Source organism: Streptomyces sp. TRM70350 (assembly GCF_019219825.1).
In the GTDB taxonomy this organism is placed as follows: domain Bacteria; phylum Actinomycetota; class Actinomycetes; order Streptomycetales; family Streptomycetaceae; genus Streptomyces.
Genome location: NZ_JAHUXH010000011.1, coordinates 115343 through 170505 on the forward strand (window position 1 = coordinate 115343; position 55163 = coordinate 170505).

General features: G+C 71.6%; 55 protein-coding genes and 7 pseudogenes (2 of these 62 running past the window's edge). 38 read left to right on the plus strand and 24 right to left on the minus strand.

All coding sequences use genetic code 11. The features are described 5' to 3' along the window. The 9 genes from hrcA to KWI83_RS19095 all read left to right on the plus strand — a co-directional run. Window positions 1-939, plus strand: partial view of a heat-inducible transcriptional repressor HrcA gene (gene hrcA, locus KWI83_RS19055; RefSeq protein ID WP_218515562.1) — the 3' portion only. The gene continues 78 nt to the left of window position 1, outside the view; only the last 939 of its 1017 coding nucleotides appear in the window; its start codon lies beyond the left edge, outside the window; its stop codon occupies window positions 937-939. After that, window positions 940-2079 carry a molecular chaperone DnaJ gene (gene dnaJ, locus KWI83_RS19060; protein ID WP_218515563.1) on the plus strand — a complete coding sequence of 380 codons (1140 nt, stop codon included), beginning with the start codon at window positions 940-942 and terminating at the stop codon, window positions 2077-2079. A gap of 235 nt (window positions 2080-2314) precedes the next feature. After that, complete coding sequence (locus KWI83_RS19065) at window positions 2315-3391, plus strand: nitronate monooxygenase (protein ID WP_218515564.1); 1077 nt, start codon at window positions 2315-2317, stop codon at window positions 3389-3391. After that, window positions 3388-4128 carry a 16S rRNA (uracil(1498)-N(3))-methyltransferase gene (locus KWI83_RS19070; RefSeq protein ID WP_218515565.1) on the plus strand — a complete coding sequence of 247 codons (741 nt, stop codon included), beginning with the start codon at window positions 3388-3390 and terminating at the stop codon, window positions 4126-4128. Before KWI83_RS19065 ends, KWI83_RS19070 begins: the two co-directional genes overlap by 4 nt. Before the next feature lie 249 nt (window positions 4129-4377). Further along, entirely contained in the window at window positions 4378-4911 is a 534-nt protein-coding gene (locus tag KWI83_RS19075) for a hypothetical protein (protein WP_374106337.1), read from the plus strand. A gap of 61 nt (window positions 4912-4972) precedes the next feature. After that, the gene (locus tag KWI83_RS19080) at window positions 4973-8188 is read left to right on the plus strand and encodes a S41 family peptidase (protein ID WP_218515566.1); all 3216 of its coding nucleotides are present in this window, start codon (window positions 4973-4975) and stop codon (window positions 8186-8188) included. A 288-nt stretch (window positions 8189-8476) separates the two neighbouring features. Beyond that, window positions 8477-8830: a histidine triad nucleotide-binding protein gene (locus KWI83_RS19085; RefSeq protein WP_218515567.1), complete on the plus strand. Its 354-nt coding sequence runs from the start codon at window positions 8477-8479 to the stop codon at window positions 8828-8830. A 6-nt stretch (window positions 8831-8836) separates the two neighbouring features. Beyond that, on the plus strand, window positions 8837-9742 hold the full coding sequence (locus KWI83_RS19090; RefSeq protein WP_218515568.1) for a ribonuclease Z: 906 nt from the start codon (window positions 8837-8839) through the stop codon (window positions 9740-9742). Between the two features lie 20 nt (window positions 9743-9762). Continuing rightward, a complete protein-coding gene (locus tag KWI83_RS19095; RefSeq protein WP_218515569.1) occupies window positions 9763-10752 on the plus strand; it encodes an adenosine deaminase in 990 nt (329 codons plus the stop codon). On the opposite strand, the pseudogene KWI83_RS38750 reads toward KWI83_RS19095, so the two are convergent. Further along, window positions 10740-11051 (minus strand): annotated as a pseudogene (locus tag KWI83_RS38750) (MFS transporter); the annotation flags it as partial. The gene KWI83_RS19095 and the pseudogene KWI83_RS38750 overlap by 13 nt on opposite strands. Before the next feature lie 519 nt (window positions 11052-11570). Here KWI83_RS38750 and KWI83_RS19105 point away from each other — a divergent pair. The 8 genes from KWI83_RS19105 (at window position 11571) to era (ending at window position 19313) form a co-directional block, all read left to right on the plus strand. After that, window positions 11571-12683 (plus strand): carbohydrate kinase family protein, encoded by a 1113-nt coding sequence (locus KWI83_RS19105; RefSeq protein WP_218515665.1) that lies wholly within the window; start codon window positions 11571-11573, stop codon window positions 12681-12683. Between the two features lie 115 nt (window positions 12684-12798). Further along, window positions 12799-14946 carry a PhoH family protein gene (locus KWI83_RS19110; protein WP_218515570.1) on the plus strand — a complete coding sequence of 716 codons (2148 nt, stop codon included), beginning with the start codon at window positions 12799-12801 and terminating at the stop codon, window positions 14944-14946. Between the two features lie 15 nt (window positions 14947-14961). Next, window positions 14962-15459 carry an rRNA maturation RNase YbeY gene (gene ybeY / locus KWI83_RS19115; protein ID WP_141310606.1) on the plus strand — a complete coding sequence of 166 codons (498 nt, stop codon included), beginning with the start codon at window positions 14962-14964 and terminating at the stop codon, window positions 15457-15459. Next, window positions 15456-16763: a hemolysin family protein gene (locus tag KWI83_RS19120; RefSeq protein ID WP_218515571.1), complete on the plus strand. Its 1308-nt coding sequence runs from the start codon at window positions 15456-15458 to the stop codon at window positions 16761-16763. The genes ybeY and KWI83_RS19120 overlap by 4 nt, the downstream gene beginning before the upstream one ends. Next, window positions 16760-17119 (plus strand): MmcQ/YjbR family DNA-binding protein, encoded by a 360-nt coding sequence (locus tag KWI83_RS19125; RefSeq protein ID WP_218515572.1) that lies wholly within the window; start codon window positions 16760-16762, stop codon window positions 17117-17119. The genes KWI83_RS19120 and KWI83_RS19125 overlap by 4 nt, the downstream gene beginning before the upstream one ends. Before the next feature lie 77 nt (window positions 17120-17196). After that, a complete protein-coding gene (locus KWI83_RS19130) occupies window positions 17197-17550 on the plus strand; it encodes a cytidine deaminase (protein WP_218515573.1) in 354 nt (117 codons plus the stop codon). Between the two features lie 222 nt (window positions 17551-17772). Further along, window positions 17773-18249 (plus strand): hypothetical protein, encoded by a 477-nt coding sequence (locus KWI83_RS19135; protein WP_218515574.1) that lies wholly within the window; start codon window positions 17773-17775, stop codon window positions 18247-18249. Window positions 18250-18359: 110 nt separating this feature from the next. After that, complete coding sequence (era, locus tag KWI83_RS19140; protein ID WP_218515575.1) at window positions 18360-19313, plus strand: GTPase Era; 954 nt, start codon at window positions 18360-18362, stop codon at window positions 19311-19313. A gap of 202 nt (window positions 19314-19515) precedes the next feature. Here era and KWI83_RS19145 read toward each other — a convergent pair whose 3' ends face one another. The 4 genes from KWI83_RS19145 to KWI83_RS19160 are packed head-to-tail and all read right to left on the minus strand — an operon-like array spanning window position 19516 to window position 23463. Further along, window positions 19516-20763 carry an MFS transporter gene (locus tag KWI83_RS19145; protein WP_218515576.1) on the minus strand — a complete coding sequence of 416 codons (1248 nt, stop codon included), beginning with the start codon at window positions 20761-20763 and terminating at the stop codon, window positions 19516-19518. Further along, complete coding sequence (locus KWI83_RS19150; protein WP_218515577.1) at window positions 20760-22064, minus strand: GH1 family beta-glucosidase; 1305 nt, start codon at window positions 22062-22064, stop codon at window positions 20760-20762. The genes KWI83_RS19145 and KWI83_RS19150 overlap by 4 nt, the downstream gene beginning before the upstream one ends. 57 nt (window positions 22065-22121) lie before the next feature. Then, complete coding sequence (locus tag KWI83_RS19155) at window positions 22122-22388, minus strand: protealysin inhibitor emfourin (protein WP_218515578.1); 267 nt, start codon at window positions 22386-22388, stop codon at window positions 22122-22124. 22 nt (window positions 22389-22410) lie between these two features. Next, complete coding sequence (locus tag KWI83_RS19160; RefSeq protein ID WP_256362496.1) at window positions 22411-23463, minus strand: M4 family metallopeptidase; 1053 nt, start codon at window positions 23461-23463, stop codon at window positions 22411-22413. A 366-nt stretch (window positions 23464-23829) separates the two neighbouring features. Here KWI83_RS19160 and leuA point away from each other — a divergent pair, with 366 nt between their 5' ends. The 4 genes and pseudogenes from leuA to KWI83_RS19175 all read left to right on the plus strand — a co-directional run bounded on the left by leuA (window position 23830) and on the right by KWI83_RS19175 (window position 27803). Then, on the plus strand, window positions 23830-25551 hold the full coding sequence (gene leuA, locus KWI83_RS19165) for a 2-isopropylmalate synthase (RefSeq protein WP_218515580.1): 1722 nt from the start codon (window positions 23830-23832) through the stop codon (window positions 25549-25551). A 172-nt stretch (window positions 25552-25723) separates the two neighbouring features. Then, window positions 25724-26422, plus strand: coding sequence for a TerB family tellurite resistance protein (locus KWI83_RS19170; protein ID WP_218515581.1), 699 nt, complete (start codon window positions 25724-25726; stop codon window positions 26420-26422). A gap of 12 nt (window positions 26423-26434) precedes the next feature. Beyond that, a pseudogene (locus KWI83_RS38755) lies at window positions 26435-26545 on the plus strand (DNA-binding response regulator); the annotation flags it as partial. A gap of 58 nt (window positions 26546-26603) precedes the next feature. Continuing rightward, complete coding sequence (locus tag KWI83_RS19175; RefSeq protein ID WP_218515582.1) at window positions 26604-27803, plus strand: exo-alpha-sialidase; 1200 nt, start codon at window positions 26604-26606, stop codon at window positions 27801-27803. 7 nt (window positions 27804-27810) lie between these two features. On the opposite strand, the gene KWI83_RS19180 is transcribed toward KWI83_RS19175, so the two are convergent. Genes KWI83_RS19180 through KWI83_RS19200 form a run of 5 tightly spaced genes read right to left on the minus strand, consistent with a single transcriptional unit; the run spans window position 27811 to window position 34344 of the window. Further along, window positions 27811-28743 (minus strand): dihydrodipicolinate synthase family protein, encoded by a 933-nt coding sequence (locus KWI83_RS19180; protein WP_218515583.1) that lies wholly within the window; start codon window positions 28741-28743, stop codon window positions 27811-27813. After that, window positions 28740-29762 (minus strand): ABC transporter ATP-binding protein, encoded by a 1023-nt coding sequence (locus KWI83_RS19185; RefSeq protein WP_218515584.1) that lies wholly within the window; start codon window positions 29760-29762, stop codon window positions 28740-28742. The genes KWI83_RS19180 and KWI83_RS19185 overlap by 4 nt, the downstream gene beginning before the upstream one ends. Then, complete coding sequence (locus tag KWI83_RS19190; protein ID WP_256362498.1) at window positions 29759-31750, minus strand: dipeptide/oligopeptide/nickel ABC transporter permease/ATP-binding protein; 1992 nt, start codon at window positions 31748-31750, stop codon at window positions 29759-29761. The genes KWI83_RS19185 and KWI83_RS19190 overlap by 4 nt, the downstream gene beginning before the upstream one ends. Next, entirely contained in the window at window positions 31750-32709 is a 960-nt protein-coding gene (locus KWI83_RS19195; RefSeq protein ID WP_218515585.1) for an ABC transporter permease, read from the minus strand. The genes KWI83_RS19190 and KWI83_RS19195 overlap by 1 nt, the downstream gene beginning before the upstream one ends. Before the next feature lie 3 nt (window positions 32710-32712). Continuing rightward, window positions 32713-34344 carry an ABC transporter substrate-binding protein gene (locus KWI83_RS19200; protein WP_218515586.1) on the minus strand — a complete coding sequence of 544 codons (1632 nt, stop codon included), beginning with the start codon at window positions 34342-34344 and terminating at the stop codon, window positions 32713-32715. Window positions 34345-34527: 183 nt separating this feature from the next. Between KWI83_RS19200 and KWI83_RS19205 the strand changes: the two are divergent. From KWI83_RS19205 to KWI83_RS19215, 3 genes and pseudogenes are all read left to right on the plus strand, one after another. Next, a pseudogene (locus KWI83_RS19205) lies at window positions 34528-34647 on the plus strand (GntR family transcriptional regulator); the annotation flags it as partial. Window positions 34648-34758: 111 nt separating this feature from the next. Further along, the gene (locus KWI83_RS19210; RefSeq protein ID WP_218515587.1) at window positions 34759-35226 is read left to right on the plus strand and encodes a protein phosphatase; all 468 of its coding nucleotides are present in this window, start codon (window positions 34759-34761) and stop codon (window positions 35224-35226) included. Between the two features lie 333 nt (window positions 35227-35559). Beyond that, window positions 35560-35997, plus strand: coding sequence for a VOC family protein (locus KWI83_RS19215; RefSeq protein ID WP_218515588.1), 438 nt, complete (start codon window positions 35560-35562; stop codon window positions 35995-35997). Between the two features lie 20 nt (window positions 35998-36017). Here the strand turns inward: KWI83_RS19215 and KWI83_RS19220 are convergent. Further along, window positions 36018-36296, minus strand: a pseudogene (locus KWI83_RS19220) (alpha/beta hydrolase); the annotation flags it as partial. A 199-nt stretch (window positions 36297-36495) separates the two neighbouring features. On the opposite strand from KWI83_RS19220, the gene KWI83_RS19225 reads away from it, so the two are divergent. From KWI83_RS19225 to KWI83_RS19245, 5 genes are all read left to right on the plus strand, one after another. After that, entirely contained in the window at window positions 36496-36729 is a 234-nt protein-coding gene (locus tag KWI83_RS19225; protein ID WP_141310573.1) for a hypothetical protein, read from the plus strand. Window positions 36730-36763: 34 nt separating this feature from the next. Next, on the plus strand, window positions 36764-36901 hold the full coding sequence (locus tag KWI83_RS19230) for a hypothetical protein (protein ID WP_218515589.1): 138 nt from the start codon (window positions 36764-36766) through the stop codon (window positions 36899-36901). Further along, the gene (gene recO / locus KWI83_RS19235; protein WP_218515590.1) at window positions 36898-37644 is read left to right on the plus strand and encodes a DNA repair protein RecO; all 747 of its coding nucleotides are present in this window, start codon (window positions 36898-36900) and stop codon (window positions 37642-37644) included. Before KWI83_RS19230 ends, recO begins: the two co-directional genes overlap by 4 nt. A 22-nt stretch (window positions 37645-37666) precedes the next feature. Continuing rightward, on the plus strand, window positions 37667-38506 hold the full coding sequence (locus KWI83_RS19240) for an isoprenyl transferase (protein WP_218515591.1): 840 nt from the start codon (window positions 37667-37669) through the stop codon (window positions 38504-38506). A 177-nt stretch (window positions 38507-38683) separates the two neighbouring features. Further along, the gene (locus tag KWI83_RS19245) at window positions 38684-39067 is read left to right on the plus strand and encodes a YcxB family protein (protein WP_308122108.1); all 384 of its coding nucleotides are present in this window, start codon (window positions 38684-38686) and stop codon (window positions 39065-39067) included. Window positions 39068-39077: 10 nt separating this feature from the next. Here KWI83_RS19245 and KWI83_RS19250 read toward each other — a convergent pair whose 3' ends face one another. Genes KWI83_RS19250 through KWI83_RS19265 form a run of 4 tightly spaced genes read right to left on the minus strand, consistent with a single transcriptional unit; the run spans window position 39078 to window position 42263 of the window. Then, window positions 39078-39500 (minus strand): Fur family transcriptional regulator, encoded by a 423-nt coding sequence (locus KWI83_RS19250; protein WP_218515593.1) that lies wholly within the window; start codon window positions 39498-39500, stop codon window positions 39078-39080. A 59-nt stretch (window positions 39501-39559) separates the two neighbouring features. After that, window positions 39560-40462, minus strand: a complete 903-nt coding sequence (locus KWI83_RS19255; RefSeq protein WP_218515594.1) for a metal ABC transporter permease — start codon at window positions 40460-40462, stop codon at window positions 39560-39562. Further along, window positions 40462-41208: a metal ABC transporter ATP-binding protein gene (locus tag KWI83_RS19260; protein ID WP_218515667.1), complete on the minus strand. Its 747-nt coding sequence runs from the start codon at window positions 41206-41208 to the stop codon at window positions 40462-40464. Before KWI83_RS19260 ends, KWI83_RS19255 begins: the two co-directional genes overlap by 1 nt. Window positions 41209-41246: 38 nt before the next feature. Beyond that, on the minus strand, window positions 41247-42263 hold the full coding sequence (locus tag KWI83_RS19265; protein ID WP_218515595.1) for a zinc ABC transporter substrate-binding protein: 1017 nt from the start codon (window positions 42261-42263) through the stop codon (window positions 41247-41249). 160 nt (window positions 42264-42423) lie between these two features. Between KWI83_RS19265 and KWI83_RS19270 the strand changes: the two genes are divergently transcribed. From KWI83_RS19270 to KWI83_RS19285, 4 genes are all read left to right on the plus strand, one after another. Continuing rightward, window positions 42424-43806: a glycine--tRNA ligase gene (locus KWI83_RS19270; protein ID WP_218515596.1), complete on the plus strand. Its 1383-nt coding sequence runs from the start codon at window positions 42424-42426 to the stop codon at window positions 43804-43806. 89 nt (window positions 43807-43895) lie between these two features. After that, a complete protein-coding gene (locus KWI83_RS19275; RefSeq protein WP_218515597.1) occupies window positions 43896-44510 on the plus strand; it encodes a LysE family translocator in 615 nt (204 codons plus the stop codon). Between the two features lie 117 nt (window positions 44511-44627). Further along, on the plus strand, window positions 44628-45650 hold the full coding sequence (locus KWI83_RS19280; protein ID WP_218515598.1) for an aldo/keto reductase: 1023 nt from the start codon (window positions 44628-44630) through the stop codon (window positions 45648-45650). Window positions 45651-45675: 25 nt separating this feature from the next. After that, complete coding sequence (locus tag KWI83_RS19285) at window positions 45676-46263, plus strand: TetR family transcriptional regulator (RefSeq protein ID WP_218515599.1); 588 nt, start codon at window positions 45676-45678, stop codon at window positions 46261-46263. Window positions 46264-46279: 16 nt separating this feature from the next. On the opposite strand, the gene KWI83_RS19290 is transcribed toward KWI83_RS19285, so the two are convergent. Both KWI83_RS19290 and KWI83_RS19295 read right to left on the minus strand, forming a co-directional pair. Continuing rightward, window positions 46280-46483: a hypothetical protein gene (locus KWI83_RS19290; protein ID WP_218515600.1), complete on the minus strand. Its 204-nt coding sequence runs from the start codon at window positions 46481-46483 to the stop codon at window positions 46280-46282. Window positions 46484-46611: 128 nt separating this feature from the next. Next, window positions 46612-46870: pseudogene (locus KWI83_RS19295) on the minus strand (MFS transporter); the annotation flags it as partial. Between KWI83_RS19295 and KWI83_RS40335 the strand changes: the two are divergent. Beyond that, window positions 46821-47030, plus strand: a pseudogene (locus KWI83_RS40335) (XRE family transcriptional regulator); the annotation flags it as partial. The pseudogenes KWI83_RS19295 and KWI83_RS40335 overlap by 50 nt on opposite strands. A 224-nt stretch (window positions 47031-47254) precedes the next feature. On the opposite strand, the gene cyaB reads toward KWI83_RS40335, so the two are convergent. Genes cyaB through KWI83_RS38770 form a run of 3 tightly spaced genes read right to left on the minus strand, consistent with a single transcriptional unit; the run spans window position 47255 to window position 48680 of the window. Next, complete coding sequence (gene cyaB / locus KWI83_RS19300; protein ID WP_218515668.1) at window positions 47255-47812, minus strand: class IV adenylate cyclase; 558 nt, start codon at window positions 47810-47812, stop codon at window positions 47255-47257. A 17-nt stretch (window positions 47813-47829) separates the two neighbouring features. Further along, on the minus strand, window positions 47830-48333 hold the full coding sequence (locus KWI83_RS38765; protein ID WP_256362500.1) for a hypothetical protein: 504 nt from the start codon (window positions 48331-48333) through the stop codon (window positions 47830-47832). After that, window positions 48237-48680: a helix-turn-helix transcriptional regulator gene (locus KWI83_RS38770; protein ID WP_308122109.1), complete on the minus strand. Its 444-nt coding sequence runs from the start codon at window positions 48678-48680 to the stop codon at window positions 48237-48239. The genes KWI83_RS38765 and KWI83_RS38770 overlap by 97 nt, the downstream gene beginning before the upstream one ends. Window positions 48681-48847: 167 nt before the next feature. On the opposite strand from KWI83_RS38770, the gene KWI83_RS19310 reads away from it, so the two are divergent. The 3 genes from KWI83_RS19310 to KWI83_RS19320 are packed head-to-tail and all read left to right on the plus strand — an operon-like array spanning window position 48848 to window position 49589. After that, complete coding sequence (locus tag KWI83_RS19310) at window positions 48848-49204, plus strand: hypothetical protein (protein ID WP_218515601.1); 357 nt, start codon at window positions 48848-48850, stop codon at window positions 49202-49204. Next, complete coding sequence (locus KWI83_RS19315) at window positions 49201-49395, plus strand: hypothetical protein (protein ID WP_218515602.1); 195 nt, start codon at window positions 49201-49203, stop codon at window positions 49393-49395. Before KWI83_RS19310 ends, KWI83_RS19315 begins: the two co-directional genes overlap by 4 nt. Next, entirely contained in the window at window positions 49395-49589 is a 195-nt protein-coding gene (locus KWI83_RS19320; RefSeq protein ID WP_218515603.1) for a hypothetical protein, read from the plus strand. Before KWI83_RS19315 ends, KWI83_RS19320 begins: the two co-directional genes overlap by 1 nt. Before the next feature lie 195 nt (window positions 49590-49784). Here KWI83_RS19320 and KWI83_RS38775 read toward each other — a convergent pair. Beyond that, window positions 49785-49859, minus strand: a pseudogene (locus KWI83_RS38775) (MFS transporter); the annotation flags it as partial. Window positions 49860-49943: 84 nt separating this feature from the next. On the opposite strand from KWI83_RS38775, the gene dusB reads away from it, so the two are divergent. Next, entirely contained in the window at window positions 49944-51077 is a 1134-nt protein-coding gene (dusB, locus tag KWI83_RS19325) for a tRNA dihydrouridine synthase DusB (RefSeq protein ID WP_218515604.1), read from the plus strand. Here dusB and KWI83_RS19330 read toward each other — a convergent pair whose 3' ends face one another. The 3 genes from KWI83_RS19330 to KWI83_RS38780 form a co-directional block, all read right to left on the minus strand. Next, entirely contained in the window at window positions 51078-52853 is a 1776-nt protein-coding gene (locus tag KWI83_RS19330) for a CDP-alcohol phosphatidyltransferase (protein ID WP_256362527.1), read from the minus strand. Between the two features lie 108 nt (window positions 52854-52961). Continuing rightward, window positions 52962-54899 (minus strand): glycogen debranching N-terminal domain-containing protein, encoded by a 1938-nt coding sequence (locus KWI83_RS19335; RefSeq protein WP_218515606.1) that lies wholly within the window; start codon window positions 54897-54899, stop codon window positions 52962-52964. Continuing rightward, window positions 54896-55163 carry the final stretch of a hypothetical protein gene (locus tag KWI83_RS38780; RefSeq protein WP_308122110.1) on the minus strand. The gene runs 1457 nt beyond the window's last position, so 268 of the gene's 1725 nt are visible here — the last part of the coding sequence; its start codon lies off the right edge, out of view; the stop codon is at window positions 54896-54898. The genes KWI83_RS19335 and KWI83_RS38780 overlap by 4 nt, the downstream gene beginning before the upstream one ends.

Genomic DNA, 55163 nt, shown 5'->3' on the forward strand with positions numbered 1-55163 from the left:
AAGGCGCTCACCGAGCGGCACAGCCTCGGCGTCTCCCCGGCGACCGTCCGCAACGACATGGCGGCCCTGGAGGACGAGGGATACATCGCCCAGCCGCACACCAGCGCCGGGCGCATCCCGACCGACAAGGGCTACCGGCTCTTCGTCGACAAGCTGGCCGAGGTCAAGCCGCTGACCGCGCCGGAGCGGCGCGCGATCCAGAACTTCCTCGACGGCGCCGTCGACCTGGACGACGTGGTGACCCGGACCGTACGGCTGCTCGCGCAGCTCACGCGGCAGGTCGCCGTCGTGCAGTACCCGTCGCTGACCCGGTCCACCGTGCGGCACGTGGAGCTGCTGTCGCTGGCACCCGCGCGCGTGATGCTGGTGCTGATCACGGACACCGGGCGGGTGGAGCAGCGGATGGTCGACTGCCCGGCGCCGTTCGGCGAGGCGTCGCTGGCGGATCTGCGGGCGCGGCTGAACAGCCGGGTCGCGGGCCGCCGCTTCACGGATGTGCCGCAGTTGGTGCAGGATCTGCCGGAGGCCTTCGAGGCGGAGGACCGCGGCACGGTCCAGACGGTGCTCTCCACCCTGCTGGAGACGCTCGTCGAAGAGACGGAGGAGCGGCTGGTGATCGGCGGTACGGCCAATCTCACCCGCTTCGCACATGACTTCCCCCTCACCATCCGGCCGGTGCTGGAGGCGCTGGAGGAGCAGGTCGTGCTCCTCAAGTTGCTGGGCGAGGCGAAGGATTCGGGCATGACCGTGCGCATCGGGCACGAGAACGCCCATGAGGGACTCAACTCCACGTCGGTGGTGTCGGTCGGCTACGGTTCGGGCGGCGAGGCAGTCGCCAAGCTCGGCGTGGTCGGACCGACCCGCATGGATTACCCGGGAACGATGGGAGCGGTACGCGCAGTGGCACGGTACGTCGGACAGATCCTGGCGGAGTCGTAAGTGGCCACGGACTACTACGCCGTTCTCGGCGTGCGCCGCGACGCGTCGCAGGAAGAGATCAAGAAGGCCTTCCGGCGGCTCGCACGCGAGCTGCACCCGGACGTCAACCCCGATCCGAAGACACAGGAGCGGTTCAAGGAGATCAACGCCGCCTACGAGGTGCTCTCGGACCCGCAGAAGAAGCAGGTCTACGACCTCGGCGGCGACCCGCTGTCGCAGGCCGGGGCAGGCGCCGGTGCGGGCGGCTTCGGCGCGGGCGGCTTCGGGAACTTCTCGGACATCATGGACGCGTTCTTCGGTACGGCGTCGCAGCGCGGGCCGCGCTCGCGCACCCGCCGGGGCCAGGACGCGATGATCCGGATCGAGGTCGAGCTCGACGAGGCGGCCTTCGGCACGACGAAGGACATCCAGGTCGACACGGCCATCGTCTGCGCCACGTGCAGCGGCGAGGGCGCGGCGCCGGGGACCTCCGCGCAGACGTGTGACATGTGCCGGGGTCGTGGTGAGGTCTCGCAGGTCACGCGGTCCTTCCTGGGCCAGGTCATGACCTCGCGCCCCTGCCCGCAGTGCCAGGGCTTCGGCACCGTGGTGCCCAACCCGTGCCCGGAGTGCGCGGGCGACGGCCGCGTGCGGTCGCGTCGCACGCTCACGGTGAAGATCCCGGCCGGTGTGGACAACGGCACCCGCATCCAGCTCGCCGGTGAGGGCGAGGTCGGCCCGGGCGGCGGTCCGGCGGGCGATCTGTACGTGGAGATCCACGAACTCCCGCACCCGACCTTCCAGCGGCGCGGCGACGACCTGCACTGCACGGTCACGATCCCGATGACGGCGGCGGCCCTCGGTACGAAGGTGCCGCTGGAGACCCTGGACGGCCTGGAGGAGGTCGACATCCGCCCGGGCACCCAGTCGGGCCAGTCGATCCCCCTGCACGGCCGGGGTGTCACACACCTGCGCGGCGGCGGGCGCGGCGACCTCGTCGTCCACGTCGAGGTGCAGACCCCGACCAAGCTCGACGTGGAGCAGGAGCGCCTCCTGAGGGAACTGGCCAAGCTGCGGGGCGAGGAGCGGCCGCAGGGGCAGTTCCAGCCGGGGCAGCAAGGGCTGTTCTCGCGGTTGAAGGACGCGTTCAACGGGCGCTGACAGTCGGAGCTGCGCGGGTGCTGAGGGCGGCCGGGGGGCCGGGGGTTGTCCCCCGGGCAGGCGCAGTCAGCCGGGGCAGCAGGGGCTGTTCTCGCGGCTGAAGGACGCGTTCAACGGGCGCTGAGTCCTCGTTCAACGGGCGCCGAGTGCTCCCAGGAACCGCGGCATGCCGCTGGCCTATGCCAGACGTCAGGCCGGATTCGGACTTGTTCGGAGGACGTGACAACATGCCGTCATGTCCTCCGCACTGACCGATCTCGTTCCGCTTCCGATCGTGCAGGCCCCCATGGCGGGCGGCGTCTCCGTGCCGCAGCTGGCCGCGGCCGTGTCCGAGGCCGGGGGGCTCGGATTCCTCGCGGCCGGTTACAAGACGGCCGACGGCATGTACCAGGAGATCAAGCAGTTGCGGGGGCTGACCGGCCGCCCCTTCGGGGTGAACCTCTTCATGCCCCAGCCGGAGTATGCCGAGCCCGCCGCCGTCGACGTCTACGCCCAGCAGCTGGCCGGTGAGGCCGCCTGGTACGACACCGAGCTCGGCGACCCCGACAGCGGCCGGGACGACGGCTACGACGCCAAGCTCGCGGTGCTCCTCGACAACCCGGTACCGGTGGTGTCGTTCCACTTCGGCGTCCCCTCCCGTGACGTCCTCGACTCCCTCCGGCGGGCCGGAACGCTCACCCTGGTCACCGCCACCACCCCCGACGAGGCCCGGGCCGTCGAGCGGGCGGGCGCCGACGGGGTGATCGTGCAGGGCGCCGAGGCCGGCGGCCACCAGGGCACCCACCGGGACATCCCCGAGAACGACGGCTCGGCCATCGGGCTGCTCTCCCTGCTGGGCCAGATCCGCGAGGCGGTCGGCCTGCCGCTCGTCGCCGCCGGCGGCATCATGCGCGGCAGCCAGATCGCCGCCGCCCTCGCGGCCGGCGCGAGCGCGTCGCAGCTCGGCACGGCGTTCCTCGCCACGCCCGAGTCCGGCGCCAACGCCGTGCACAAGCAGGCGCTGACCAACCCGCTGTTCGTCCGTACCGAGCTGACCCGCGCCTTCTCCGGCCGCCCGGCCCGTGGCCTGGTCAACCGTTTCATGCGCGAGCACGGCCCGTACGCCCCCGCCGCCTACCCCGAGATCCACCACCTCACCTCCCCGATCCGCAAGGCCGCCGCGAAGGCGGGCGACGCGCAGGGCATGGCGCTGTGGGCGGGACAGGGGCACCGGATGGCGCGCGAGCTGCCCGCCGGGCAGCTGGTGGAGGTGCTGGCGGCCGAGCTCGCGGCGGCCAGGACAGCGTTGTCCTCCGGAGGCGGTGCCGGATGACCGCGCCGGTGTTCGTCGTCGAGCACGTCGGCGCGAGCAGCGAAGGGCGGTACGTCCTCGACGGGCCCGAGGGGCGGCACGCGGTCTCCGTGAAGCGGCTGCGGCCCGGTGAGGACGTGGTCCTCACCGACGGGGCCGGGCGCTGGGCGGAGTGTGTGGTCCTCGACACCGAGGGCAAGGACCGGCTGATCGTCCGCATGGACTCGGTGGCCGAGGAGCCGGTGCCGGAACCGCGCATCACGGTCGTCCAGGCGCTGCCCAAGGGCGACCGGGGCGAGCTGGCCGTGGAGACCATGACCGAGGTCGGGGTCGACGCGATCGTGCCGTGGGCGGCGGCCCGCTGCATCACGCAGTGGAAGGGCGAGCGCGGCACCAAGGCCCTCGCCAAGTGGCGGGCCACCGCCCGCGAGGCCGGCAAGCAGTCCCGGCGCGTGCGCTTCCCCGAGGTCGCGGACGCGGCGACGAGCAAGCAGGTGGCCGCGCTGCTCGCCGAGGCCGACTTCGCCGCCGTACTGCACGAGAGCGGCGACGAGCCGCTGGCCGCGGCCGAACTCCCCACCGAGGGGGAGATCATGCTGGTGGTCGGCCCCGAGGGCGGCGTCTCCCCGGAGGAGTTGGCGCTGTTCGCGGACGCCGGGGCACGTGCCTACCGGCTCGGGCCCACCGTGTTGCGCACCTCGACGGCCGGTACCGCGGCGGCGGCACTGCTGCTCGGCCGTACCGGACGCTGGTCCTGATCCCCGCGCCTGCTCGGCGAACTGGACGACACCGCGACGGCCACCTCAAGGACCCGGAGGGCAACCTGGTGGAACTGCACGCCTGACGACGACTCGCGCAGGGTGAGCAGGTTGCCGTGGCCGTCGGTCACGCAGCCGAGGACGAGTGGCAACGTTCCTCCGCAGCAAGGCGGTTGGGTGACGGGTGAGGGCACCGAGTGGCCGTATGCGCCCTACCACGACGGCCGGGACAGTGGCACGCTGCCGTCCATGGGGGCATTGCGGTGGATGTGCGGCCGCCCTCGCGGGCAGCGGGTGGCCGGTGCGACGGCGGTCGTGGTGGCCGGTGTGGGCGGGCTGGTGGCCTGTGAGCCGGGGGCCATCAGTTCGGTGACCGTGGCCTACACGACCGACGAGCTGGTGACCAGGGAGCTGGAGCGGCAGAAGGCCGACGTGCAGTGGCTGAGCTGCACCGCCGACTTCGGCGAGCGGAGCGGGTCGACGCCGTCCGCCGGTGTGAACACCGTCGCGGACGTCGACTGCGAGGGGCAGACCTCCGACGGCAAGGACATCACCGTCACCGGCAAGGTGACCCGCGCGGTCGACGGCGCCTGCGTGCGCGGCGACCTCACCGCGAGGATCGACGGCAGGGAGTGGTTCCGGGTCAGCGGACTCGGCGACTGCGACGCCACCTCCGCCCCGCCCGTCGACACCCCGCCCGGCGGCGGCCCCACCACCACGGTGACCGTCACCAAGACCGTCTACTGCCAGAGCGCTCCCCCATGCCGGCCCGAGGGCAAGTAGCAGGTGCGGCAAGTGATCCAAACCTCTGTGCGCGGGCCCCGCGCCTGCGTAGGGTGACCTGGTGACCCAGTCCGCAGTGCCCGCGTATCTCCGGTTTCCGCATGTCCAGGGCGAGTTGGTGGCCTTCACCGCCGAGGACGACGTCTGGCTCGCGCCCCTCGACGGCGGGCGCGCCTGGCGGGTCAGCGCCGACAACGTGCCGGTGACCCAGCCACGCATCTCGCCCGACGGCACGACCGTCGCCTGGACCTCCACCCGCGACGGCGCCCCCGAGGTGCACATCGCGCCGGTCGACGGCGGCCCCGCCCAACGCCTGACGTACTGGGGCAGTTGGACGACCCGGGTGCGCGGCTGGACGCCCGACGGGCAGGTCCTCGCCCTCACCACCCACGGCCAGGCCACCCTCCGCCGCACCTGGGCGCACGCCGTCCCGCTCGACGGCGGGCCCCCGGCCAGGCTGCCGTACGGGCCCGTCGGCGCGGTCGCGTACGGCCCGCACACCGTGCTGCTGTCCGCGACGATGGGCCGCGAGGCGGCCGCCTGGAAGCGGTACCGGGGCGGTACGGCGGGCAAGCTGTGGATCGACCGTGCCTCCCAAGGGGAAGAGGGAGCCGGGGAGTTCGTACGACTCCACGCGGACCTCGACGGGAACATCGAGTGCCCGGCCTGGGTCGGCGACCGGATCGCCTTCCTGTCCGACCACGAGGGCACCGGCGCGCTGTACTCCTCCCTCGCCGACGGCTCGGACCTGCGGCGGCACACTCCCCTCGACGGCTTCTACGCCCGGCACGCGGCGAGCGACGGCACCCGCGTCGTGTACTCCTCCGCCGGTGAACTGTGGCTGCTGGACGACCTCGACGGGACCGAGCCGCGCCGCCTCGACATCCGGCTCGGCGGGCAGCGCACCGACCGGCAGCCGTACCCGGTGAACGCCTCCCGCTGGTTCGGGTCGGCGTCCCCCGACCACACCGCGCGCGGCAGCGCGGTCGCCGTGCGCGGCGCTGTGCACTGGGTCACCCACCGCTCCGGGCCCGCCCGCGCGCTGGCCGCCGAACCCGGCGTCCGCGCCCGGCTGCCCCGCACCTTCCGCTCCGAGGGCGAGGAGTGGGTGGTGTGGGTGACGGACGCCGAGGGCGAGGACGCCCTGGAGTTCGCGCCCGCCACCGGGCTGACCCCGGGCTCGATCCCGCGCCGGCTCGCCGCGGGCCGGCTCGGCCGGGTCCTCGGCCTCGCCATGGCCCCCGACGGCAGCCGCGCCGCCGTCGCCTCGCACGACGGACGGCTGCTGCTCGTCGAGCGGGAGACCGGCGAGGTGCGCGAGGTCGACCGCAGCGAGCACGGCGACGTGCGCGGGCTGGTCTTCTCGCCCGACTCCGCCTGGCTCGCCTGGTCCCACCCCGGCCCGCGCCCGCTGTGCCAGCTGAAGCTCGCCAACACCACCGACCTGTCGGTCACCGAGGCGACCCCGCTGCGCTTCCAGGACTACGCCCCCGCCTTCACCACCGACGGCAAGCACCTCGCGTTCCTGTCCAACCGCTCCTTCGACCCGGTCTACGACGAGCACGTCTTCGACCTGGCCTTCGTGGTCGGCGACCGGCCGCACCTGATCACGCTGTCCGCGACCACGCCGTCCCCGTTCGGCCCGCAGCGGCACGGCCGTCCCTTCGAGGCGCCGGACAAGGACGAGACACCCGACAGCGAGGGCACGCCGACCACGCGGATCGACCTCGAAGGCCTCGCCGACCGGATCGTGCCGTTCCCCGTCGAGGCCGGGCGCTACTCCAACCTGCGCGCCGCGAAGGACGGTGTGCTGTGGCTGCGCCACCCCGTGGAGGGCGTCCTCGGCTCCTCCCGGGCCACCCCGGACGACCCCGACCCCAAGACCGAGCTGGAGCGCTACGACCTCGCCCAGCAGCGCCTGGAGCACCTCGCGGCGGACGCCGACCACTTCGAGGTCAGCGGGGACGGCAAACGGGTGCTCCTTTGGACGAGTGATCGCCTGAAGGTCGTACCGAGCGACCGGCGTGCCTCCGGCGACGACGACAGCGACACCAACGTCACCGTCGACCTCACCCGCGTCCGCCAGACGATCGACCCGGCGGCGGAGTGGCGGCAGATGTACGACGAGACCGGCCGCATCATGCGCGACCACTTCTGGCGGCCGGACATGAACGGCGTCGACTGGGACGCCGTCCTCGACCGCTACCGGCCCGTCCTCGACCGGGTCGCCACCCACGACGACCTGGTGGACCTCCTGTGGGAGGTCCAGGGCGAGCTGGGCACCTCGCACGCCTACGTCGTCCCGCGCGGCGGACACGGAGGCGGCGCCCGGCAGGGACTGCTCGGCGCGGACATCTCCCGGCACCCGGACGGCAGTTGGCGCATCGACCGCGTCCTGCCCTCGGAGACCTCCGACCCGGACGCCCGCTCACCCCTGGCCGCCCCCGGCGTCGCGGTGCGCGCCGGGGACGCGATCGTGGCGGTGGCCGGACGGGCGGTGGACCCGGTGACCGGGCCGGGTCCGCTGCTGGTCGGTACGGCGGACAAGCCGGTGGAGCTGACCATCTCGCCGTCCGGCGGGGGCGAGGTGCGGCACGCGGTGGTCGTACCGATCGCGGACGAGGAGCCGCTGCGCTACCACGCGTGGGTCGCGGACCGGCGGGCGTATGTGCACGAGCGGTCCGGCGGGCGGCTCGGCTATCTCCATGTGCCGGACATGCAGGCGCCGGGCTGGGCGCAGATCCACCGGGACCTGCGGGTCGAGGTGGGCCGGGAGGGGCTCGTCGTGGACCTCCGGGAGAACCGGGGCGGGCACACCTCCCAGCTGGTGGTGGAGAAGCTGGCCCGGCGGATCGTCGGCTGGGCGGTGCCGCGCGGGATGCGGCCGTACAGCTATCCGCAGGACGCGCCGCGCGGGCCGGTCGTCGCCGTCGCCAACGAGTTCTCCGGGTCGGACGGCGACATCGTCAACGCGGCGATCAAGGCGCTCGGGCTCGGGCCGGTCGTCGGGGTGCGGACGTGGGGCGGCGTGATCGGCATCGACAGCCGCTACCGGCTGGTGGACGGCACGCTGGTCACCCAGCCGAAGTACGCCTTCTGGCTGGAGGGTTACGGCTGGGGCGTGGAGAACCACGGCGTGGACCCGGACGTGGAGGTGGTGCAGCGCCCGCAGGACCACGCGGCCGGGCGGGACCTTCAGCTGGACGAGGCGATAAGGCTGGCGTTGGAGGCGCTGGAGGACAGCTCGGCGAAAACACCGCCCAGCTTGCCCACCTAAGGGGACCTTGCACTATGCCCGCCCGGGTCGCGCGGCCTGGCACCGCACCTCGCCGCGTTGCCGAAACGCCCAGGTGGCTCCGCTACCAGGGCGCTCCGGCGCCTTGCGATGCACGGCACCAGACCACGCGACCTGATCGGACGCTCATAGTGCAAGGACCCCTGAGGGGCGCGGGGCTGTGTCGATATGCGGCTCCGCCGCGTGGGCGCGCCAGCCACGCAACCACCCGCACCCGGCGACGATACGATGCCCCCACACGCGATCAACCGCTCGACCCCCGGAGGGAACATGGCAGGGGAGCCGCAGGACGACTGTCTGTTCTGCAAGATCGTCGCGGGGCAGATCCCGGCGACGATCGTGCGGGAGACCGAGACGACCGTCGCGTTCCGGGACATCAACCCCCAGGCGCCCACCCACGTCCTGGTGATCCCCAAGGCGCACTACCCGGACCCCGCCGCGCTCGCCGCCGCCGAGCCTGAGATCGCCGCGGACGTGCTGCGCGAGACCCAGGCGGTCGCCGACGAGGACAAGCTGGAGAGCTACCGCATCGTCTTCAACAAGGGCCCCGGCGCCGGCCAGACCGTCTGGCACACGCACGCCCACGTCCTGGGCGGCCGCGGCCTGGAATGGCCGCCCGGGTAAGTCGACGTGTCCGTACGTGAACTGGTGGTCCTCGGCACCGCCAGCCAGGTCCCGACCCGGCACCGCAACCACAACGGCTACCTCCTGCGCTGGGACGGCGAGGGCATCCTGTTCGACCCCGGCGAGGGCACCCAGCGCCAGATGCTGCGCGCCGGGGTCGCCGCCCACGACATCGACCGGATCTGCGTCACGCACTTCCACGGGGACCACTCGCTGGGCCTGGCCGGAGTGATCCAGCGCATCAACCTCGACCAGGTGCCGCACCCGGTCACCGCGCACTACCCCCGCTCCGGGCAGCGCTTCTTCAACCGGCTGCGGTACGCGACCGCCTACCGCGAGACCGTCCAGCTCACGGAGTCCCCGGTGGACCGCGACGGGGCGCTCGCCTCCTGCGGGACCTACACGCTCGAAGCCCGCAAGCTCTCCCACCCCGTCGAGTCCTACGGCTATCGCCTCGTCGAGCCCGACGGGCGCCGCATGCTGCCCGAACGGCTCGCCGCGCACGGCATCAAGGGGCCGGACGTCGGCCGGATCCAGCGGGAGGGGACGCTCGGCGGGGTCGCCCTCGAAGAGGTCAGCGAGGTGCGGCGCGGGCAGCGGTTCGCGTTCGTCATGGACACCCGGCTGTGCGAGGGCGCGTACGCGCTCGCCGAGGGCTGCGACATGCTCGTCATCGAGTCGACGTTCCTCGACGAGGACGAGGAACTCGCCGTGGAACACGGCCACCTGACGGCCGGTCAGGCGGCGCGGGTGGCAAGGGAGAGCGGCGTACGGCATCTCGTGCTCACCCACTTCAGTCAGCGCTACTCGGAGCCCGACGCGTTCGAGCGGCAGGCGCGGGCCGCCGGGTTCGAGGGGGAGCTGAGCGTGGCGCACGACCTACTGAGAGTGCCGCTTCCGAAGCGTCGGTGAAACGCCCGTACGATGAGATGATGCCCCTCCCGAAAGCCGAACTGCACCTCCACATCGAAGGCACCCTGGAGCCGGAGCTCGCTTTCGAGCTCGCCGCACGCAACGGCGTGCGGCTGCCCTACGCGGACACCGACGAGCTGCGCGAGGCGTACCAGTTCGAGGATCTGCAGTCCTTCCTGAACCTGTACTACGAGCTCATGGCCGTGCTGCGCACCGAGCGGGACTTCGCGGACCTCGCGAACGCCTACCTCGCCCGGGCCGCCGCGCAGGGCGTACGGCACGCGGAGATCTTCTTCGACCCGCAGGCGCACATCTCCCGGGGGGTCGGGATGGGCACGGTGGTCGAGGGGCTGTGGCGGGCGCTGGAGCACAGCGAGCGCGAGCACGGGATCTCCACCCAGCTGATCATGTGCTTCCTGCGGGACGAGTCCGCCGAGTCGGCGATGGCGACGCTTCAGGCGGCGAAGCCGTATCTGGACCGGATCACCGGGGTCGGGCTGGACTCCGCGGAGGTCGGGCATCCGCCGGTGACGTTCCGCGAGGTGTACCAGGCCGCCGCCGCCCTGGGCCTGCGGCGGGTGGCGCACGCGGGGGAGGAGGGGCCGCCGGAGTACATCACCGAGGCCCTCGACGTGCTCGGCGTCGAGCGCGTCGACCACGGGCTGCGCTGCATGGAGGACCCGGCGCTGGTGGAGCGGCTGGTGCGGGAGCGGATCCCGCTGACGCTGTGCCCGCTGTCCAACGTCCGGCTGCGTGCCGTCGACGCCCTCGCCGAGCACCCGCTGCCCGCCATGCTCGACGCCGGGCTGCTGTGCACGGTCAACTCCGACGACCCGGCCTACTTCGGCGGGTACGTCGGCGACACCTTCGACGCCGTGCGCGCGGCCCTCGGGCTGAGCGAGGAACGGCTGCGCGAGCTGGCCCGCAACTCCTTCGTCGCGTCCTTCCTGGAGCACGACGAGGCGCGGCGGGCACGGTATCTGGCAGAGGTGGACACCTACGAGTTCTGAGGCGCCCCGAGGGGGCGCGGGGAACCGCGCGACACACCACGACGAACCCGCACACGCCCGACGGCACAGCGCGGCACCCCCGGTGGAGCGCTGCCACACCTCCCCGCGCCCAGCGCGACCGCCGTCATCGGCACGGCGATCACCAGCAGCCCGACGGCCGGGACCGCGCCCATCGCCGGGAGTCCGGCCTGCGCCGACAGCAGACTGCCGGTCAGCGGACCCGCCGCCGTGCCCAGCGGGGACGCCGAGCCGACCCGGACCGCCCAGCGGCCGCGCGGGTCGAGGGAGGCGGCGAGGCCCGGATCGCCTGCTGCACCGGCGCCGGCTGGACGACGACGGCACACCTGCGCGACCGCGACGACGCGGCCGTGGTGCGGATCGCCGACCCGGAGTGGGTCACCCCCGCCATGCCCCGCTGGTGACTCCGGGGTCCGCACCTGGGGCGAAGGCCGGCGCCTCACGGGGCACGCGGCCTCCCGCGCGGCCCACGCGGGGCCCGCACCCGGCCTGACGGCCGCCCGCCCGCGCCAGGCCCGCCCTCCCAGCCGCGCCGCAGGCCCCCCAGGCCCAGCTCCCAGGCCCCCCAGCCTCGCTGCCAGGCCCCCCAGGCCCCGCCGCTCCAGGCCCCCAGCCCCGCCGCAGGCCTGCAGCCGCCCCGCGCACGCCCAACACCCGGCCGCCCCCGCACACCCGACGCAGCCGCCTCCCCCTGACCGCGCAACCGTTGTCAGTGACGTGGTGCACACTGGCCAGATCAGCACCACGTCAGGGAGCGCACTGTGACCGCGTCCACCGGAAAGGGGCCGCAGCCCACCGCAATGGCGGTGCCGACCATCCGAGAGGGTCGGTACTGCCACGCCCACGTCGACCCCCTGGCCGCCCTGCGCGGGCAGGGTGAGCCGCCCTGGGACGTCTATCTCACCGGCACCGTCTTCCTCGACATCATCTTCACCGGGCTCGACTCCGCCCCGGTGCGCGGGACCGAGTCCTGGGCGCGCGGGATGGGCTCCAGCCCCGGCGGCGTCGCCAACATGGCGACCGCGCTGTCCCGCCTCGGCCTGAAGACGTCCCTCGCGGCGGCCTTCGGCGACGACCACTACGGCGACTACTGCTGGGACGCCCTGGAGCAGGGCGAGGGCATCGACCTCACCCCGTCGCGCACGGTGCGCGGCTGGCACTCGCCGGTCACCGTCTCGATGGCGTACGAGGGCGAGCGCACGATGGTCTCCCACGGCCACGAGCCGCCCCCCGAGGAGCCCGCCCCCGACTGCCCCCCACGCGCGCGTGCCGCCGTCGCCTCGCTCGTCCCCGGCGAGCGTGCCCCCTGGATCGCACAGGCCGCGAGCAGGGGCACCCGCGTCTTCGCCGACGTCGGCTGGGACGACACCGGCGCCTGGGACCTGTCCGGCCTCGCCGACCTCGAACACTGCGAGGCCTTCCTGCCCAACGCCGAGGAGGCGATGCGCTACACCCGCACCACCTGCCCCCGCGCCGCCGCGCACGCCCTCACCGCACACGTACCGGTCGCCGTGGTCACCCTCGGTGCGGAGGGCGCGTACGCCGTGGACCGCCGTACCGGCGAGAGCGCGGAGGTCCCGGCGATCGAGGTCGAGGCCCTGGATCCCACCGGCGCGGGAGACGTCTTCGTGGCGGGCTTCGTCACCGGCACCCTGGCCGACTGGCCCCTCGCCGACCGGCTCGCCTTCGCCGGCCTCACGGCCGCACTGTCCGTCCAGGAGTTCGGCGGCTCCCTGTCGGCCCCCGGCTGGTCCGAGATCGGGGCCTGGTGGCGCAAGGTCCAGTCGTACGACGACCAGGACCCCGCGGCCCTGCGCCGGTACGCCTTCCTGGAGGACCTCATCCCCGCCACGGCCCGCCCCTGGCCCCTGCGCCGCGCGGTCCCGACGATCGGCTTCGGCCGGTCCGCCTGACGTCGAAAAGGCCTACGGCGATGTCAGTCCCCCGGCGTACCCTGGAAATCGCCAGGCCGCCCTTGTGGCAGGCGAGTCGTATCAAGGAGGACGTGCAGGCCTTCAGCGCCGGCCCATGACTCAGACACCCACAGCTCACACCCCCGCGCAGGGGCAGGCACGAGTGCAGTTCACCGTTCCGGCGGCCCACCCCATGGTGACCGTGCTGGGCTCCGGCGACGCCCTCCTGCGCGTGATCGAGAAGGCCTTCCCGGGGGTCGACATCCACGTCCGGGGCAATGAGATCAGCGCGGTCGGCGACCCGGCGGAAGTCGCCCTCGTCTCGCGTGTGTTCGACGAGATGATGCTGGTGCTCCGCACCGGGCAGCCGATGACGGAGGACGCAGTGGAACGCTCGATCGCCATGCTCCGGGCGACTGAGGACGGCGAGGGGCCGCAGGAGACCCCGGCCCAGGTGCTCACCCAGAACATCCTGTCCTCCCGCGGTCGCACGATCCGCCCCAAGACCCTCAACCAGAAGCGGTACGTCGACGCGATCGACAGGCACACGATCGTCTTCGGCATCGGCCCCGCCGGCACCGGCAAGACGTACCTGGCCATGGCCAAGGCCGTGCAGGCCCTGCAGTCCAAGCAGGTCAACCGCATCATCCTGACCCGCCCCGCGGTCGAGGCGGGCGAGCGCCTCGGCTTCCTGCCGGGCACGCTGTACGAGAAGATCGACCCGTACCTGCGGCCCCTGTACGACGCGCTGCACGACATGATCGACCCGGACTCGATTCCGCGGTTGATGGCGGCGGGGACCATTGAGGTGGCGCCGCTGGCGTATATGCGTGGAAGGTCGCAACCGATCTTCACGAACGTCCTGACACCGGACGGCTGGCGCCCCATCGGCGATCTCCGGGTTGGTGACCTGGTGATCGGCTCGAACGGCGAGCCGACCCCGGTCCTCGGTGTCTATCCGCAGGGCGAGAGGGACATCTACCGCGTCACGGCCCAGGACGGCTCGTGGACCCTGTGCTGTGGCGAGCACCTGTGGACGGTCCGCACGGCCGCGGACAAGCGCCGCAACAAGCCGTGGCGGGTCCTGGAGACCCAGGACATGATCGGCAACCTGCGGGCGGCGCACGCGCGCCGGTACGAGCTGCCGCTGCTCACGGCGCCGGTGTGCTTCCCGGAGCGCGAGGTCCCGATGGATCCGTACGCGCTGGGGTTGCTGCTGGGTGACGGTTGTCTCACGGGCTCTACCACTCCCTCCTTCGCAACGGAGGATCCGGAGCTGGCCGAGGCGCTGGAAACCGCGCTGCCCGGTGTCGCGGTACGCCACAGGGGCGGACCCGACTACACCCTCAACCGGATCAAGTCCCCGGGCGACGTAGTCACCTTGGAGAACCCCGTCACGCGGGTTCTGCGAGAGCTGGACCTGCTGCGCACTCGCTCGCACACCACGTTCGTCCCGGACGACTACCTCTTCAACTCCGCCGAGGTCCGGCTGGCCGTACTCCAAGGTCTGCTCGACTCCGGCGGCGGGCCGGTCACCCAGGCGGACCGCACGTGCCGGATCCAGTACACGACGACGTCGATCGTGCTGCGGGACGACGTGATCTCGCTCGTGCAGTCACTGGGTGGTGTCGCGTACTCCCGTCGTCGCGTAGCCAAGGGCCGCAAGCCCGGTCTCGCGAAGGGCCGGGAGGTCGGGTACCGGTACGACGCCCACGTCATCGACATCCGCCTCCCCGAAGGCATCGAGCCTTTCCGTCTCGCGCGCAAGGCCGAGAAGTACCACGCGGCCGGAGGCGGCGGACGCCCGATGCGGTTCATCGACAGCATCGAGCCCGCCGGGAGGGAGGAAACCGTCTGCATCCAGGTGGCGGCCGAGGACTCGCTGTACGTCACGCAGGACTACCTGCTGACGCACAACACCCTCAACGACGCCTTCATCATCCTGGACGAGGCCCAGAACACCAGCCCCGAGCAGATGAAGATGTTCCTCACCCGCCTCGGCTTCGACTCGAAGATCGTCATCACCGGTGACGTGACCCAGGTCGACCTCCCGGACGGCACCAAGTCCGGTCTGCGGCAGGTGCGGGAGATCCTGGAGGGCGTGGAGGACGTCCACTTCTCCATGCTGTCCTCCCACGACGTCGTACGGCACAAGCTGGTCGGCCGTATCGTCGACGCGTACGAGAAGTACGACAACAAGCACGGCACCCAGAACGGCACGCACAAGGGCCGGGGCGGCAAGGCCGGGCACAAGGGGAAGTAGAGAACACGCACGACCATGTCGATCGACGTCAACAACGAGTCCGGAACCGAGGTCGACGAGCAGGCGATCCTCGACATCGCCCGCTACGCGCTCGCGCGGATGCGCATCCACCCGCTCTCCGAGCTCTCGGTGATCGTCGTGGACGCCGACGCCATGGAGCAGCTGCACATCCAGTGGATGGACCTGCCGGGTCCGACCGACGTCATGTCGTTCCCGATGGATGAGCTGCGCCCGCCGTCGAAGGACGACGACGAGCCGCCGCACGGGCTGCTCGGCGACATCGTGCTGTGCCCGGAGGTCGCCGCCAAGCAGGGGGCCGAGGCCCCGACGCAGCACTCCATGGACGAGGAGCTCCAGCTGCTCACCGTCCACGGAGTGCTGCACCTGCTCGGGTACGACCACGAGGAGCCGGACGAGAAGGCCGAGATGTTCGGCCTGCAGGCCGCCATCGTGGACGGCTGGCGTGCCGAGAAGGGTCTCACCGGCCCCTCCCCGGCCCCCACCGTGTCATGAGCATCCCGCTGGTCACCGGCGCCGTCGCGCTGGTCGTCGTCGCCTGGCTCGCCGCCTGCGCCGAGGCGGGCCTCGCGCGCGTCTCCAGCTTCCGCGCCGAGGAGGCCGTGCGCTCCGGCCGGCGCGGCAGCGCCAAGCTCGCCCAGGTCGCCGCCGACCCCACCCGCTATCTCAACGTGGCGCTGCTGGTCCGCGTCGCCTGCGAGATGGCCGCGGCCGCGCTGATCACATACGCCTGCCTGAACGAGTTCGACAGCACCACCGAGGCGCTGCTGATCGCCATCGCGGTCATGGTCCTCGTCTCGTACGTCGCCGTCGGCGTCTCCCCGCGCACCATCGGCCGCCAGCACCCGCTCAACACGGCCACCGCGGCGGCGTACGTCCTGGTCCCGCTGGCCAGGATCATGGGCCCGGTCCCGTCCCTGCTGATCCTCATCGGCAACGCCCTCACCCCCGGCAAGGGCTTCCGCCGCGGCCCGTTCGCCTCCGAGGCGGAGCTGCGCGCGCTGGTCGACCTGGCCGAGGCGGAGTCCCTGATCGAGGACGAGGAGCGCCGCATGGTGCACTCGGTCTTCGAGCTGGGGGACACCCTCGTACGGGAGGTGATGGTCCCGCGCACCGACCTGGTCGTCATCGAGCGCTTCAAGACCATCCGCCAAGCCCTCACTCTCGCGCTCCGGTCCGGTTTCTCGCGGATTCCGGTCACCGGCGAGAGCGAGGACGACGTCGTCGGGATCGTGTATCTGAAGGATCTGGTCCGCAAGACGCACATCAGCCGGGACGCCGAGACGGAGCTGGTCTCGACGGCCATGCGGCCCGCGTTCTTCGTGCCGGACACCAAGAACGCCGGTGACCTGCTGCGCGAGATGCAGAAGCAGCGCAACCACGTCGCCGTCGTCATCGACGAGTACGGCGGCACCGCCGGGATCGTCACCATCGAGGACATCCTGGAGGAGATCGTCGGCGAGATCACCGACGAGTACGACCGCGAGCTGCCCCCCGTGGAGGCCCTCGGCGAGGACCGCTACCGGGTCACCGCCCGCCTCGACATCGGCGACCTCGGCGAGCTGTACGGGCTGGAGTCGTACGACGACGAGGACGTGGAGACCGTCGGCGGGCTGCTGGCGAAGGCGCTGGGCCGGGTGCCCATCGCCGGGGCGTCGTCCGTGGTGGAGCTGCCGGACAGCCGGGAGCTGCGGCTGACCGCGGAGGCCGCCGCCGGCCGCCGGAACAAGATCGTGACCGTGCTGGTGGAGCCGGTGGCCCCGGTGGGTCCCCCTCAGGAGGAGACGAAGCCGGAGTGACCCCCCAGGAGCTGCGCGCCTACTGCCTGTCCTTCAACGCGGCCGTCGAGGACTTCCCGTTCGGTCCGGAGGCCTCGGTGTTCAAGGTGCGGGGCAAGATGTTCGCCCTGAGCATCCTGGACGCCCGCCCGCTCACGGTGAACCTCAAGTGCGACCCCGAGGACGCGGTACGCCTGCGCGCCGACCACCCCGGCCTGATCGCCCCCGGCTGGCACATGAACAAACGGCACTGGAACACCGTCACGGTGGACGGCTCGCTCCCCGACCGCCTGGTCCGGGAGCTGATCGAGGACTCCTACGACCTGGTGGTGGCCGGGCTGCCGCGCGCCGAGCGGCTCCGGCTGGACCGCCCCTGAAGCGGGCCGCCGGGCTGGGGCCTGTCGTTCGGAGCAGGTGCATGATCCAAACGACAGGCCCTACGTATGCTCGGGGCATGACCGACACCAACGCGCTTGACCCCGAGGACCGCAAGATCGTCACCCTGGCCCGCTCGGCGCGGGCCCGCAACGGCGTCCCCGAGGGGGCGGCCGTACGGGACGAGACGGGGCGTACGTATGTCGCCGGGACCGTCGACCTGGACTCGCTGAAGCTGAGCGCCCTGCGCACGGCGGTGGCCATGGCGGTGGCGTCGGGGGCGAAGTCCCTGGAGGCGGCGGCGGTGGTGACCGAGGCCGAGGAGGCGTCGGCCGAGGACCGGGCGGCGGTGCGGGATCTTGGTGGGCCGCGGACGCCGGTGCTGGTGGCGGGGCCGGACGGGGTGGTGCGGCTGACGGTTTCCGCGGGCTGAGGCTCCCCTGATCGTCGCCCGAAGCGAGCCGGTCGTTGAAGGCCGGAATTACCCTTGCCGTCGCTTGTCTCACATTGCATCAATGGGACCGTAAGTTCCGACGGACCGTCAGATCCTGAGTTCGCGCAGCGCGCCCGCACCCCGCTGCCCGACGGGGCGGTCCCTCGGTCTCCCGTCCATCCCCACATGGCATTCCCCACACGGGAAGGGAAACCCACCCCTATGAGAGGCAAGCGCATTGCAACCGGTGCGGCATTGACGGTCGGCGCCCTCGCGGTCACCGGCGTCGTCCTCGCGCCCGCCGCCGTGGCCGTCACGCCGCAGTCGGCCACCCTCACCGCCGACTGCGGTTTCTTCGGCGGCGGCCAGGCCACCCTCACCGCCACCCAGAACGGCACGGCGGCGACCATGACCCTCACGTCCTCCGAGATCACCGCGCCCATCGGTCTCGGGGCGGACTCGATCGCGTCCACGCTCACCCTGGTGAAGGGCAGCGGCGGCACCACCGTCTTCAGCGGCACCGAGAACCCGGCGATGTCCGCAGGCGATCCGGTCACCGTGGGCCCGCTCAACGGGACCGTGGCCTCCGGCGACAGCCTGGAGGCCTACGGCGGCTCGCTGCGGATGACCGTCTTCGGCTTCACCATCACCTGCACGGCGACGGGGCCGCAGTCACCGGGCCCCTTCGTGTTCGACTGAGCCCTTGGGCGGGCGCGGTCCCCGGGCTCACAGGGCGCCGGGGCCGCGCTCGCCCGCCCGCCCGGTATCGCGGTACGGCGGGGCTTCGGCGATCAGGGAGAATGGGCGCCATGAGCGTTCGTACCCCGTCATCCGAGCAGCCCGCCGAAAGTGTTCACCGGGCCGGCTTCGCCTGCTTCGTGGGCCGCCCCAACGCGGGCAAGTCCACCCTTACGAACGCACTGGTCGGGCAGAAGGTCGCGATCACCGCGAACCAGCCGCAGACCACCCGGCACACGGTACGGGGCATCGTGCACCGGCCCGACGCCCAGCTGATCCTGGTGGACACACCGGGGCTGCACAAGCCGCGCACGCTGCTCGGCGAGCGGCTGAACGACGTGGTGCGCACGACGTGGGCCGAGGTCGACGTGATCGGCTTCTGCCTTCCCGCGAACGAGAAGATCGGCCCCGGTGACCGGTTCATCGCCAAGGAGCTCGCCGGGATCAGGAAGACGCCGAAGGTCGCGGTCGTCACGAAGACCGACCTGGTCGACAGCAAGGTGCTCGCGGAGCAGCTGATCGCGATCGACCGGCTCGGCAAGGAGCTGGGCATCGAGTGGGCGGAGATCGTACCGGTGTCGGCGGTGGGGGACAAGCAGGTGAGCCTGCTGGCGGACCTCCTCGTCCCGCTGCTCCCGGAGGGCCCGGCGCTCTACCCCGAGGGTGATCTGACCGACGAGCCCGAGCAGGTCATGATCGCGGAGTTGATCCGGGAGGCCGCGCTGGAGGGCGTACGGGACGAGCTGCCGCACTCCATCGCCGTCGTCGTCGAGGAGATGCTCCCGCGCGAGGACCGCCCCGCCGACAAGCCCCTCCTCGACATCCACGCCAACGTCTACATCGAACGCCCCAGCCAGAAGGGCATCATCATCGGCCCCAAGGGCAAGCGCCTGAAGGAGGTCGGCATCAAGTCCCGCCGCCAGATCGAGGCGCTGCTCGGGACGCCGGTGTTCCTGGACCTGCACGTGAAGGTCGCGAAGGACTGGCAACGCGACCCGAAGCAGCTGCGCAAGCTGGGCTTCTGAGGATCGTTCCACCCCCGCCGCCCCTACCCGTCCCTCCACCAGGGGCTCCGCCCCTTCGACCCCGCCGGGGGCTCGGCCCCCTGGGTCCCGCCGGGGACTTCGCCCCTTGGATCCCGCCCGGGGGCTCCGCCCCCTGGCCCCCCGGGCTCCTCCCGTGTCGGAGGAGGGCGGAAGCACAAGCGATCGCCGCCCGATCGCCTTGCTAATCCACCCCCCGTATCCGCCCCACCAGCACCGCCCCCGCCAGCCCGATCCCCGCGGCCACCAGATACAGCACCCGGTAGCCGCCGAGATACGTCACGATCGGCGCCGCCAGCACCGGCGCGGCCACCTGCGGCAGCGCGTTGGCCACGTTGATCACGCCCAGGTCCTTGCCCCGGTCCAGGGCCTTCGGGAGTACGTCCGTCATCAGGGCGAAGTCGACGGACGTGAACACCCCGAAGCCGACGCCGAGCACCGCCGCCGCGACGATCGCGCCCGGCCAGGTCTGCCAGCCCGACAGCAGCGCCGTGGCCGCCGCCATCAGCACGCCCGACCAGATCACGAACGGCTTGCGCCGTCCGACCCGGTCCGACCACACCCCACCGACGACGACCGTGGCCAGCAGCGTCACGCCGTTCACCGCCGTCAGGATCAGCACCCCCGCCTCCGGGTCCTCGTGGTGCAGGCGGTCCCGCAGGTAGTAGAGGAGGTAGAGCAGCACGAGCGCGTTGCTGAGGTTGATCAGGAAGCGGGTCAGCCAGGCCCAGCCCAGGTCGGGATAGCGGCGCGGGCTCAGCCAGAAGCCCGCGACGAAGCTCCGCCAGGACCACGTCGGCCGGTCCCCGACCGTCAGCCGCAGGTCCGGGAAGCCCAGGACGTACGGCAGCACCCCCACCACCACGAACACCGCGCACGCCACATACCCGGCCCCGACCCCGCCCGCGACCGTCACGAGCCCGGTCCCGCCGACCACGCCCAGGATCTGCGCCGCCCCCAGCCAGCCGCCCACCGCGCCGCGTTGCAGCCGCGGCACCCGGTCCGGCACCGCCGCCGTCACCGCCGCGAACGCCGCGTTCAGCGTCAGCTGCACCAGGCACCAGCCCGCCACCATCGCCCACAGCCCGCCCGCCCCCGCGAGCAGCAGCAGCGACAGCGCGCCGCCCGCCGCTCCGGCCACGATCCACGGTGTACGGCGGCCCAGGCGGGACGTCGTCCGGTCGGACAGCGCGCCCCACACCGGGTTCGCCACCAGCGACACCGCCGCGCCCACGCCCGTCACCCACGCCAGCAGCGTCTCCTTGGACATGCCGGTGCCAGGCGCGAAGTCCTCCGCCTGCATCGCGAGCAGGATCTGCAAGGGGCCGTACCAGCCCACCCAGATCGCCCCGTTGGCCAGCGCGAGCGACGCCGTCCAGCCACGGCCGACCCTTTCGACCGGCTCGGCGAGAGCAACGGGCGCCACCTTCATCTCTGCGCCCGCAGCACGTCCCGGTACCAGGCGTACGACGCCTTCGGGGTGCGCTTGAGGGTCTCGTAGTCCACGTGCACCAGCCCGAACCGCCGCGCGTACCCCTCCGCCCACTCGAAGTTGTCCAGCAACGACCACACGAAGTACCCGCGCACATCCACCCCCGCCGTCAACGCCGCGTGCAGCGCCCGCACATGGCCGTCCAGGTAGGCGATCCGCTCCTGGTCGTCGAGCCCCTCGTACGCGCACCCGTTCTCGGTGATCACCACCGGCGGCAGCCGTTCGCCGTACCGGTCCCGGAAGCCGGTGAGCAGTTCCGTCAGCCCCTCCGGCACGACCGGCCAGCCGAAGTCCGTCACCGGCACGCCCTCGATCTCCCGCACCGAGAAGGGCAGTTCGGCCGGCATCCGGACCCCGCCGAAGTCGATCTCGGTGCCCTCCGGCGCCCCCACCCGCGTCGGCGCGTAGTAGTTGATCCCGTACCAGTCGACCGGCTCGGCGATCACCTTCAGGTCGGACGCCACGTCCCCCGGCATCAACTCGCCGATTCCCGACGGGTACTCCCCCAGCAGCAGCGGGTCCGCGAAGAGCCGGTTCAGCAGGACGTCGTAGAAGTCCGCCGCCTCCACGTCGGCGCTCTCCTCGGACGCGGGCCACGTCGGACCGTGCGAGTTGGCGATCCCGATGTCCGGGGCGCCGGCCGCGCGCAGGGCCCGTACCGCCAGTCCGTGCGCCAGGAGCTGATGGTGGGCGACCGGCAACGCGTCGAACAGCAGCTGCCTGCCCGGCGCGTGCACGCCGAGCGCGTGACCGAGGAGGGTGTGTTCGGCGGGCTCGTTGAGGGTGATCCATTTCGTGACGCGGTCGCCGAGCCTCTCTGCGACCACCGTCACGTACTCCGCGAACCGCGACGCCGTGTCCCGCTCCAGCCAGTCCAGGCCCACCGGCAGGTCCCAGTGGAAGAGCGTCGGGACCGGTCGCACGCCCGCCGCGCACAGCTCGTCCACCAGACGGTCGTAGAAGCCGAGACCCTCGGGCGAGCGCACCCGCGGCCAGGAGACCGAGAAGCGGTACGCGTCCACCCCCAGGTCGGCCAGGAGCGCCACGTCCTCGCGGTAGCGGTGGTAGTGGTCGCAGGCCGTCCTCGCGGTGGAGCCGTCCTTCACCCGTCCCGGCTCGGCGGTGAAGACGTCCCACACGGACGGTTCGCGCTCGTCCGCCGCGCCCTCGATCTGGTGCGCGGACGTCGAGACGCCCCACAGGAAGCCGGCCGGGAACTGGGGTATGGGGTTCGTCGCCATGCGCGGATCATCCGTACCGCCGGTAACGGAAGTCAACGCCCTGGCGTGAACCGGGAGTTACGCTCCTTCCTTCAGCACCCTGGAGATCAGCCTGCGCTGTTCCTCGGTCAGCCGGGGGTCCGCGCAGTACACCGTTGTGCCGTCCACGGTGATCCGGTAGCTGAAGCCGTCCGGAACCCCGACGGGTGGCGTGCCCCGGCCCGCCGCGAGTGCCTTTTCGGCCAGGTCATGCCACTCGGGCGCGTCGGGCCGCCCCGAGGTGTCCACCTCGGCGTGCCGCTCGATGCCCGCGAACCCGCCCGTGCGCCGCACCTGAATACGCATGAGTTCCTGTCTACAGGGCTGTCTACAGGGTCCGCACCCCGACCTGCTCCCAGGCCTTCGCCACCGCCCGGAGCTCGTCGCCGGCGTCTCCGAACCGTGCCTTCGCGGCGGAGACGGTCAGCGTGGCGAACTCGGCGAACAGGGCGTCCTCCGTCAGCTCGCCGCCGGTCAGCACGTCGTACCAGATCTGCCCGGCCCGCTCCCAGGCGTGCCCGCCGAGCGCCGTGGCGGCGAGGTGGAAGGCGTGGTTGGGGATGCCGGAGTTGATGTGGACGCCTCCGTTGTCGCGGCCGGTGCGGACGTAGTCCTCCATCGTCGCGGGCTGCGGGTCCTTGCCGAGCACATCGTCGTCGTACGCCGTGCCCGGGGCCTTCATCGAGCGCAGGGCCACTCCGCTCACGCGCGGGGCGAGCAGCCCGGCACCGATCAGCCAGTCGGCCTCGGCGGCGGTCTGGCCGAGCGTGTACTGCTTGATCAACGAGCCGAAGACGTCGGAGACGTGCTCGTTGAGCGCGCCGGGCTGGCCGAAGTAGGTGAGGTTGGCCGTGTACTGGGTGACGCCGTGGGCGAGTTCGTGGCCGATGACGTCGATGGGGATGGTGAAGTCGAGGAAGATCTCGCCGTCTCCGTCGCCGAACACCATCTGCTCGCCGTTCCAGAAGGCGTTGTTGTACTGCTCGTCGTAGTGCACGGTCGCGTCGAGCGGCAGGCCGCCGCCGTCGATCGAGTCGCGGCCGTAGGCCTTGAGGAACAGGTCGAAGGTGGCGCCGAGGCCCGCGTAGGCGCGGTTGACCGTGGCGTCCCTGCCGGGTTCGTCGCCCTCGCCGCGGACCTTCTTGCCGGGCAGGCTCGTCCTGTGCTGGGCGTCGTAGATCGTGCGGTGCGGGGTGCCTGCGGCGGCTGGGGCCGATGGGGTGACGGGGGCGCCGAGGACCGTGGTGAGGCGGCGGTGGGTGCGTTCGTAGGCGTCGCGCTGGAGGGTCTGACGGGCGGGGCCGGAGACGGCGGGGTCCTCGGACTGGGCGAGCTTGTCGAGGATGTGCGGGGGGACGATGGTGCAGAAGACTGCGGTCATGCTCCGCACCATGGCACCGGGTGAGCAGTGTGTCACCCTCTGCAACCTTGATTGGTGAAATGTGGGGATGTGCTGCGCCGTGGGGGTTGCGCTGTGTTATTCGGTGCGGGTTGTCCGTGGTTTCTCGCGCAGTTCCCCGCGCCCCTTGGCGGCACGCGGTCCCGCATACTGATACGGGACCGCGTGTTTCGGCAGGGCTCGGCTAGCATGCTGGGCATCATGCGTTTCGGGCTGCTTCTCCTTAGCTGCCGCGGCGAGGGCCTGTAGTCGAGGCCGACTCCCTCCCCGCGGAGCTTGGCGTTGCGTCGTCGGCCGTCCTTCCGGACACCGGACTTCACCCGGATTTCTCGAGGAGCCCACGCCACCATGGCACATCGCCAGCAGCCCAGTTCCCTGCCGATCCACAAGTACGGCCGCTACGAGCAGGTCGACATCCCGGACCGCACCTGGCCGGACAACCGCATCACCGTCGCCCCCCGCTGGCTCTCCACCGACCTGCGCGACGGCAACCAGGCCCTGATCGACCCCATGTCACCGGTGCGCAAGCGGGCGATGTTCGACCTGCTGGTGAAGATGGGCTACAAGGAGATCGAGGTCGGCTTCCCGGCCTCCGGCCAGACCGACTTCGACTTCGTGCGGTCGATCATCGAGGACGAGAACGCCATCCCCGAGGACGTGACGATCTCCGTCCTCACCCAGGCCCGTGAGGACCTGATCGAGCGGACCGTCGAGTCCCTGAAGGGCGCCCGCCGCGCCACCGTGCACCTGTACAACGCCACCGCGCCGGTCTTCCGCCGGGTCGTCTTCCGGGGCTCCAAGGACGACATCAAGCAGATCGCCGTCGACGGGACACGGCTGGTGATGGAGTACGCCGAGAAGCTGCTGGGGCCGGAGACCGAGTTCGGCTACCAGTACAGCCCGGAGATCTTCACCGACACCGAGCTGGACTTCGCGCTGGAGGTCTGCGAGGGCGTCATGGACGTCTGGCAGCCCGGTCCGGACCGCGAGATCATCCTGAACCTGCCCGCGACCGTGGAGCGCTCGACGCCGTCCACGCACGCGGACCGGTTCGAGTGGATGGGCCGGAATCTGTCGCGGCGCGAGTTCGTCTGTCTGTCCGTGCACCCGCACAACGACCGGGGTACGGCCGTGGCGGCGGCCGAGCTGGCGCTGATGGCCGGTGCCGACCGGGTCGAGGGGTGTCTGTTCGGGCAGGGCGAGCGCACCGGCAACGTCGACCTGGTCACCCTGGGCATGAACCTGTTTTCGCAGGGCGTCGACCCGCAGATCGACTTCTCGAACATCGACGAGATCCGTCGTACGTGGGAGTACTGCAACCAGATGGAGGTCCACCCGCGCCATCCGTACGTGGGCGACCTGGTCTACACGTCCTTCTCCGGCTCCCACCAGGACGCCATCAAGAAGGGCTTCGACGCGATGGAGGCCGAGGCCAGGGCCAAGGGCGTCACGGTGGACGACATCGAGTGGGCGGTGCCGTACCTGCCGATCGACCCGAAGGACGTCGGCCGGTCCTACGAGGCGGTCATCCGCGTGAACTCGCAGTCCGGCAAGGGCGGCGTGGCGTACGTGCTGAAGAACGAGCACAAGCTGGACCTGCCGCGCCGGATGCAGATCGAGTTCTCGAAGATCATTCAGGCGAAGACGGACGCCGAGGGCGGCGAGGTCACGCCGAAGGACATCTGGGCGATCTTCGAGGACGAGTACCTGCCGAACCCGGACAACCCCTGGGGCCGGATCCAGCTGAGGAACGGCCAGTCCACCACCGACAAGGACGGCGTGGACACGCTGACCGCCGAGGCCGAGGTGGACGGCGAGGAGGTGACCCTGGTCGGCACCGGCAACGGCCCGATCTCCGCGTTCTTCCACGCGCTGCAGGGCATCGGGATCGACATCCGGCTGCTGGACTACCAGGAGCACACGATGAGCGAGGGCGCCTCCGCGCAGGCCGCCTCGTACATCGAATGCGCGATCGACGACAAGGTCCTGTGGGGGATCGGCATCGATGCGAACACGACACGTGCGTCACTGAAGGCGGTCGTCTCCGCCGTCAACCGGGCGGCTCGCTGACCGCTCTGACCGGGCGTTTCGGGTCCCGACCGCCGATTTCCGGCGGGCGGGACCCCGTCGTTTACCAGCCAGGTCACGGAGAGGTCTCGTCCGGGGTGCTGACTCGACCTCGCGGATGTGGCTAACATCACGCCAGCGCGGCGATGTTGCCGTGGGGTTACGGAGGTGCGACGTGCTGCCAGTCCGGGGACGAAACGGCCGTGCCACCAGGCGTGCGCGCGTTCTGGGCACCCGTACCGCGTGGACGGCCGTCGGCGACGGCGAGTTCTTCTGCCCCGGCTGCGGGGGCGACCGCAACTACCAGCGGCTGACCGGGCGCCGCCGCTTCACCCTGCTCGGTCTGCCCGTGCTGCCGCGCGGCGACACCGGCCCGGTCGTGGAGTGCGCGGCCTGCCGCCGGCACTTCGGCACCGACGTCCTGGACCACCCCACCACCACCCGCTTCTCCGCGATGCTCCGCGATGCCGTGCACACCGTCGCCCTCGCGGTGCTGGCGGCGGGCGGCACCCGGACCCGCCCGGCGCTCACCGCGGCGGCCGGTACGGTCCGCGCGGCCGGGTTCGAGGACTGCACGGAGGAACAGCTCAACGCGCTCGTCGAGGCGCTGGCCGCGGACACCGGCCGGGTCTTCGGCGCACCCTGCGGCCCGGGTCTGGCCATAGAGCTGCACGAGGCCCTCGACCCGCTCGCCCCGCACCTCGCCCCGGCGGGCCGTGAGTCGATCCTCCTCCAGGGCGCCCGTATCGCCCTCGCAGACGGCCCCTACACCGCCGCCGAACGCGAGGTCCTCGCCACCGTCGGCGCCGCCCTCACCATCACCTCGGACGAGGTGACCCGCCTGCTGGCGGCCGCCGCGCGGACGCCGTCCTGATACTCCCCGGGGAGTAATACCCACGTCAGCCGCATCATGGGCTGGCTGGGGGGCGCGCGGGACCGGGCGCAATTGGTGATCGTGGCGTACGAGAGCGGGCCGGTGACTCCGGGGACGATGTGATCCGACCGTCAGTCAACGACGGCTGACGCGCAGTCACCGACCCTGAGGGAACCGCCCGATGAGAGCTCCCGGACGTGCCTTGCTGACCTCCGTCGCCACCCTCGTCCCGCTGGTGCTCGGCCCGCTCGCCTCCGGCCCGCCCGCCTCCGCCGCCCGCTGCACGTCCTCCGTGCCGTACACCGCCGGGACGGGCGGCTACGCCGCCTACCGCATCCCGGCGGCCGTCACGACCCGCGCCGGTGCCGTCCTCGCCTTCGCCGAGGGGCGGCGCGGCGGCGCGGGCGACTCCGGCGACATCGACGTGGTCGTACGCCGCTCCGCCGACGGCGGCTGCACCTGGGGCCCGCTCACGGTGGTGGCCGCCGGGGAGGGGAACACGCGCGGCAACCCGGCACCCGTGGTCGACCCGCGCACCGGCACCGTCGTGCTGCTCACCTCCTACAACAGCGGCGCCGTCACGGAGGCGCAGATCATGCGGGGCGAGGTGACACCGGAGCAGAGCCGCCGGGTGTTCGTGCAGCGCAGCAGGGACGACGGGCGCACCTTCACCAAGCCGCGCGAGATCACGGCGGCGGTCAAGCGGGCCGCCTGGCGCTGGTACGCCACCGGCCCCGGACACGCCCTGGCCCTCACCCGCGGCCCGCACGCCGGGCGCCTGGTGGTCCCCGCCAACCACTCCGCCGCCCCGCCCGCCGGTTCCGCCGACACCGGGCAGGAACCCAAGTACTACGGCGCCCACGCCTGCTACAGCGACGACGGCGGCGCCACCTGGCGGCTGGGCTTCGTGGACGCCTCCTACGACGGCCACGCCAACGCCAACGAGAGCACGGCCGCCGAACTCCCCGACGGCACGCTGTACTTCTCCGCCCGCGACCAGCACGGCACCAGCACCGGCCACCGCCTCGACAGCCGCTCCACCGACGGCGGCCGCACCCTCGCCCGCCCCTACGCCGTCCAGCCCACCCTGAACGACGTGCCCATCGTCCAGGCGAGCGTCCTCCAACCCGGTGATCCGGCCGCCCCGTTGCTGTTCTCCGGCCCCTCCGTGCCCACCGCCCGCAAGGCCATGGCGATCTGGCGCAGCACGGACGCCGGCAGGACGTTCACCAAGGCGCTGACGCTGTCCCGGCACCCGGCGGCCTACTCCGACCTGGTGCAGGTCGGCACGGACACGCTCGGCGTGCTGTACGAGACGGGGGTGACGGGGACGTACGAGAGGATCGAGTTCCGGCTGATCCCGCTCGCCGATGTGTCCTAGCGGGGCGTCAGAGCAGCCCCGCCGCCGCCAGGAACTTGCCCACCTCCTCCACCTCGTCCGGCGACAGCGGCACCTGTGGCTCCGCCGTCGCCGGGCAGTCGATGACGCCGCGCAGATGCAGTGCCGCCTTGAAGGCGCCCAGCGCAGAGGAGCTGCCGCCCATCCGGGTGGGGGCGCCGACGCCGACCAGGCCGAACAGGGCGCACAGCCGCTCCTGTTCGGCGCGGGCGCGGGCCCAGTCCCCGGCCCGGCACAGGCGGTCGAGCCGGACGTAGCCGTGCGGGTCGACGTTGGCCAGGCCGGGCACCGCCCCGTCCGCACCGAGCGCGAGGGCCGCGTCCACGACAACCTCGGAGCCGGTCAGCACGCTGAAGCCGGAGACGCCGTGCGCGTGCAGGCCGGTGATGACCTGACGGAAGCCCGCCAGGTCCCCGCTGGAGTCCTTCAGCCCGGCCAGCACACCCTCGACGGCCAGCTCCAGGACCAGATCGGCGGGGAGCTTGGTGTGAACGGCGGGCGGGATGTCGTAGGCCAGGACGGGGACCGGGGAGGCGGCGGCGACGAGCCGGTAGTGGCGGGCGATCTCCGCCGGGTGGGTGCGGGCGTAGAAGGGCGCGGTGACGACGACGGCGTCCGCGCCCGCCTCGGTGACGGCCGTGACGTGGTCCAGCACGCGCGGGGTCGTCATGTCGATCGCCCCGGCGACCAGCGGGAGCTGCCCGCCGAGGTGACCGGCCACGGTCTCGACGACGAGGGCGCGCTGCCGGTCGGTGAGGAAGGCCGCCTCGGAGGTCGAGCCGAGCACGAACAGCCCGTGCACACCACCGGCGACCAGATGATCGACCAGCCTGAGCAGCGAGCGGACGTCCACCTCACGGTCCGGTGTCAGGGGCGTGCAGACGGGCGGGACGACACCGGTCAGCGAGGCGGGGAGGTTCATACGGGCTCCTTGGGTTCCTGAGCCTGGTCGACGAGCTCACGGGTCGACTCTTCCTCTCCCACGGGATGATGGCAGCGGAAACGGTGCACTGGAGTGGACGCAACGGAGAACTCGGGCATCGACTCCCCGCACACCGCGTCGGCCTTCCAGCAGCGGGTGCGGAACGGGCAGCCACTCGGCGGCCGGGTCGCCGACGGCACCGGGCCGACCAGCGGGATCGGGTCGATCAGGTCGAGCAGGCCGGGCGTCGCGGAGAACAGGGCACGGGTGTACGGGTGCCGGGCCCGGTCGGTCACCCGGTCGGCCGGGGCCACCTCCACGATCCGGCCCAAATACATGGTGATCACCCGGTCGCTCATCCGCCGTACCGTCTGGATGTCGTGCGAGACGAACACCAGCGCGAGTCCCAGCCGCTCCTTCAGGTCCAGCAGCAGGTTGAGGATCTGGGCGCGCACCGACACGTCCAGCGCGCTGGTCGGCTCGTCGGCCACCACCAGCTCGGGGTCGAGGGCGAGCGCGCGGGCGATGGCGACGCGCTGGCGCTGTCCGCCGGAGAGCTGTCCTGGCAGCCCGTCGGCCAGGGCCTTCGGCAGGCCGGCCAACGCCATCAGCTCCCGTACCCGCTCCTCCCGCTGGGCCGCCGTGCCGCGCCGGTGCACGTCCAGCGGGTCGCGCAGGATCTGCCGTACCGTCAGCCGCCGGTTCAGCGCGGTCGACGGGTCCTGGAAGATCATGCCGGTGTGGCTGCCGATGGCCTTCCTGCGCTCGGCGGGCGGCATCGCCCACAGGTCGCGGCCCCGGAAGGACACCGTCCCGTACGTCGGCGGCTGCACGCCCACCAGCACCTTCGCCAGCGTCGACTTGCCGCAGCCGGACTCGCCGACCACGCCGACCGTCTCGCCGGGCGCGATGGTGAGGTCGGCGCCGGTCAGGGCGTACACCTTGTCGCGCGCGAACATCCCGCCGCTGCGGGCCTTGTGCACGACGTGCACATCGGCGAGTTCCACGAGTGCGGTCATGTGACGACCTCGCTCTCCGCCTCGCCGGTGTTCACCAGCAGGACCGCCGGGTGGTGGCAGGCCGCCGTGTGCGTCGGTGTGCCCAGCAGGTCGGGGGGTGTGGTCCGGCAGACCGCGCTCGCCATCGGGCAGCGGTCCGCGAACCGGCAGCCCGCCGGGAAGTCCGCGGGGGACGGTACGACGCCCTTGATCTGCGTCATCCGCTCCTGGGACGACTCCAGCGACAGCACGCTGCCGAGCAGCCCGCGCGTGTAGTGGTGGGCCGGAGCCTCCACCAGGTCGGCGGTCACGCCCGTCTCCACGATCTGCCCGCCGTACATCACCACCACCCGGTCGGTGACGTCCGCGACCAGCGCGAGGTCGTGCGAGACCAGGATCAGCGCGAAGCCCAGCTCCTCGCGCAGCTTCAGCAGCAGCTCCATGATCTGCGCCTGCACGGTCACGTCGAGGGCGGTGGTCGGCTCGTCGGCGACGATCAGCTTCGGGTCGCGGGACAGGGCCATGGCGATCAGGACGCGCTGGCGCTGGCCGCCGGAGAGCTCGTGCGGGTAGCTGCGCAGGGTGCGGTCGGGGTCGAGGCCGACCATGGTGAGCAGTTCGGCGGGACTGCGGCGGCCTCCGCGCCGTACCACCTGCTTCAGCTGGGCTCGGATGGTCATCGCCGGGTTCAGGGAGGACAGGGCGTCCTGGTAGACCATCGCCATCTCGTGGCCGAGCAGCCTGCGGCGCACCCGCATCGGCTCGGCGAGCAGGTCGCGCTGGTGGAAGCGGACCTGGCCGCGCACCCGGGCACCCTTCGGCTGCAGGCCCATGACGGTGAGCGCGGTGAGCGACTTGCCGCAGCCGGACTCGCCGACCAGGCCGAGCACTTCACCGGGGCGCACCTCGAAGCTGATGCCGTCGACGATGTCCACGCCGTGGTGCCGGTCCGGGAAGCCGATGGCGAGGTTCTCGACGGCGAGCACCGGCCGGCCGTCGGGCAGGGGGCGGGCGCGGGAGCGGAGCCGGTGGGCGGCCTCGGTGAGGCCGGGCAGCGGGGTGACCTTGCCGCTGCCGGGCTCGGGGGCCTCCAGGCGGTCCTTGGGCGCCTCGACGTCCCGGGGCGCCGGTGCCGCCCAGGCGTCGGACACGCCCTCCGAGAGGATGTTCAGCGACAGCACGGTCACCAGCATCAGCAGCCCGGGGAACACGGTCGCCCACCAGCCGCCGGTCAGCACCATGTTCTTGCCGTCCGCGATGACGCTGCCCCAGGACGGGTCCGGCGGGCGTACGCCCGCGCCGATGAAGGACAGCGACGCCTCGAAGACGATGGCCTCGGCGACCTGCACCGTGCAGAACACCAGCACGGGGGCGGCGCAGTTGACGGCCACGTGCTTCACGACGATGTGCGGGGTGCGGGCGCCGATGACCCGTTCGGCCGTCACATAGTCCTCGCCGTACTGGTCGAGGATGTTCGCCCGTACGACGCGGGCGACGGGCGGTGTGAACAGGAACGCGATCGCGCAGATCAGCACCGTGATGCCGCCGCCGAACACGGCGACCAGGACGGCGGCCAGCGCGATCCCAGGGAACGCCATCACCACGTCCAGGCAGCGCATCAGCGTCTCGTCCACCGCCCTGCGGGAGGTCGCCGCGAGCGCCCCGATCAGCGAGCCCACCAGCAGCGCGAGCGCGGTCGCGCCGAGCCCGATGGCCAGCGACCAGCGGGCGCCGTACATCAGCCGGCTGAGGATGTCCCGGCCGAGGCTGTCCTGGCCCATCCAGTGCTCGGCGGACGGATGGCCGGTGCCGTCGACGGGCGGCAGCTGCTCCAGCGGGTCGTACGGCGCGAGCAGCGGCGCGCACACCGCGACCAGCACCACCAGGGCCAGGAAGCAGACGGCGGCCTTCGACAGCGGCGGCAGCCGGCGCCGGCCGCGCAGCCGGACGCCGGGTCGGGTCAGGGCCTCGGTGAGGCGCTTGCGGGAGAACATCGGGCCGGGGAACATCAGGCCGCATCCCTCAGTCGCGGGTTGACCAGCAGGTAGAGGACGTCGATGACGAGGTTGACGACCACGAAGCCGGTGGCCGTGGTCAGGACGACGCCCTGGACGACGGCCGGGTCGCCGTTCTTCACGGCGTCGATCATCAGCTTGCCCATGCCGGGCAGCGAGAAGATCGTCTCGATGACGACCGCGCCGCCCAGCAGATAGCCGACGCGCAGTCCGAGCACGGTCAGCGGGTTGATCAGGGCGTTGCGCAGCACGTTCCGGCCGACCACCACCCTGGGCGGCAGCCCGCTGCCGATCGCGGTGCGGACGTAGTCCTTGTCCAGCTCCTCGACGACGGCCGTGCGCACGATCCGGGTGAGCTGCGCGGCGACCGGCAGGGACAGGGCCAGGGCGGGCAGGGTCATGGTGTTCAGCCAGCCGGTGAAGGAGTCCGCCGGGTTGATGTAGCCGCCGGTCGGGAACCAGCCCAGGTCGACCGCCAGGTACTGGATCATCAGCAGCGCCAGCCAGAAGCCGGGCGCGGCCACGCCGGTCAGGGACACCACCCGGATGATCTGGTCGGGCAGCCGGTCCCGGTAGATCGCGGCGGTCACCCCGCCGATCAGCGACAGCACCACCGCGATGCCCAGGCCCAGGAAGGTGAGCTGCATGGTGAGCGGCAGCGCGGTCATCACCTGGTCGACCACCTCGCCCCGGGTGAGCGCGCTGGTGCCCATGTCACCGTGGAGCAGATCGCCGACGAAGGCGACGTAGCGCACCGGCAGCGGGTCGAGCAGGCCGTGCTCCTCACGGAAGTCGTGCAGCTGCTGGGGCGTCGGGTTGGCGCCCTGGAAGAACGCGGACGCCGGGTCGACGTCGGAGAACCGCATCACCAGGAACACGAACAGCACGATGCCGAGCATCAGCGGCACCAGCAGCAGAACACGGCGGGCGAGGATCCTGAGGACGGCGACCACCGGCTAGGCCCACCTGGCTTGGAGGACGTTGATCCCGGGGTACGGCTGGGCCCTTATCCCGGCGAGATCCCTCGGGTCCCACGCCGTCATCAGCTCGTTGTGCACGACCGGGTAGAGCACGGCCTGCTCGGCGACGACGTCGATGTAGTCCTGGATCATCGTCTTCTTGCGGTCCGGGTCCGTCTCCCGGGTGGCCCGGTCCATGTCCTTGAAGAGCTGCTGGGCCACCGGGTCGTCGGCCCAGCGGGCGTACCGCATCCAGAGGTTCTCGGGGCCGTAGTTGTAACGCATGATCAGGTCGGCGTCGAGGCCGAACTGGTTGGGGTTCGAGGCCGCGGCCACCACCTGGTAGTCCTGCTTCTGGTCCATCTTGGTGAACACGGCCGTGGTCTCCTGCGGCGACAGGGTCGTGCGCACCCCGATCGCGTCCCAGGACGACTTGATGGTCGGCAGGCAGTCCACGATCCAGCTGACGTTCACGGCGAGGATGTCGATCCGCAGCCCGCTGACCCCGGCCTCCCTCAGCAGCGCCCTCGCCCTGCCGGGATCGTGGTCGTAGACCGTCTTCGCCCGCCGGTACGCCGGATTGGCCTCGTCGAGGAACGACGACGACGGCTTGCCGTGCCCCTTGAGGGCGACCTCCACGATCTTCTCGCGGTCGATGGCGTAGTGCAGCGCCTGCCTCACCCGCACGTCGTCGAACGGCTTGTGCCGGGTGTTGAACATCAGGAACAGGTTGTTCATCCCGGCCCCGCCCGCCACCGTCAGCCCGCTGCTCTCCAGGTGGCCGATGTTGGCGTACGGGATGTTGTCCGCGATCTGCGCGCCCGCGCTGCCGCCGGAGATCTTGGCGACGCGCGGGGCGGCGTCGACGATCGTCAGCCAGTTCATCTTCCGGAAGGCGGGCGGGCGCGGGCCGTTGTAACCGGCGAACGCCTCGAAGGTGGTGTTGGACTTCGGGTGGTGCGCGGTCTGCCGGTACGGCCCCGAACCCACCGCCAGCCCCCTGATCGCGTCGTTCCAGGCGCCGGGCCGGGAGAACACGTGCCTCGGCATGATCTTCGCCAGGGTGAGCCGGGAGACCCCTTCCGGGAAGGGGAACTTCAGCACCAGCTCGACGTTCCGCTCGTCGATCTTCCGCACGTCCTCCAGCCAGGGCTCGAAGAAGCCCTTGGCCAGGGTCTGGGTGCCCGGGTCGAGGATCCGGTCGAAGACGAAGACCACGTCGTCGGCGGTGACCGGCCTGCCGTCGTGGAACGTGGCGCCCGGGCGCAGGGTGAACGTCCACGACGTGGCGGTCAGGTCCGGGGGCACCCTGGTCGCCAGCGCGGGATACGGCTCCCGGGAGATCGGGTCGGTGTCGAGCAGCCCCTCGTAGATGTGGTTGTTGGCAGCCATGCAGAACGCCGACGCCGTCTGCGTCGGATCCCAGGTCCCGTCGTTCCCGTAGCCGATGACCGCCGTCAGCGTCCGGTTGGCGCCCGAGCCCCCGTCGCCGAGGTCGTTCGTGGACTCGGGGCCCGCCGAACAGGCCGCCAGCGACGCCGGGACGGCACCCGCCGCGCCCAGCGCACCGGAGTACTTCAGGAACGACCGGCGGCGCGGCGCCGGCACGTCGTGGGTCACGTCGCGCACGGGTCCTCCGAAGGTGGGGTGGGGAGGCGGTGACGAGGGGGGCAAGTCGGATGATGAGGAGATACGACGTCCTACGTCCTGCGGTGAGCGCGACGATAGGAGCGGCCGTGGGGGCGGTCAAGAGATCGCGCGCGAATGGCGTAACCGTCGCGGGGCGCACCCATGACGGCGGGAAATGACGGGAGTTGGCGCAGCGCCCGCGAGGCCCTCAAGGCGCTCCAGGCGCTCGACGTCGTGGAGACCGGACACGGCCACGGCGCGTACGTCGGCCGCGCCCCGCTCACCCCGCTGGTCGACGGCCTCGTGCCCCCGGGCTCACCGTTCACCGTCATCGCGCCGTCATGGGGCTGACCGGGGCCCACCGGTCGGCCGGAACCGGTTGCCCGGGCGCGGCGAACAGGTTCGAATAGCCCCGTGACGACGGCCGGCGGGTGGGACGAGCAGACGCCAGGCGTTCTCCGGCTGCCTTCGGGCCGCCTGGTCCGTGGCCGGGGCCTGCGGCGTCCCCTCGACCCGGCGGCGCCCGCCCCGTCGTACGGCGTCTATCTCCTCGGCAAGCCGCCCCAGGCCTTCCCGTGGGAGTCCGGCTGGATCCGCTGGCCAGACTTCCGTCTCCCCAGGGACCGGGCCGATGCCCGGGCGACCCTGACGGAGGCCTGGGAGCGGGCCGCCGACGAGCGCGTCGAGATCGCGTGCGGGGGCGGTCGCGGGCGGACGGGGACGGCGCTGGCCTGCCTGGCGGTCCTGGACGGCGTACCGCCCGAGGAGGCCGTGGCGTACGTCCGGGCGCGCTACGACCGGCGGGCGGTGGAGACGCCGTGGCAGCGGGCGTATGTGCGCCGGTTCGCCGGGCGTCGAGGTCGGCCTGCAGCGGCCGAGTGACCACCGAGGCGCAACCTTCGTCGCGCCGCCGTGGACCATCGGGGGACGATGCCGCCCGCGCCAGGCGCCGACGGCCGCCGCCCCGGCCAGGAAGGAGCCGCCGGAGATCAAGGGCGATGTGGTGGGGTCGTCACGCCGGACGCCCGCACCACCCGGCCCCCGCCATGACCTCGACCCGGCCTCCTGCACCATCACCAAGGCCCTCAAGGACCGGCCCGACGACCCCCGGCTCCGACTGGCACCGCCGAAGCAGGCGTTCCACCCGCTGGCCCCCGGTACGGCCGACGGGCGCGGCCCGTGCCGTGGGGGGACCATGGCCGAGGAGGTGCGCGTATGGATTGGACCCTCGAGGTGATCGCCGTTCCGGTCGCCGACCTGGACCGGGCCAAGGCCTTCTACCAGGACCAGTGCGGCTTCCACGCCGATATCGACGCCTCGTTCTTCGGCGACACCGGCCGCTTCGTGCAGCTCACCCCGCCCGGCTCCCGCTGCTCCATCGTGCTGGAGTCCGGCATGCCGGACTCGCCGGGCCGGTCCCGGATGCTCCCCGGGTCGCTCCAGGGCCTGCAGCTCTGTGTCACGGACATCGAGGCGGCCCGGGCGGAACTCGTGGGACGCGGGGTCGAGGTCACCCCGGTCCTGCACGTGGACGCGTCCGGCTGGGGGCGGGGCCGGGGCGAGGAGCGGTGGAACTCCTTCCTCTTCTTCCAGGACCCCGACGGCAACGGCTGGGTGGTCCAGGAGGCCCCAACACCCCTCGCCGAGCGCTGAACTTCAGCCGGTTTCCATGCGCAGTACCTGTCCCGGCCCGGACGCTCGCCGGTCGCCAGGAAGCGGGAGACCGTGGCGTCACCGCAGGCGTTGCCGTTGGCGAGGTAGGCGTCGTGGCCGGTGGAGTTCACGGTGACCATCACGGCCCGCCGGCCGAGTGCCTCGCGCATCTTCGGCGCGCCGCTCAGCGGGGTCTCCACATCCCGCTCGTTCAGGGGTGTGGTGAGCCCGAGGAGGAGCGCGCACGCGGCGACGAACGCGGCGTTGCGTGAGGTGCGCTGCGGAGGCTTGGTAGGTGTCATACCCACGGGGGTTTACCCCCACGGGTACAGCCACGGTAACCCCTGTGACCCGCACAGCAGTTGCCGCGGGGCGCCATGCTTCTGCCGAGTGTAGAGGCAGCGCGTGGCCGGGGAGTCGCGAAGAGTGAAACCCGGTGCGGTCGGGGAACCACATCGTGATGCAATTGCACGCCGCACTGGAAAAGGCCGGAAGCCGATGAAGTCGAAGAAGCCGCCGAAGCCGCCGATCGGCTCGTACGTCGTGGACACCCGCAGCGGGAAGGTGGGGATCGTCATGGGGCACGAGGGGCCGTACGTGCAGCTGAGAGCCGTCGGCGGCGGGAAGGAGTGGGACTGCGACCCGGAGGCCCTGCGCAACGCCACCGCGGCGGAGCGGCTGAGCGCGGCGACGGCGTACGCCAACGCCCGCAGCCGGGGAGAGGTTCCCTGAAGGAGGGGCCGCCCGCGTAGGAGAGAATGGCCGCATGAGCCTGTTCCGCGACGACGGCATCGCGCTGCGCACCCAGAAGCTGGGTGGGGCGGACCGGGTCATGCTGCGGCACTGCGGGGGACGGCCCCCGCACCCCCCGCACTCCCGGCAGTGCCACGGCGGTGCGCGATGAGTCTGTTCCGGGACGACGGCATCGTGCTGCGCACCCAGAAGCTGGGTGAGGCGGACCGGATCATCACGCTGCTCACACGGGGGCACGGGCGGGTGCGGGCGGTGGCTCGGGGGGTGCGGCGGACGAAGTCGAAGTTCGGGGCGCGTCTCGAACCCTTCTCGCATGTCGACGTGCAGTTCTTCGCGCGGGGCAGTGAGCTGGTGGGGCGCGGGCTGCCGCTCTGCACGCAGAGCGAGACCATCGCGCCGTACGGCGGCGGCATCGTGACCGACTACGCGCGGTACACCGCCGGAACGGCCATGCTGGAGACGGCGGAACGGTTCACCGACCACGAGGGCGAGCCGGCCGTGCAGCAGTACCTGCTGCTGGTCGGCGCCCTGCGCACGCTCGCCCGCGGCGAGCACGCCCCGCACCTCGTCCTCGACGCCTTCCTGCTGCGCTCCCTCGCCGTCAACGGCTACGCCCCCAGCTTCAGCGACTGCGTGAAGTGCGGGCTGCCCGGGCCGAACCGGTTCTTCTCGGTGGCGTCCGGCGGCTCGGTCTGCGCGGACTGCCGGGTGCCCGGGAGCGTCGTACCCTCACCGCAGACCCTGGAACTCCTCGGGGCGCTGCTCACGGGAGACTGGGAGACCGCGGACGCGTGCGAGCCGCGGTATGTGCGGGAGGGCAGCGGGCTGGTGTCGGCGTATCTGCACTGGCATCTGGAGCGCGGGCTGCGCTCCCTTCGGTACGTGGAAAAGTAAGAGCTGAGGAGACGAGAAGCACATGGCCGTACGCGGGTTCCTGGGGCGCCAGCGGCGCGAGTACAAGACGCCGGAGCCGCACCCGTCCGGTGCCCGCGCGCCGAAGCTGCCCGGCGAGCTGATCCCCGGCCACGTGGCGATCGTCATGGACGGCAACGGACGCTGGGCCAAGGAGCGCGGGCTGCCGCGCACCGAGGGGCACAAGGTGGGCGCCGAGCGGGTGCTGGACGTGCTCCAGGGCGCGATCGAGATGGGCGTCGGCGCGATCTCGCTGTACGCCTTCTCCACCGAGAACTGGAAGCGGTCGCCGGAGGAGGTGCGCTTCCTGATGAACTTCAACCGCGACTTCATCCGCAAGACCCGCGACCAGCTCGACGAACTCGGCGTCCGGGTCCGCTGGGTGGGCCGGATGCCCAAGCTGTGGAAGTCGGTCGCCAAGGAACTCCAGGTCGCCCAGGAGCAGACGAAGGACAACGACCGCCTCACGCTCTACTTCTGCATGAACTACGGCGGCCGCGCCGAGATCGCCGACGCGGCGCAGGCGCTGGCCGAGGACGTGCGGGCCGGACGGCTGGACCCGTCCAAGGTCACCGAGAAGACCTTCGCGAAGTACCTCTACTACCCCGACATGCCGGACGTCGACCTGTTCCTGCGCCCCAGCGGCGAGCAGCGCACCTCCAACTACCTGCTCTGGCAGAGCGCCTACGCCGAGATGGTCTTCCAGGACGTGCTGTGGCCGGATTTCGACCGCCGCGACCTGTGGCGGGCGTGCGTGGAGTTCGCGTCGCGGGACCGGCGTTTCGGCGGGGCGATCCCGAACGAGGAGCTGCTGGCCATGGAGGGCAAGCAGCCGCGCGGCTGAGCCCGGCCGCCGGTCGATAGAGTCCCGCCCATGGTTCACCAGGGGCGGGACATCATTCAGGACAGTGGCACCGACACCGTCGAGCTGGCCTTCCGGCCGACACGGGCGGACATTCTCCGAGGCATACAGGTCCGTGACCGCATTCGGCGGCTGGCGCCGGTGCGGTGGGCGGTCGCGGTGCTGTTCGCTGCGTTCGGCGTGTTCCTCGCCTTCGGTGGGGCGGATGCGGCGCCGGGGGTCGCGCTTTCGCTGCTGACCGCGGTCCTGATCTGGGGCACGCCCCGCATTCAGGCCAACCATGTGTTCCGGACCGTCTCGTGGCAGGGCGAGTATCGGGCCACGGTGTCCGATGCCGGGATCACGGTCGAGACCGAGCACACCACGCTGACGCAGCGCTGGTCGCTGTTCCGCGGTCATCGCGAGACTCGTGATCACCTGGTGCTGCTCGGCCGCGACCCGAACATCCTGATCCTGGACGTCGTGCCCAAACGCGGTCTGCGCACCGAGGAGGACATGCAGCGCCTGCGGACCCTGCTGGCCGGGCACCTGCCCCGGGTCTGAGAGAGCCGGTTCAGCCCCGCTCGGCCGCCGCCGCGCAGTCCGCGCAGGTGCCGAAGATCTCCACCGTGTGCGCCACGTTGACGTAGCCGTGCTCGGCGGCGATGGTCTCCGCCCACGTCTCCACCGCGGGGCCCTCCACCTCGACGGCCTTGCCGCAGGTGCGGCAGACCAGGTGGTGGTGGTGTTCGCCGGTGGAGCAGCGGCGGTAGACGGACTCGCCGTCGGAGGTGCGCAGCACGTCGACCTCGCCGGCCTCGGCGAGGGACTGCAGGGTGCGGTAGACCGTGGTGAGCCCGACGGCGTCGCCCTTGTGCTTGAGCATGTCGTGCAGTTCCTGCGCGCTGCGGAACTCGTCGACCTCGTCCAGGGCTGCCGCCACGGCGGCACGCTGCCGGGTGGCGCGGCCCTTCACGGGCGGTCCAGCGGTGGTCACCGGTTGCCTCCTTGCCTCTGCGTCTGCCGGGCCATTGTGCCAGCCCGGACTGTGCGCAGTCAGACGCCGACCTCGTCCCCGGCTGCCCGCGTGGCCGGAATCGCATACTCCGCCGGGTCCCCGGAGGGGTGCGTGGCAGCCAGCGCCCGCGCGCGCCGCCGGGCCAGCGGAGCCGCCAGCGCGGTCAGCACGACGAACGCGCCGATGGTCAGCAGCACGATGGTCGCGCCGGGCGGAACGTCCTGGTAGTACGAGGTGACCGTGCCGCCGAGGGTCACGGACACGCCGATCGCGACCGCGATCGCGAAGGTCGCCGCGAAGCTGCGGGTGAGCTGCTGGGCGGCGGCCACCGGCACCACCATCAGCGCCGACACCAGCAGCAGGCCGACCACCCGCATCGCCACGGTGACCGTCACCGCCGCGGTGATCGCCGTCAGCAGGTTCAGCGCCCGCACCGGAAGCCCCGTCACCCGCGCGAACTCCTCGTCCTGGCTGACCGCGAACAGCTGCCGGCGCAGCCCGAGGGTGACCACGACCACGAACGCGGCGAGGACGCAGATCGCGGTGACGTCCGACTCGCTCACCGTCGACAGGGAGCCGAAGAGGTACGACGTGAGGTTCGCGTTGGAACCGGTCGGCGCGAGGTTGATGAACATCACGCCGCCGGCCATACCGCCGTAGAAGAGCATGGCGAGGGCGATGTCGCCGCGGGTCTTGCCGAACCAGCGGATCAGCTCCATGAGCACCGCGCCGATGATGGAGACCAGGGTCGCCATCCACACCGGCGACCAGGAGAGCAGAAAGCCCAGGCCGACGCCGGTCATGGCGACATGGCCGATGCCGTCGCCCATCAGGGCCTGGCGGCGCTGTACGAGGTAGATGCCGATCGCGGGAGCGGTGATGCCGACCAGGACCGCGGCGAGCAGGGCCCGCTGCATGAAGGCGTAGTCGAGGATGTCCATCAGCTGAGCAGTCCCGTGCGGATCGGTTCGGCGCCGTGCGCCGCGTGCGGGTGTACGTGGTCGTGGCCGGGCAGGGCGTGCTGGCCGACCGCCTTCGGGGGCGGGCCGTCGTGCAGGACGCAGCCGTCGCGCAGGACGACCGCCCGTTCGATGAGGGGCTCCAGGGGGCCGAGTTCGTGCATGACCACCAGGACCGTCGTACCGGCCGCGACCTGGTCCCGCAGCGTCCGCGCCAGCACCTCCTGGCTGTGCAGGTCGACGCCCGCCATCGGCTCGTCCATGATCAGCAGCTCGGGTTCGGAGGCGAGGGCGCGGGCGATCAGCACCCGCTGGTGCTGGCCGCCGGAGAGAGCGTTGACGGAGTCCTTGGCCCGGTCCGCCATGCCGACCAGCTCCAGGGCCCGGCGTACGGCCTCGTGGTCCGCCTTGCGGAAGACCCCGAAGCGGGTGCGGGACAGGCGCCCCGCGGAGACGACCTCGGTCACCGTGGCGGGCACCCCGCCCGCGGCCGTCGTGCGCTGCGGGACGTACCCGACGCGCGCCCAGTCGCGGAACCGGCGCCGCGGGGTGCCGAACAGCTCGATCTCCCCGGCGCTCACCGGCACCTGGCCGATGATGCCGCGCACCGCTGTCGACTTGCCGGAGCCGTTCGCGCCCAGCAGCGCGACGACCTCACCGCGCCGCACGGTGAGGTCGATGCCGTGCAGGACGGGCCGCGAGCCCAGCTCGGCGCGTACGCCACGCATCGATATGACGGGCTCGCTCACAGGGGCCTCCGTAACGATCACTTGGCGCCGAGGGCCGTCCGCAGCGCCTTGAGGTTGGACTCCATGACCTGGAAGTAGTCGTCGCCCTTGGACTTGTCGGTGATGCCCTCCAGCGGGTCGAGGACGTCCGTCTTCAGGCCCGCGTCCTTGGCGAGGGTCTTCGCGGTCTTGTCGCTCACCAGTGTCTCGTAGAAGACGGTGGTGACGCCGTCGGCCTTGGCCTCGTCCTGGAGTTCCTTGATCCGGGCGGGGCTGGGCTCGCTCTCCGGGTCGAGGCCGGAGATGGCCTCCTGGGTCAGGCCGTAGCGCTCGGCCAGGTAGCCGAAGGCCGCGTGGTTGGTGAAGAAGACCTTGGTCGTGGTGTTCTGCAGGCCCTCCGTGTACGCGGTGTTGAGCGCGTCCAGCTTCTTGACCAGGTCCTCGGTGTTCTTCCTGTAGTCGGCCGCGTGGTCCGGGTCGGCCTTCTCGAAGGCCGCGCCGACGCCGCTCGCGACCTCGGCGTACTTGACCGGGTCGAGCCAGACGTGCGGGTCGAGGGCGTGCTCCTCCTCCCCGGACTCCGCGTGCTCCTCCTCGCCGGCGTGCTCCTCCTCGCCGGCGTGCTCGTGCTCGACGTCGCCGTGGTCCTCCAGCTTGGTGAGCGTGGCCGCGTCGATCTTCGTCTTGACGTCGGTCTGGGCGACCGCCTCGTCGACGGCGGGCTGGAGGGTCTTGAGGTAGAGGATCGCGTCCGCCTCGCCGAGCTCGGCGGTCTGCTTGGTGCTGAGCTCCAGGTCGTGCGGTTCCTGACCGGGCTGGGTCAGGCTGGTGACGTTCACATGGTCCCCGCCGATCTGCTCGGCGAGGAACTGCATCGGGTAGAACGAGGCGACGACGTCGAACTTGTCCGTGCTCTCCGCGGTGCCCGCCGTGCCCCCGCTGCCCGCGTTGCTCGCGTTGCCCGTGCTCGTGCTGTCGCTGGAGCAGGCGGAGACGGCAGTGAGGCTGAGGGCGGCCAGCGCTGCCGTGGGTATCAGGCGTCGTCGTATGTTCATGAGAGTCATTTTCAACAAATCTGGAAACCGTTGTCAACAAAGGTCCGGTTTGCTTCAGGGGGGAGCCCGATTTGGTTCAGGGGGAGTCCGCGCCGGTAACCTGAAGCATTCGCTGGAAGCATCTCGCTTCGTCGCCCGTCGTCGTAATGAAGAGAGCACCGTGGCCGCCGACAAGATCGACACCATCGTCAGCCTGAGCAAGCGCCGTGGCTTCGTTTTCCCCTGCAGTGAGATCTACGGCGGTCAGCGTGCCGCCTGGGACTACGGCCCCCTGGGTGTCGAGCTCAAGGAGAACCTCAAGCGCCAGTGGTGGCGCTACATGGTGACGTCGCGCGAGGACGTCGTCGGTATCGACTCGTCCGTCATCCTGGCCCCCGAGGTCTGGGTCGCCTCCGGTCACGTCGCCACCTTCACCGACCCGCTCACCGAGTGCACCTCCTGCCACAAGCGGTTCCGCGCGGACCACCTGGAGGAGGCGTACGAGGAGAAGAAGGGCCGTGCCCCCGAGAACGGCCTCGCCGACATCAACTGCCCGAACTGCGGCACCAAGGGCCAGTTCACCGAGCCCAAGCAGTTCTCCGGCCTGCTGTCGACGCACCTCGGCCCGACGCAGGACTCCGGCTCCATCGCCTATCTGCGGCCCGAGACCGCGCAGGGCATCTTCACCAACTTCGCCCAGGTGCAGACCACCTCGCGCCGCAAGCCGCCGTTCGGCATCGCCCAGATGGGCAAGTCGTTCCGCAACGAGATCACGCCGGGCAACTTCATCTTCCGCACCCGTGAGTTCGAGCAGATGGAGATGGAGTTCTTCGTCAAGCCGGGCGAGGACGAGAAGTGGCACGAGTACTGGATGGAGCAGCGCTGGAACTGGTACACCGGCCTGGGTCTCCGTGAGGAGAACATGCGCTGGTACGAGCACCCCAAGGAGAAGCTCTCCCACTACTCCAAGCGCACCGCCGACATCGAGTACCGCTTCCAGTTCGGCGGCAGCGAGTGGGGCGAGCTGGAGGGCGTCGCCAACCGCACCGACTACGACCTCGGCGCCCACTCCAAGGCCTCCGGCCAGGACCTCTCCTACTACGACCAGGAGGCCCAGGAGCGCTGGACGCCGTACGTCATCGAGCCCGCGGCCGGTGTCGGCCGGGCGATGCTCGCCTTCCTGCTCGACGCCTACGTCGAGGACGAGGCGCCCAACGCCAAGGGCAAGATGGAGAAGCGCACGGTGCTGCGCCTGGACCACCGCCTGGCTCCCGTGAAGGTCGCGGTGCTCCCACTGTCCCGTAACCCGGAGCTGTCCCCGAAGGCCAAGGGCCTCGCCCAGACGCTGCGCCAGAACTGGAACATCGAGTTCGACGACGCGGGCGCCATCGGCCGCCGTTACCGGCGCCAGGACGAGATCGGTACGCCGTACTGCGTGACGGTCGACTTCGACACGCTGGAGGACAACGCGGTGACCGTGCGCGAGCGGGACTCGATGAAGCAGGAACGCGTGTCGCTGGACCAGATCGAGGGGTACCTGGCCTCGCGTCTGCTGGGCTGCTAGGGCGCTCCGCGACTCAAGGCCGACTGGCCCCCGATACAGGCTCCTCTGTGGACCTGTATCGGGGGCCGTCGCGCTACCAGGGTGGCCCCATGAACCTCGCGTTTCTGCTGACCACCCTCATCGTCGTCGTCACCCCCGGCACCGGCCTCGTCTACACCCTCGCCGCCGGGCTCTCCCGTGGGCGGCGGGCGAGTGTCGCCGCCGCCTTCGGGTGCACGCTGGCGATCGTGCCGCACGTGCTGGCCACCGTCACCGGCGTCGCCGCGCTGCTGCACGCAAGCGCCACCGCCTTCCAGGTCCTCAAGTACGCCGGTGTCGCCTACCTCCTCTACATGGCCTGGGCGACGGTGCGGGAGAAGGGCACGATCGACGTCGGCCGGGAGGGCGCCCCGCCCGCCACCTCGGGGCGGGTGATCGTGCGGGCCGTGCTGATCAACCTGCTCAACCCCAAGGTGACGATCTTCTTCCTGGCGTTCCTGCCCCAGTTCGTGAGCCCCGCCGAGCCGCACGCGGTGCCCCGGATGCTGGCGCTGGGCGGTGTGTTCATGCTGGTGACCTTCGTCGTGTTCGTCGCCTTCGGGCTGCTTGCGGCGTCCGTGCGCAGCCATGTCGTGTCCCGGCCGCGCGTGATGACCTGGCTGCGCCGGACGTTCGCGGGATCGTTCGTGGCGCTGGGGGCGAAGCTGGCGTTCACGGCGCGCTGAGCGGGCCCGCACAGGGGCTGACGAATGACAGGTGACAGATAACAGTGACAGACAGCAGTGACAGATAACAGCTGACAGATATTGAAATCTGTCAGCTGTTAGGGCAAGGTGGGGGACATGACGATGCAAACGCGCACTCTCGGAACCACCGGCCCCCAGGTCTCCGCCCTCGGCCTCGGCTGCATGGGCATGTCCGCCCTGTACGGCGAGGCGGACCGGGCCGAATCCATCGCCACCGTCCACGCCGCCCTGGAGGCCGGTGTCACCCTGCTCGACACCGGCGACTTCTACGGCATGGGCCACAACGAGCTGCTGATCGGCGAGGCCCTGCGCGCCGCGCCCGCCGCCCGGCGGGAACAGGCGCTGCTCAGCGTGAAGTTCGGCGCCCTGCGCGACCCGGACGGCGGCTGGACGGGCTACGACGGCCGCCCGGCCGCCGTGAAGAACTTCGCCGCCTACTCGCTCCAGCGCCTCGGCGTCGACCACATCGACGTCTACCGGATCGCCCGCCTCGACCCGGACGTGCCGATCGAGGAGACGGTCGGCGCGATCGCGGAACTGGTCGAGAAGGGGCACGTCCGGCACATCGGCCTCAGCGAGGTCGGCGCCGAGACGATCCGCCGGGCCGCCGCCACCGCCCCGATCGCGGACCTGCAGATCGAGTACTCGCTGATCTCGCGCGGCATCGAGGCCGAGATCCTGCCGACCACCCGCGAACTGGGCATCGGCGTCACGGCGTACGGCGTGCTCTCGCGCGGGCTGATCTCCGGCCACTTCACCGCCGACCGGAAGCTCGCCGCGAACGACTTCCGGGCGCTGTCCCCCCGCTTCCAGGGGGAGAACCTCCAGCACAACCTGAACCTGGTGGAGGCGCTGCGGAAGATCGCCGAGCAGAAGGGCGTGAGCGTCGCGCAGATCGCCATCGCCTGGGTGCTCACGCGGGGCTCGCAGCACAACAACGACATCGTGCCGCTGGTCGGCGCCCGCCGCCGGGACCGGCTGACGGAGGCGCTGGGCGCGCTGGACGTCACGCTGGACGCGGCCGACCTGCGGGCGATCGAGGAGGCCGTCCCGGCGGACGCGGCGGCGGGCGACCGTTACCCGACGCAGCAGATGGCGCACCTCGACAGCGAACGCTGATCCGGGCACGAGGTACGGTCACCTCATGTCCCCGACCAGCGAAACCCTGACCGCCGAGCGCATCCTCGAAACGACCGAGGAGGTGCTGCGCCGCCACGGCCCGGCCAAGGCCACCGTGGTCGACGTGGCCCGCGCGCTCGGCGTCAGCCACGGCAGCGTCTACCGGCACTTCCGCACCAAGGCGGCCCTGCGGGAGGCGGTCACGAAGCGGTGGCTGGACCGTACGTCCGAGGCGCTGGCCGGGATCGTCGCCGCGGACCGTGACCCCGAGGCGCGGCTGCGGGACTGGCTGCGGGGGCTGTTCGACGCCAAGCGCCGCAAGGCGGGCGACGATCCGGAGCTGTTCGCGACGTACATGGTGCTGACCGGCGAGAGCAGTGAGGCGGTCCCGGACCACATAGCCGATCTCATCGCCCAGTTGACCCGGATCGTCGAGGCGGGGGTGGCGGCGGGCACCTTCGCGTCCGGCGACCCGGAGACCACGGCCCGAGCGGTGTTCCATGCCACGGGGCGCTTCCACGACCCCTGTTACGCACCCGAGTGGGCACAGCCGGAGGCGGAGGCGGACTTCGCGGCGTTGGTGGAGCTGGTGGTGCGGGGGCTGCGGGCCTGACGCCGACAGGTCCTGGCTAGGCGCCCGGGTCCACCGTCGCCTGATGCGCCTCCGCGAGGTGCTCCTCCGCCTTCAGCCAGGGCAGGAACTGCGCACCCCGCCGCCAGCCGCACGTGTCGCACCGGATCGTGCGCTGCACACCGGTGCGCTGGACGCGGACCACGTGCTCGCGTCCGTGCTGGTCCCACCGGCTGACCTTGCTCGTGTCGATCTGCGCCATGACGCCTCCAGCGTCCGGTCCGGCGATCCGTTCGTGCGGTGGTGCAGCAAGGAGTGTGCAGCAGGATCAACATCAACAGGGATCTCTTCACACCGAGTTGGCCAAGCTGTGCCCTCGCGTCGCCCGGCTCACCCGACCGCGCGCGGCAGGCGCAGGCTCAGCAGACCGGTGACGGCGGTCCCGGCGAGCTGCACGAGAAGCGTGGTGACACGGGCGTTCCGCATGCCCAGCGCCGGGACCAGGGAGAGGAACAGGGTGCCGAGGGTGGCCACGCCCAACGCCAGTGAGGACGGCTGGGTGGTGATCATCACGCCGCTGCCGACGCCAGGCCCGGGCGGTGGGCACCTCGGAGAGCACGACGCGGAGTACGACAGGCAGAGAACCGGCAGCGGTACGACCCCGGGAAGCCGACATCCGACGGCACGAACTCGCCACATTCCTGCGCAGCCGCCGCGAGCGGATCGCCCCCGAGCAGGTCGGCCTGCCCCATCGCGGCCGCCGACGCCGCACCCCCGGCCTGCGCCGCGAGGAGGTCGCACAGCTCTCCCGGTACGACGCCCTTGCCGACCTCGGGTACGCGGTCGTGGAGGGCGGCACGGAGGCCTGGGAGCGGCGCGAGTACACCGGCGACGAGGGCGGCACCTACTTCCTCGGCACCACCGCCGTTCGGCCGCTACGCACCGACGAGCTGGCCGCCCAGGCGACGGACCCGATAGACGCCCAACCAAGCGCCCGGCACCTCACCCGGAGGGCCGGGCGCTGCTGCACCGGTCAGGCCCCCCGCTGGGCCGCCACCGCGCCCGTGTACGTCTCCCGTGTCAGGTCCTCCGCCCCGATGCCCAGTTCGGCGAGCACCGCGCGGATGTCGTCCAGGGCCGCGGACACCTGGTCCTCGTCGACGAGCGTCTCGACCTCCAGGAACGTGCCATCGATCTCCGGCACCCGTACGAGCGTGGCGAGCATGCGCCGACCGCGAGCGGTGAAGTCGTAGTTGCGGCATCGCTTCTCGAACGCGATCAGCTCCACATGCCCCAGCCCCCGCAGGATGGCGTGCGCCTGGTCGGCGTCCTCGACCCGGGTCTCGTGCTCGGGCTTCGACCCCGAGTCCTCGTCGACCGCCGCGCCCTTCCACGTGAGCACCGTGCGTGTGCCGTCCGCGCCATGCACGGTGCGCACCCGCAGTTCCTCGCCCGCCTTCTCCAGCGACCCGTCCGGCCGGTCGTAGTACGTGTCCCGGTACACCTCGACGCGGGCCTCGGCGCGCTCCTCCAACTGCCGCATCACCTGCTCGGGCGCGTGCACCTGGGCCTTCAACTCCGCCTCGATCACCAGCACTTCCCCTCTCGTCAGACTGTGCGCTGCGCGCCGTCGATGACTGCGTCGAACATCCGCCGAAACCCCCTGTACAGCGGGCCGTGTGGCGTCTCCATGACCTTGTACAGGGCCGACTCGTGGCCTTCCCACCCGGCATCGAACGCGCCGACGAACATGGTCCCGTCGGTGCGGATGAGCCGCCACGTCGGGAGCATCCGGTACCGCCACACGCCGACATCGCCCGCGTCCGCGAGTTCCCGCAGACGCGCCTCAGCGAGCCGCACCCCCGACGCGAGGGACTCGGCGGACTCCCCGATCTCCGCCGCGCGGCGCGTCAGGGCGTCGCTGTCGGGGTCGAGGAGAGCGACCCGGACGCGGAGACCCATCCCGCCCTGTTCGCGCGGCAGGCAGGCGCGCAGCAGCGAATCGTTGAGGCCGATCAGCCCGAGGCCGCGCACGGCGAGCACGTCCAACTCAGTGGCTTCGCGGGCCTGCTGCTGGATCTCCTCGGCTGCGGAGTTCTGCGCGGCGTACACGCGGACGACTTCGGGGAACGCCGCCAGGTCGAATGCGACCCCGCCGTGCGGCGTTCGCGACCGGCGGCCAGGCCGAGGAGGTGGCGGGCGTCGTCGGGCATGTGGAGTCCGTCGGCGATCCGCTCGTACACGTCCAGCCGGGATACCTCGCGCCGCCCGCTGATGATCTCGGAGACGCGGGCCTGTGTCATGCCGGTCGCCGTGGCGATGCGGGTCTGGCTGGCGCCGGCGTACTGCTGCGCGTGTCGGAACACGGCGCCTATGTCGCGGGCTCTGAGGGCTTGGCGTACTTCGGCGCGTTCCCATGCCCAGTCGGGCAGTTGGATCGGCTCCAGTGCAGTTCCCACCGCGCGGCCCCCGGTATCGCGTACGGGATGGAAAGTCATCCCACGGTGAGATTACCGGTGGGGGATCGAGTCGCCACTACGCGTCACAGGATCCTGGCCGAATCGTGTGAACCTCGGCGGCCTGGCAGGGCCCCGGGGCGTGGCCAACGCTGTAGAGGAGCGTCGACATGACGAACGTTACTGCCCCACCCCCGGGGCGCCCACAGGGCGCAAGCAGCGTGCTCGCCCTGCTCCCACTACCGCGCCCCGACAGCCTCACCGAGCAGCAGGTGCGAGGCACCGCCTGCGTCTGGGACGGCATCCCTCTCGCGATGGGTGTTGCCGTCGACCTCGGCCCGCGCCGCATGAAGCGCCTCGACGGGCACTACCCGTGGTTCCCGCGCGCCTGCCCGGCTTGCGTGCGTGCCGCCGCCCAACAGGTCCACGACCATCACTCGGGCACGTGCGAGCAGTGCGTCGACGACCCCACCCAATGCGACACCCGCCGCGCCCTGCGCCGCCTCGCCCTGGAAGGACGGCCGTGACCAACACCGCCCCTCCGGCCACCGAACTCACCCCGGCGCAAGTCGCGTACCTCGCGCTCGCCGACCACTGCATCACCTCCCCCTGCGGCAAGCCCGACTGGCACGGCGACACACCCGTCCACCGGCCGTGTGACACGGCCGAGGACCTGTACCAGGCGTGGCGGCAGCGCTGGCGAGAGGAGCGGGGCTGATGTACCGCGGACGCTGCAATCAGCCGATCAAACCTGGCGAGCCGTACGAGACGGCCCACAACGTCGGCGCCACCGGGCCAGGTGCGATCGTTCACCTGCACAAGGAACTCTGCCGGCGGGCCCCGCACCAGTCCGAGCAGGTGCCGTACGCCACTGACCACCGCTCCCGGCAGCGACGCCGACCGCGCTGGTAGCGGGAGGGTGGCCGCCCCTGCGTCCCACGTCGGGGCGGCCACTCGGTGAAGCTTGGGCCCCTGCCGGCATGGTCAGTGGGTGTTGCTGGAGGCGTGAGGGCCGCGTGATGTGCGTCCGCGGCTCCGACGCACAAGGCCCCGGTCCGGCCGCTGCTGCTGACCAGCAACAACAACCCACGCGCGGTGGCCCCCACCGAGGCCCACGATCAGCAGACTCACGCAGCAGATCGCGAGGACCAGCAGGCGTCGGCGAGGGCTGAGCTCCGGCATGTGGTCCATCGTACGTCGATTTCGATAGTGTGCCTAACTAATCAATTTTACCGTCCCACTGCCTGCGCACGGCACAATGGAGGAATGTCCACGCCCCTGCAGATCGGTCCGCACACCGTCCAGCCGCCCGTCGTCCTGGCCCCCATGGCCGGGATCACCAACGCGCCCTTCCGCACCCTGTGCCGGGAGTTCAGCGGCGGCAAGGGCCTGTTCGTGAGCGAGATGATCACGACCCGGGCGCTGGTCGAGCGCAACGAGAAGACCATGCAGCTGGTCCACTTCGACGCGACCGAGAAGCCGCGCTCGATCCAGCTGTACGGCGTGGACCCGGCGACCGTCGGCAAGGCCGTCCGCATGATCGCGGAGGAGGACCTGGCCGACCACATCGACCTGAACTTCGGCTGCCCGGTGCCGAAGGTGACCCGCAAGGGCGGCGGCTCCGCGCTGCCGTACAAGCGCAACCTGCTCCGCGCCATCCTCCGGGAAGCGGTCTCCGGGGCCGGTGACCTGCCCGTCACCATGAAGATGCGCAAGGGCATCGACGACGACCACATCACCTACCTCGACGCCGGCCGGATCGCCGTCGAGGAGGGCGTCACCGCCATCGCCCTGCACGGCCGTACCGCCGCCCAGCACTACGGCGGCACCGCCGACTGGGACGCCATCGCCCGGCTGAAGGAGCATGTGCCTCAGATCCCCGTGCTCGGCAACGGCGACATCTGGTCGGCCGAGGACGCGGTGCGGATGGTGGAGCAGACCGGCTGCGACGGGGTCGTGGTCGGGCGGGGGTGCCTCGGGCGGCCGTGGCTGTTCGCCGATCTGGTGGCCGCCTTCGAGGGGCGTCCTCAGGACATCGCGCGGCCCACGCTCCGCGAGGTCGCCGACGTCATGGTGCGGCACGCCACCCTGCTCGGTGAGTGGATCGGCGACGAGTCGCGCGGCGTCATCGACTTCCGCAAGCACGTCGCCTGGTATCTGAAGGGCTTCGCGGTCGGCTCGGAGATGCGCAAGCGGCTCGCCATCACCTCCTCGCTCGACGAACTGCGCGCCGGGCTGGACGAGTTGGACCTCGACCAGCCCTGGCCCGCCGGTGCCGACGGCCCTCGCGGCCGTACGTCCGGCAACAACCGCGTCGTCCTGCCGGACGGCTGGCTGAAGGACCCGTACGACTGCGCGGGGATCGGCGAGGACGCCGAGCTGGACACCTCCGGCGGCTGATCAGTCCTTCTTCCCCGACGGGACCTTCCCCGACGGAACCTTCCCCGACGGGATCGAGCCGTACGCCGTCAGGAAGCGGTCCCGGAAGTCGCTCATCTTCCACACCGGCGCGTCCTGCGCGGGCCGCAGCCCGTCCGACCAGCCCCAGCCCGCGATCCTGTCCAGCACCTTCGGGTCCTTCGCGACGATCGACACCGGCACGTCCCGGCCCGCGTCATAGCCGCTGACCCGGACGATGGGCTGGTGGTCGCCGAGGAAGACAAGGACGGTGTCCTCGGTGCCGTACCGCTCGAGCCACTGGGTGAGGCTGGTCACGGAGTACTCGATGGACCTGCCGTACTCCTCCTTCGACCGGGTGCCGTCGGCGATGATGTCCGCCGGATCGGTGCCCGCCTTCTCGATGGGGCCGAAGAGCGAGCCGTCGCCGAGGTCCTCCCAGTCGACCATCTTCGGCAGCGGCGACCACGGCTGGTGACTGGACGTCAGGATGACCTCCGCCATCAGCGGCTTGTCGCGCCGCTTGCCGTGCTCCAGCCGCTGGAACGCCTCCAGCGTGTACTGGTCCGGCATCGTCGACCAGCTGAACTTCGGTCCCTTGTAGCCGAGTTCGAAGGCGTCGTACACGTGGTCCAGCCCGTAGAACTTCGCCTCCGGCCAGCCCTTCTGCACACCCGGCATGATCCCGACGGTCCGCCAGTCGCCGGTCTTCTGGAACGCCTTGGTGAGGGTGAGATGGTCCCCGGAGGTGACGGTCGCGTAGCGCTGCTGGCTGTCGACCCACAGCCCGGACAGGAACGTGGAGTGGCCGAGCCAGCTGCTGCCGCCGAACGTCGCGGAGGTCAGCCAGCCGCTCTTCGCGGCGAAACCCGCCTCGGTGAGGGCCTCGGTGCCGGTGTCGAGGGTCCGCCGGACGCCGGGGGAGATCAGTGGATCCTCGATCGCCTTGCGGCCGTAGGACTCGATGAAGGTGAAGATGACGTCCTTGCCGCGCAGATCCGGTACGAGCTGCTCGCCGGGTGTGTCGGCGAAGACGTCCGCCCTCGCCTCCCGTGCGAACGCCGCCTCGTCCCGCAGCGTCGCCTGCACCCGGAGCACTCGGCTCTGAGTCAGCGCCGCCGCGTTGCCGGCCGCGATCGGCAGCCCGGCCAACTGCAGGCCCAGCGCGGACGTCAGCGTCCATACGACGGCCGCGGCGAGCGTCGAGCGGACGGCGACCGTGCGGTGCCGGACGAGCAGGTTGCTCATCCGGACCGTCGCCAGCGTCATCACAGCGCCGAGGAGGACGACCAGCGCGACGGCGCCGATCGCGAGCGCGATGGCTCCGGCGGCGCCCATCGTGTCCTTCGTGTACGCCTGGGCGTCGTCGAGCAGACCCCAGTCGAGGACGAGGTTGAAGCCCCGGCCGAGGTATTCGTTGAAGCCCATGTCGAGCAGGTTCAGCGCGGTCAACGCGGCGAGCCCGAGCCCGGCGACGACGGCGGCCACCAGCCGGGCACGGCGCGGCAGCACCAGCAGCACGGCGGCCCCGATGATCGCCTCCACCGGGATGCGCAGGAACGTGCCCGCCGTCATGGTCTGCAGGGTGTTGGGCAGGAGCAGCGCGATGAGGACCAGGGCCGCGGAGAGGCCGGTGGCGGTGCGGCTCAGGACGCGGATGGTGGCGGGGTGGGCGGTGCGCCGGCGGGTGAGGGGGCCTGCGGGGGGCGGGGGCTCGGTGCCGTCCGGTGCGTCATCGGTCGTGTGCCGTGGTTGACGCGTGAAGACAGCCACCCGCAGGTCCCTCCGTACGAAAACGCTGTGCGGCGGCGGACCCGGCGTGGGGGAACGGGTCCGCCGCCCTCTCGTACGGCCCGCCGCCCCACTCCGTTCACCCGCGACGGAAACTCACGCGCCCCCGACCGCCGTCAGCAGCGCCAGCGGCGCCGCCGCCGACCGTGACTCCCGTACGCACGCGTGCGGATACGGCACCGGCTCGGCGTGTGTGTCCCGGCCGTACCCGGCGAGGACCTCCGGCAGCCGGTGCCCGGTCGCGGTCGCCGCGTCGACCAGCGCGTGGGCGACCGCTCGGGCCTCGTCGTGCAGGCCGTAGCGCGCCAGGCCGAGGGTGATCAGCGCGTTGTCGTGTGGCCAGACCGAGCCGCGGTGGTACGACAGCGGGTGGTACGCCGCCTGCCCGGCCGCCAGCGTGCGCACGCCCCAGCCGGAGAAGAAGTCGGGTTCGAGGAGCCGCCGGCCGACGGCCTCGCCGTACTCCTTGTCGAGCAGCCCGGACCACAGCAGATGCCCGGCGTCCGAGGCCAGCGCGTCCACCTGGCGGCCGTCGCCGTCCAGGGCGAGGGCGGGGAAGGACCGGTCCGGCATCCAGAAGTCCCGCTGGAAACGGTCGCGCAGGTCACCGGCCGCCTGCTCCAGCAGCGCCGCGTACGTCTCGTCGTCCCACGCCGTGCGGGCCAGCCACGCCGTGCGGCGCAGCGCGTCGTACGCGTAGCCCTGCGCGCCCGCCGCCATCACCGGGCCGGTCGGGCGGGTGCCGTCGGCGGAGCAGATGGCGCCGGGGGAGTCCTTCCAGTTCTGGTTGGCGAGGCCGCCCCGGTCGGCGCGGTAGACGAGATAGCCGCGCGAGGTCAGCCCGCCGTGGTCCAGCATCCAGCCGACGGCCGCGCGCGCGTGCGGCTCCAGGCGGCGGGCCAGGCCGGTGTCGCCGGTCTGTTCGACGTACGACCCGAGCAGCACCAGGAACAGCGGGGTGGCGTCCACCGAGCCGTAGTAACGCCCGTACGGCACCTGCCCGAAGTGCGCCAGTTCGCCGTGCCGCACCTCGTGCACGATCTTGCCGGGCTGGGCGACCGAACCGGCGTCCGTCCCGGTCGCCTGCGTGGCGGCGAGGGCGGGGAGGGTGGCGGCGGCCAGCTGCGGGCGGTAGGGGAGGGCGAAGAGGGAGGTCAGGAGGGCGTCGCGGCCCAGCAGGGTCAGGAACCAGGGGGCTCCGGCGGCCGGGACGCGCAGCTCCTCGCCGTCCGGGCCGGTGGCCGGGACCTGGAGCGCGGCGAGGTCGGCGAGGCCCCGCGCGCAGGCCGCCGCCAGCTCCGGCCAGCCGGTCGGGAAGGCGACGCCCTCGACGAAACTGCCCTCCAACGCGAGGAGTTGCTCGTTGACGGCGCCGGGGGAGCGGGGCACGCGCAGCGCGCGCTTCTCGCCGTGCGGGCGGGCGATGACACGAAGGGTCAGTTCGGCCGTCGCGTGTGGTGCGAGATCGAGGGTCCATACGAGGCGGCGGGCGCCCGTGCCGGTCTCCTCCACGGCGTCCGGGGCGGGGTCGGCGGTCACCGTCGTACGGGATCGCCACTCGCCGCGCCGGTAGGTGAACTCCACGCCGTCCTCGACGACCCGGCGGGAGCGGACGGCGCCGGTCTTGGCGTACGTACGGTGGTCGGAGCGCAGCTCGAACTGGTCGGCGAAGTCGGCGTCGACGGTGAGCGCGAGGCGCACCGTGACCGGCACCGGGCGGTTGCTGGTGACGCGCAGCAGCTCCACGAACGAGCTGTCCCCGGCGGCCTGTTCCCGGAAGATCGCGTACGCCGACGGCTCCTGCCGACCGCCGCGCGGGACGAGGACACAGCGGGCGGTGTCCCCGTCGGCCACGGGACTCAGCGCCTCGGGCACGGCCCCGTCGACGGTGAGCTGCCAGCGGCTCAGATGCCGGGCGTCGCGGACGAACAGGCCGTCCGGTGAGCTGCCGCCCCGTACGCCGCTGATGTCCCCGCCGTCGCCGACGGCGGCGAACGTCCCGCCGTGCACGAGCAGATGATGCCGGTCCGTCATCCCCGGTCCCCTCCCTTGGCTCCGTTGGCGCCCTTGGCTTGAAGTAGGTCGAGCGTGAGCGCGGCGGTCCAGCTGAAGCCGGTCGCCCCGCAGGCCTCGCCGGTGTGCGGGTCCACGTACTCCGCGAACCCGGAGGCGTCGGCGGTGTCGATCATCGCGTCGCGCAGGGCGTCGGCCCGCTCGCACGCGCCGTGCACCCTGAGCCCTCGCTCCACCAGCCAGCCCGTGTTGAACCACGCGGGCCCACGCCAGTACCGGTGCGGG

Excerpts from the sequence above, each read along its gene's own strand:
- KWI83_RS19065 (WP_218515564.1), top strand. The coding sequence starts at position 2,315 with ATGTCCTCCGCACTGACCGATCTCGTTCCGCTTCCGATCGTGCAGGCC.
- KWI83_RS19150 (WP_218515577.1), bottom strand. The coding sequence starts at position 22,064 with ATGGCGACGAACCCCATACCCCAGTTCCCGGCCGGCTTCCTGTGGGGC.
- KWI83_RS19290 (WP_218515600.1), bottom strand. The coding sequence starts at position 46,483 with ATGGCGCAGATCGACACGAGCAAGGTCAGCCGGTGGGACCAGCACGGA.
- KWI83_RS19190 (WP_256362498.1), bottom strand. The coding sequence starts at position 31,750 with ATGTTCCCCGGCCCGATGTTCTCCCGCAAGCGCCTCACCGAGGCCCTG.
- ybeY (WP_141310606.1), top strand. The coding sequence starts at position 14,962 with ATGTCGATCGACGTCAACAACGAGTCCGGAACCGAGGTCGACGAGCAG.
- KWI83_RS19335 (WP_218515606.1), bottom strand. The coding sequence starts at position 54,899 with ATGACGGACCGGCATCATCTGCTCGTGCACGGCGGGACGTTCGCCGCC.
- dusB (WP_218515604.1), top strand. The coding sequence starts at position 49,944 with ATGTCCACGCCCCTGCAGATCGGTCCGCACACCGTCCAGCCGCCCGTC.
- KWI83_RS19285 (WP_218515599.1), top strand. The coding sequence starts at position 45,676 with ATGTCCCCGACCAGCGAAACCCTGACCGCCGAGCGCATCCTCGAAACG.
- KWI83_RS19230 (WP_218515589.1), top strand. The coding sequence starts at position 36,764 with ATGAGCCTGTTCCGCGACGACGGCATCGCGCTGCGCACCCAGAAGCTG.
- KWI83_RS19185 (WP_218515584.1), bottom strand. The coding sequence starts at position 29,762 with ATGACCGCACTCGTGGAACTCGCCGATGTGCACGTCGTGCACAAGGCC.
- KWI83_RS19255 (WP_218515594.1), bottom strand. The coding sequence starts at position 40,462 with ATGGACATCCTCGACTACGCCTTCATGCAGCGGGCCCTGCTCGCCGCG.
- KWI83_RS19105 (WP_218515665.1), top strand. The coding sequence starts at position 11,571 with ATGGCGGTGCCGACCATCCGAGAGGGTCGGTACTGCCACGCCCACGTC.
- leuA (WP_218515580.1), top strand. The coding sequence starts at position 23,830 with ATGGCACATCGCCAGCAGCCCAGTTCCCTGCCGATCCACAAGTACGGC.
- era (WP_218515575.1), top strand. The coding sequence starts at position 18,360 with ATGAGCGTTCGTACCCCGTCATCCGAGCAGCCCGCCGAAAGTGTTCAC.
- KWI83_RS19225 (WP_141310573.1), top strand. The coding sequence starts at position 36,496 with ATGAAGTCGAAGAAGCCGCCGAAGCCGCCGATCGGCTCGTACGTCGTG.
- KWI83_RS19275 (WP_218515597.1), top strand. The coding sequence starts at position 43,896 with ATGAACCTCGCGTTTCTGCTGACCACCCTCATCGTCGTCGTCACCCCC.
- KWI83_RS19120 (WP_218515571.1), top strand. The coding sequence starts at position 15,456 with ATGAGCATCCCGCTGGTCACCGGCGCCGTCGCGCTGGTCGTCGTCGCC.
- KWI83_RS19110 (WP_218515570.1), top strand. The coding sequence starts at position 12,799 with ATGACTCAGACACCCACAGCTCACACCCCCGCGCAGGGGCAGGCACGA.
- KWI83_RS19070 (WP_218515565.1), top strand. The coding sequence starts at position 3,388 with ATGACCGCGCCGGTGTTCGTCGTCGAGCACGTCGGCGCGAGCAGCGAA.
- KWI83_RS19265 (WP_218515595.1), bottom strand. The coding sequence starts at position 42,263 with ATGAACATACGACGACGCCTGATACCCACGGCAGCGCTGGCCGCCCTC.
- KWI83_RS19180 (WP_218515583.1), bottom strand. The coding sequence starts at position 28,743 with ATGAACCTCCCCGCCTCGCTGACCGGTGTCGTCCCGCCCGTCTGCACG.
- recO (WP_218515590.1), top strand. The coding sequence starts at position 36,898 with ATGAGTCTGTTCCGGGACGACGGCATCGTGCTGCGCACCCAGAAGCTG.
- KWI83_RS19280 (WP_218515598.1), top strand. The coding sequence starts at position 44,628 with ATGACGATGCAAACGCGCACTCTCGGAACCACCGGCCCCCAGGTCTCC.
- KWI83_RS19075 (WP_374106337.1), top strand. The coding sequence starts at position 4,378 with ATGGGGGCATTGCGGTGGATGTGCGGCCGCCCTCGCGGGCAGCGGGTG.
- KWI83_RS19135 (WP_218515574.1), top strand. The coding sequence starts at position 17,773 with ATGAGAGGCAAGCGCATTGCAACCGGTGCGGCATTGACGGTCGGCGCC.
- KWI83_RS19130 (WP_218515573.1), top strand. The coding sequence starts at position 17,197 with ATGACCGACACCAACGCGCTTGACCCCGAGGACCGCAAGATCGTCACC.
- KWI83_RS19320 (WP_218515603.1), top strand. The coding sequence starts at position 49,395 with ATGTACCGCGGACGCTGCAATCAGCCGATCAAACCTGGCGAGCCGTAC.
- KWI83_RS19215 (WP_218515588.1), top strand. The coding sequence starts at position 35,560 with ATGGATTGGACCCTCGAGGTGATCGCCGTTCCGGTCGCCGACCTGGAC.
- KWI83_RS19175 (WP_218515582.1), top strand. The coding sequence starts at position 26,604 with ATGAGAGCTCCCGGACGTGCCTTGCTGACCTCCGTCGCCACCCTCGTC.
- KWI83_RS19085 (WP_218515567.1), top strand. The coding sequence starts at position 8,477 with ATGGCAGGGGAGCCGCAGGACGACTGTCTGTTCTGCAAGATCGTCGCG.
- KWI83_RS19095 (WP_218515569.1), top strand. The coding sequence starts at position 9,763 with ATGCCCCTCCCGAAAGCCGAACTGCACCTCCACATCGAAGGCACCCTG.
- KWI83_RS19155 (WP_218515578.1), bottom strand. The coding sequence starts at position 22,388 with ATGCGTATTCAGGTGCGGCGCACGGGCGGGTTCGCGGGCATCGAGCGG.
- KWI83_RS19145 (WP_218515576.1), bottom strand. The coding sequence starts at position 20,763 with ATGAAGGTGGCGCCCGTTGCTCTCGCCGAGCCGGTCGAAAGGGTCGGC.
- KWI83_RS19310 (WP_218515601.1), top strand. The coding sequence starts at position 48,848 with ATGACGAACGTTACTGCCCCACCCCCGGGGCGCCCACAGGGCGCAAGC.
- KWI83_RS19260 (WP_218515667.1), bottom strand. The coding sequence starts at position 41,208 with ATGCGTGGCGTACGCGCCGAGCTGGGCTCGCGGCCCGTCCTGCACGGC.
- KWI83_RS19160 (WP_256362496.1), bottom strand. The coding sequence starts at position 23,463 with ATGACCGCAGTCTTCTGCACCATCGTCCCCCCGCACATCCTCGACAAG.
- KWI83_RS19240 (WP_218515591.1), top strand. The coding sequence starts at position 37,667 with ATGGCCGTACGCGGGTTCCTGGGGCGCCAGCGGCGCGAGTACAAGACG.